The sequence below is a fragment of the Microcoleus sp. BROC3 genome (genome assembly GCF_036702515.1).
Taxonomy (GTDB): domain Bacteria; phylum Cyanobacteriota; class Cyanobacteriia; order Cyanobacteriales; family Microcoleaceae; genus Microcoleus.
This window is the reverse complement of record NZ_JAUBTQ010000009.1, coordinates 54,884-112,554: the sequence shown is the minus strand read 5'-3', so window position 1 is coordinate 112,554 and position 57,671 is coordinate 54,884. Positions and strand designations below refer to the sequence as shown.

The 57,671-nt window shown below is 45.7% G+C and carries 41 protein-coding genes and 2 tRNA genes (2 of these 43 running past the window's edge); 16 read left to right on the top strand and 27 right to left on the bottom strand.

Annotated elements, in window-relative coordinates:
• The 4 genes from QUB30_RS08175 to QUB30_RS08160 all read left to right on the top strand — a co-directional run.
• Positions 1 to 1,100, top strand: the 3' portion of a protein-coding gene (locus tag QUB30_RS08175) for a ShlB/FhaC/HecB family hemolysin secretion/activation protein (RefSeq protein ID WP_333331682.1). 1,063 nt of this gene lie to the left of the window's left edge; only the last 1,100 of its 2,163 coding nucleotides appear in the window; its start codon lies beyond the left edge, outside the window; it ends in the stop codon at positions 1,098 to 1,100.
• A gap of 273 nt (positions 1,101 to 1,373) precedes the next feature.
• Entirely contained in the window at positions 1,374 to 4,046 is a 2,673-nt protein-coding gene (locus QUB30_RS08170) for an NHLP bacteriocin export ABC transporter permease/ATPase subunit (protein WP_333331679.1), read from the top strand.
• A gap of 582 nt (positions 4,047 to 4,628) precedes the next feature.
• Entirely contained in the window at positions 4,629 to 4,901 is a 273-nt protein-coding gene (locus QUB30_RS08165) for a hypothetical protein (protein WP_333331676.1), read from the top strand.
• Positions 4,902 to 5,076: 175 nt separating this feature from the next.
• Positions 5,077 to 6,486, top strand: coding sequence for an NCS2 family permease (locus QUB30_RS08160; RefSeq protein ID WP_333331673.1), 1,410 nt, complete (start codon positions 5,077 to 5,079; stop codon positions 6,484 to 6,486).
• A gap of 462 nt (positions 6,487 to 6,948) precedes the next feature.
• Here the strand turns inward: QUB30_RS08160 and QUB30_RS08155 are convergent, their stop codons facing one another.
• The 4 genes from QUB30_RS08155 to QUB30_RS08140 all read right to left on the bottom strand — a co-directional run bounded on the left by QUB30_RS08155 (position 6,949) and on the right by QUB30_RS08140 (position 12,641).
• Positions 6,949 to 9,306: an NHLP family bacteriocin export ABC transporter peptidase/permease/ATPase subunit gene (locus tag QUB30_RS08155; RefSeq protein WP_333331671.1), complete on the bottom strand. Its 2,358-nt coding sequence runs from the start codon at positions 9,304 to 9,306 to the stop codon at positions 6,949 to 6,951.
• A 19-nt stretch (positions 9,307 to 9,325) separates the two neighbouring features.
• Positions 9,326 to 11,098 carry an NHLP bacteriocin system secretion protein gene (locus QUB30_RS08150; RefSeq protein WP_333331668.1) on the bottom strand — a complete coding sequence of 591 codons (1,773 nt, stop codon included), beginning with the start codon at positions 11,096 to 11,098 and terminating at the stop codon, positions 9,326 to 9,328.
• Positions 11,099 to 11,573: 475 nt separating this feature from the next.
• Positions 11,574 to 11,972 carry an alr0857 family protein gene (locus QUB30_RS08145; protein ID WP_333331665.1) on the bottom strand — a complete coding sequence of 133 codons (399 nt, stop codon included), beginning with the start codon at positions 11,970 to 11,972 and terminating at the stop codon, positions 11,574 to 11,576.
• Between the two features lie 153 nt (positions 11,973 to 12,125).
• Positions 12,126 to 12,641: an HNH endonuclease gene (locus tag QUB30_RS08140; RefSeq protein WP_172189167.1), complete on the bottom strand. Its 516-nt coding sequence runs from the start codon at positions 12,639 to 12,641 to the stop codon at positions 12,126 to 12,128.
• Positions 12,642 to 13,216: 575 nt separating this feature from the next.
• Here QUB30_RS08140 and QUB30_RS08135 point away from each other — a divergent pair.
• Both QUB30_RS08135 and QUB30_RS08130 read left to right on the top strand, forming a co-directional pair.
• Complete coding sequence (locus tag QUB30_RS08135) at positions 13,217 to 13,573, top strand: ribbon-helix-helix domain-containing protein (protein WP_333331662.1); 357 nt, start codon at positions 13,217 to 13,219, stop codon at positions 13,571 to 13,573.
• Between the two features lie 479 nt (positions 13,574 to 14,052).
• Positions 14,053 to 15,378, top strand: a complete 1,326-nt coding sequence (locus QUB30_RS08130; RefSeq protein ID WP_333331782.1) for a D-alanyl-D-alanine carboxypeptidase — start codon at positions 14,053 to 14,055, stop codon at positions 15,376 to 15,378.
• A 317-nt stretch (positions 15,379 to 15,695) separates the two neighbouring features.
• On the opposite strand, the gene QUB30_RS08125 is transcribed toward QUB30_RS08130, so the two are convergent.
• Positions 15,696 to 16,802 carry an N-acetylmuramoyl-L-alanine amidase-like domain-containing protein gene (locus QUB30_RS08125; RefSeq protein ID WP_333331659.1) on the bottom strand — a complete coding sequence of 369 codons (1,107 nt, stop codon included), beginning with the start codon at positions 16,800 to 16,802 and terminating at the stop codon, positions 15,696 to 15,698.
• Between the two features lie 605 nt (positions 16,803 to 17,407).
• Between QUB30_RS08125 and QUB30_RS08120 the strand changes: the two genes are divergently transcribed.
• A complete protein-coding gene (locus QUB30_RS08120) occupies positions 17,408 to 18,481 on the top strand; it encodes a serine hydrolase (protein ID WP_333331656.1) in 1,074 nt (357 codons plus the stop codon).
• A gap of 269 nt (positions 18,482 to 18,750) precedes the next feature.
• On the opposite strand, the gene QUB30_RS08115 is transcribed toward QUB30_RS08120, so the two are convergent.
• Positions 18,751 to 18,822, bottom strand: a tRNA-Gln gene (locus QUB30_RS08115).
• A 161-nt stretch (positions 18,823 to 18,983) separates the two neighbouring features.
• Positions 18,984 to 19,181 carry a hypothetical protein gene (locus QUB30_RS08110; protein WP_333331653.1) on the bottom strand — a complete coding sequence of 66 codons (198 nt, stop codon included), beginning with the start codon at positions 19,179 to 19,181 and terminating at the stop codon, positions 18,984 to 18,986.
• 1,195 nt (positions 19,182 to 20,376) lie between these two features.
• On the opposite strand from QUB30_RS08110, the gene QUB30_RS08105 reads away from it, so the two are divergent.
• Complete coding sequence (locus QUB30_RS08105; protein ID WP_333331650.1) at positions 20,377 to 20,766, top strand: response regulator; 390 nt, start codon at positions 20,377 to 20,379, stop codon at positions 20,764 to 20,766.
• A 214-nt stretch (positions 20,767 to 20,980) separates the two neighbouring features.
• On the opposite strand, the gene cheB is transcribed toward QUB30_RS08105, so the two are convergent.
• The 10 genes from cheB to QUB30_RS08055 form a co-directional block, all read right to left on the bottom strand.
• The gene (cheB, locus tag QUB30_RS08100) at positions 20,981 to 22,069 is read right to left on the bottom strand and encodes a chemotaxis-specific protein-glutamate methyltransferase CheB (protein WP_333331647.1); all 1,089 of its coding nucleotides are present in this window, start codon (positions 22,067 to 22,069) and stop codon (positions 20,981 to 20,983) included.
• Between the two features lie 135 nt (positions 22,070 to 22,204).
• Positions 22,205 to 24,697 (bottom strand): hybrid sensor histidine kinase/response regulator, encoded by a 2,493-nt coding sequence (locus QUB30_RS08095; RefSeq protein WP_333331644.1) that lies wholly within the window; start codon positions 24,695 to 24,697, stop codon positions 22,205 to 22,207.
• A gap of 116 nt (positions 24,698 to 24,813) precedes the next feature.
• Positions 24,814 to 26,526: a methyl-accepting chemotaxis protein gene (locus QUB30_RS08090; RefSeq protein ID WP_333331641.1), complete on the bottom strand. Its 1,713-nt coding sequence runs from the start codon at positions 26,524 to 26,526 to the stop codon at positions 24,814 to 24,816.
• A 213-nt stretch (positions 26,527 to 26,739) separates the two neighbouring features.
• Positions 26,740 to 28,200: a methyl-accepting chemotaxis protein gene (locus tag QUB30_RS08085; RefSeq protein WP_333331637.1), complete on the bottom strand. Its 1,461-nt coding sequence runs from the start codon at positions 28,198 to 28,200 to the stop codon at positions 26,740 to 26,742.
• Between the two features lie 530 nt (positions 28,201 to 28,730).
• Positions 28,731 to 29,849, bottom strand: coding sequence for a chemotaxis protein CheW (locus QUB30_RS08080; protein WP_333331634.1), 1,119 nt, complete (start codon positions 29,847 to 29,849; stop codon positions 28,731 to 28,733).
• A gap of 287 nt (positions 29,850 to 30,136) precedes the next feature.
• Positions 30,137 to 31,804 (bottom strand): CheR family methyltransferase, encoded by a 1,668-nt coding sequence (locus QUB30_RS08075; protein WP_333331631.1) that lies wholly within the window; start codon positions 31,802 to 31,804, stop codon positions 30,137 to 30,139.
• A 333-nt stretch (positions 31,805 to 32,137) separates the two neighbouring features.
• Complete coding sequence (locus tag QUB30_RS08070) at positions 32,138 to 33,904, bottom strand: R3H domain-containing nucleic acid-binding protein (protein WP_333331628.1); 1,767 nt, start codon at positions 33,902 to 33,904, stop codon at positions 32,138 to 32,140.
• A 117-nt stretch (positions 33,905 to 34,021) separates the two neighbouring features.
• Entirely contained in the window at positions 34,022 to 35,173 is a 1,152-nt protein-coding gene (ldpA, locus tag QUB30_RS08065; RefSeq protein ID WP_333331625.1) for a circadian clock protein LdpA, read from the bottom strand.
• A 427-nt stretch (positions 35,174 to 35,600) separates the two neighbouring features.
• Complete coding sequence (locus QUB30_RS08060) at positions 35,601 to 36,923, bottom strand: four-carbon acid sugar kinase family protein (RefSeq protein ID WP_333331622.1); 1,323 nt, start codon at positions 36,921 to 36,923, stop codon at positions 35,601 to 35,603.
• A 192-nt stretch (positions 36,924 to 37,115) separates the two neighbouring features.
• The gene (locus QUB30_RS08055; RefSeq protein WP_333331619.1) at positions 37,116 to 37,784 is read right to left on the bottom strand and encodes a hypothetical protein; all 669 of its coding nucleotides are present in this window, start codon (positions 37,782 to 37,784) and stop codon (positions 37,116 to 37,118) included.
• A 96-nt stretch (positions 37,785 to 37,880) separates the two neighbouring features.
• Between QUB30_RS08055 and QUB30_RS08050 the strand changes: the two genes are divergently transcribed.
• Entirely contained in the window at positions 37,881 to 39,050 is a 1,170-nt protein-coding gene (locus tag QUB30_RS08050; RefSeq protein WP_333331616.1) for an IscS subfamily cysteine desulfurase, read from the top strand.
• A 167-nt stretch (positions 39,051 to 39,217) separates the two neighbouring features.
• Here the strand turns inward: QUB30_RS08050 and QUB30_RS08045 are convergent, their stop codons facing one another.
• Positions 39,218 to 40,222: a glycosyltransferase family 2 protein gene (locus QUB30_RS08045; protein WP_333331612.1), complete on the bottom strand. Its 1,005-nt coding sequence runs from the start codon at positions 40,220 to 40,222 to the stop codon at positions 39,218 to 39,220.
• 52 nt (positions 40,223 to 40,274) lie between these two features.
• Complete coding sequence (locus QUB30_RS08040; protein ID WP_333331609.1) at positions 40,275 to 41,006, bottom strand: C40 family peptidase; 732 nt, start codon at positions 41,004 to 41,006, stop codon at positions 40,275 to 40,277.
• A gap of 108 nt (positions 41,007 to 41,114) precedes the next feature.
• Between QUB30_RS08040 and QUB30_RS08035 the strand changes: the two genes are divergently transcribed.
• Together QUB30_RS08035 and QUB30_RS08030 are read left to right on the top strand one after the other, a co-directional pair.
• A complete protein-coding gene (locus QUB30_RS08035; RefSeq protein WP_333331606.1) occupies positions 41,115 to 42,053 on the top strand; it encodes a serine hydrolase in 939 nt (312 codons plus the stop codon).
• Between the two features lie 219 nt (positions 42,054 to 42,272).
• On the top strand, positions 42,273 to 44,036 hold the full coding sequence (locus QUB30_RS08030; protein WP_333331603.1) for a macro domain-containing protein: 1,764 nt from the start codon (positions 42,273 to 42,275) through the stop codon (positions 44,034 to 44,036).
• 118 nt (positions 44,037 to 44,154) lie between these two features.
• On the opposite strand, the gene QUB30_RS08025 is transcribed toward QUB30_RS08030, so the two are convergent.
• From QUB30_RS08025 to alr, 4 genes are all read right to left on the bottom strand, one after another.
• A tRNA-Ser gene (locus QUB30_RS08025) sits at positions 44,155 to 44,243 on the bottom strand.
• Between the two features lie 97 nt (positions 44,244 to 44,340).
• Complete coding sequence (locus QUB30_RS08020) at positions 44,341 to 45,480, bottom strand: patatin-like phospholipase family protein (RefSeq protein WP_333331599.1); 1,140 nt, start codon at positions 45,478 to 45,480, stop codon at positions 44,341 to 44,343.
• A gap of 47 nt (positions 45,481 to 45,527) precedes the next feature.
• Entirely contained in the window at positions 45,528 to 46,376 is an 849-nt protein-coding gene (locus tag QUB30_RS08015; protein ID WP_333037311.1) for a mechanosensitive ion channel family protein, read from the bottom strand.
• Between the two features lie 341 nt (positions 46,377 to 46,717).
• Positions 46,718 to 47,920, bottom strand: a complete 1,203-nt coding sequence (gene alr, locus QUB30_RS08010) for an alanine racemase (protein WP_333331596.1) — start codon at positions 47,918 to 47,920, stop codon at positions 46,718 to 46,720.
• A gap of 251 nt (positions 47,921 to 48,171) precedes the next feature.
• Here alr and QUB30_RS08005 point away from each other — a divergent pair, with 251 nt between their 5' ends.
• Positions 48,172 to 49,752, top strand: a complete 1,581-nt coding sequence (locus tag QUB30_RS08005) for a peptidoglycan-binding protein (protein ID WP_333331593.1) — start codon at positions 48,172 to 48,174, stop codon at positions 49,750 to 49,752.
• Between the two features lie 95 nt (positions 49,753 to 49,847).
• Here the strand turns inward: QUB30_RS08005 and QUB30_RS08000 are convergent, their stop codons facing one another.
• From QUB30_RS08000 to QUB30_RS07985, 4 genes are all read right to left on the bottom strand, one after another.
• A complete protein-coding gene (locus QUB30_RS08000) occupies positions 49,848 to 50,885 on the bottom strand; it encodes an S-layer homology domain-containing protein (protein WP_333331590.1) in 1,038 nt (345 codons plus the stop codon).
• A 183-nt stretch (positions 50,886 to 51,068) separates the two neighbouring features.
• Complete coding sequence (locus QUB30_RS07995; protein WP_333331587.1) at positions 51,069 to 51,971, bottom strand: hypothetical protein; 903 nt, start codon at positions 51,969 to 51,971, stop codon at positions 51,069 to 51,071.
• Between the two features lie 301 nt (positions 51,972 to 52,272).
• Entirely contained in the window at positions 52,273 to 52,878 is a 606-nt protein-coding gene (locus tag QUB30_RS07990) for a DUF1517 domain-containing protein (RefSeq protein ID WP_333331584.1), read from the bottom strand.
• A gap of 460 nt (positions 52,879 to 53,338) precedes the next feature.
• Positions 53,339 to 53,884, bottom strand: a complete 546-nt coding sequence (locus QUB30_RS07985; RefSeq protein ID WP_333331581.1) for a hypothetical protein — start codon at positions 53,882 to 53,884, stop codon at positions 53,339 to 53,341.
• Between the two features lie 357 nt (positions 53,885 to 54,241).
• On the opposite strand from QUB30_RS07985, the gene rfbB reads away from it, so the two are divergent.
• The 4 genes from rfbB to hpsJ-A all read left to right on the top strand — a co-directional run.
• Positions 54,242 to 55,348, top strand: a complete 1,107-nt coding sequence (gene rfbB / locus QUB30_RS07980; protein WP_333331577.1) for a dTDP-glucose 4,6-dehydratase — start codon at positions 54,242 to 54,244, stop codon at positions 55,346 to 55,348.
• Positions 55,349 to 55,734: 386 nt separating this feature from the next.
• Positions 55,735 to 56,586 (top strand): cyanoexosortase A, encoded by an 852-nt coding sequence (gene crtA / locus QUB30_RS07975; protein ID WP_333331574.1) that lies wholly within the window; start codon positions 55,735 to 55,737, stop codon positions 56,584 to 56,586.
• On the top strand, positions 56,586 to 57,254 hold the full coding sequence (locus QUB30_RS07970; protein ID WP_333331572.1) for a cyanoexosortase A system-associated protein: 669 nt from the start codon (positions 56,586 to 56,588) through the stop codon (positions 57,252 to 57,254). The genes crtA and QUB30_RS07970 overlap by 1 nt, the downstream gene beginning before the upstream one ends.
• A gap of 185 nt (positions 57,255 to 57,439) precedes the next feature.
• Positions 57,440 to 57,671, top strand: the 5' portion of a protein-coding gene (gene hpsJ-A, locus QUB30_RS07965; protein WP_333331569.1) for an HpsJ-like protein, cyanoexosortase A-associated. 446 nt of this gene lie beyond the right edge of the window; 232 of the gene's 678 nt are visible here — the first part of the coding sequence; the start codon lies at positions 57,440 to 57,442; the stop codon falls past the right edge of the window.

Below are 57,671 nucleotides of genomic sequence, written 5' to 3'. Positions count from 1 at the left end.
CCAGTCTGCGGGCTGGGGAGAATGAAGGCGAGAGCATTCTGATCGTCCGAGTCTCGGAAGCTAATCCGTTTCAACCTAGTTTCAGCATTGACAATTACTCGCCTCCCAGTGTCGGTTCCGAAAGATTGGGAGTTAGTTTGCGGCACCGCAATATAACGGGAAATGGTGACGAACTGGCAGCGGCTTATTACCGATCGCTCGGCGATTCAGACGTGTTCGATTTCAGCTATCGCCTGCCACTAAATGCGATGAACGGTACTTTGCAATTGAGGGCGGCACCGAACCGCAACAGTATCGTACAAGAACCTTTTGACAGTTTTGACATTTCGGGAAAATCGCATTTATTTGAAGTTAGTTACCGCCAGCCGCTGCGGAGAACGCCGATCGAAGAATTTGCCTTGTCTGCGGGTTTTACTTATCAGACAGGCAGAACTTTTCTCGCTGGCGACCCCACTTCTTTTGGCATCCGCGAGGAGTCCAAGGGTGTCAGCACCACGAGCGCAATTAAGCTGGGACAGGACTACATTCGGCGCGACCCGCAGGGCGCTTGGGCCGTGCGATCCCAATTTACGATCGGCACTAGCTTGTTTGATGCTACTCAATACGAAGGTTCCGATCCCGACGGACAATTTTTTAGCTGGCTGGGTCAAGTGCAGCGAGTACAGCGATTGAATGACAAACATTTATTAATTTTGCAGGCAGACTTGCAGTTGTCAGCTAATAGTTTGTTACCTTCCCAGCAATTTGTAATTGGCGGCGGACAATCTTTGCGCGGCTACCGCCAAAATGTCCGTTCTGGCGATAACGGCTTCAGAGTTTCCCTCGAAGATCGGATTACTTTGCAGCGCGATGCTTCGGGAAATCCCAAACTACAATTAGCTCCTTTTTTGGATGCGGGTACTGTATGGAACGTTGCGAACAATCCTAATAAATTAACCAATCAAACATTTTTAGCAGGTGTGGGTTTGGGCGTAATCTGGGAACCGATACAGCGGGTGAACCTGCGCGTAGATTACGCTTTTCCTTTGGTGAGGATTAGCGATAAGGGCGACAATCTGCAAGATAACGGCATTTACTTCAACATAATTTATACACCCTAAAATGAGCGAGTTGCTGCTTTGCTACCCATATAAATTGTCTGTTATGGCAGAGGGGATATGGGAAGAGTGGGGGAGTGGGAAAGGAAGAAAATATGGCGCTGCTCAATAGCGCGATCGATCGTTGAGGAATGGGGACATCCTAGAATTTGAAAGTTTGACCTCAATTCATAGCACCATTATGCAACCCATTTTTTTACACTCTATTACTGCCGACTTATCTTTTTTGATACTACTACGATCGCTATATAATGTAAAAATGTAAATTTTTCTCGAATGGATATCCTTTACTGCCTCAAAGGAAATGAACCGCTGTTGCTGGACGATCGACAAAAGATCTGGATTATCAAAACTGGTCTAATAGCATTGTTTGCCACTAAAGTCAAGGATAGTTTGGTTAGTGGCGATCGCCAATATTTGTTCGATGTGGGTGCGGGCGAAGCTTTATTTGGTGCCGCGCTGCGGGAAGAATGGGGGCTTTTGGCGGTGGCGATCGAACCCACAGAACTATACCAAATTAACACAGCAGATTTGGTTGCGCAGGTAACAGTTGGTGAAGAAAATGCAATTGGGTTAATGAATGGTTGGGTAAACCGTTTAAAGAAGACATTCAGCCCGGAATACACAGCGGCGTTCGCTTCGCAGGAATTATCCTTGATAAATTCCGGGAGTGCTGCTTCACTGCCAAACATTTTAGCCGATTTACATACCGATTTATTCAATTATTTGAACGGGCAGGAGTTGCACAAAACAGAGGCGGCTTTTCGACAACTTAAAGAAAGAGAAGAACTGAATCTAATCGCAGTCAATTCTGCCCTTTCTAAATTAGCGGGTGTGGTAAAACCGCAGCAAGAAACGGTATCCTTCCAGCAAGGAATTCCTTTGTTAATTGCGGCGGGTGCAGTGGCAAAAGCGATGGGAATAACGATTAGTCCTCCGACGCAGTTGGAAGAAATCAAATCTGTAAAAGATTCGGTGGAGGCTGTAGCGCGTTCCTCCCAATTTCGGATTCGGATGGTGGTGTTGGAGGATGGCTGGTGGCGAAGAGAATACGGCCCTGCTTTAGCTTACACAATAGCAGGGCATCCGGTGGCTTTGTTAGTTGTTGGTAACGGTTACGTTTTGTTCGATGGAGTAACTCAAACTCGGACGAAGGTGAATGAGACGGTGGCGGCGACTTTGGCACCGCAAGCTTACCAGTTTTACCGACCGTTACCTAGTGTTATTAATAATGTATTGCCCTTGTTACAGTTTGGCTTCAAAGGGTATGAAAAAGAAATCGCCAGCATTGTGGTGGTGGGAATTATTGGTACCCTGCTGGGGATGGTGGTGCCGCAGGCGACGGGAATTTTGGTGGATAGTGCGATTCCAGATGCCGATCGCAATTTATTATGGCAATTAGCGCTGGCATTGTTGGCGCTGGGTTTGGGAAGGTCAGCGTTTGGGATGTCTCAAGGGATTATGGCGCTGCGAGTGGAGAACAGCGTTGATAGTTCGTTGCAAATGGCAATATGGGATAAACTCCTGGGATTGAGTCCGGCTTTTTTTCGGGAATATGCTTCCGGCGACTTGCTCAACCGCACCTTGTCGGTGAACCGAATTCGTAAGATACTGTCGGGGGGAACGCTACGCACTTTGATGAGTGGAGTGTTCGGTTTGCTGAATTTGGTGCTGATGTTTGTTTACAGTTGGCAACTGGCGTTTGTGGGGGTGGGGATAGCTTTGCTGACAACCGCAGTCACGTCTGTGGTTAATTTTTTGGTAATCCGCAATTTGCGACGGCTGCAAGAATTGGATGGCGAGATTAGCGGGTTGGTGGTACAACTCATTAATGGGGTGGCTAAGCTGCGGGTGGCGCAGGCGGAAGACAGGGCGTTTGCAGCTTGGGCCCAAAAGTACGGCGATCGCATGAAGTTGGAAGCTGGTTTGCAACGCCTTCAAGATAGAATGGGCGTGTTTAACGAGTCGCTGTCCTTGGTGAGTTCGGCAGTTTTGTATTGGTTTGGCGTACTGTCGATTCAGATGGCGCAAGCTAATGACGGTAGCGGGTTGACGACGGGTACGTTTTTGGCTTTTAATTCGGCGTTGGGGATTTTTAGCGGCGCTGTAAGCAGTATTAGCAGTACCGTGACTGATATTTTGGGAATTGTGCCGCTGTGGGAACGGGCAAAGCCGATTTTGCAAACGAAACCGGAGTACGAACTTCATAGAGTAAATCCGGGTCAGTTGCAGAGTGGGGTGGCTTTGGAGGGGGTGACTTTTCGCTATCGGGATGAGGGATTGCCTGTACTTGATGATATCACTCTGCGTGCCCAAGCCGGTGAATTTGTGGCGATCGTCGGGCCGTCGGGAAGTGGGAAGTCAACGATAGTCCGGTTGTTGTTGGGATTTGAAACGCCGAATTCGGGAAGGGTTTGTTACGATGGCAAAGATTTGGCGGAGTTAGATTTGGTGGCGGTGCGAAGGCAGTTGGGGGTGGTGCTGCAAAACGGTCGCATTGGTAGTGGTTCGATTTTTGAGAATATCGCGGCTGGGGCGTTGGTGTCGCACGAAACAGCTTGGGAAGCGGCGCGGATGGCGGGTTTTGCTGAAGATATCGAGCAAATGCCGATGAAGATGCACACGGTGATTAGTGAGGGGGGAACTAATCTTTCGGGAGGGCAAAAGCAGCGGTTGTTGATTGCGAGGGCGTTGGTGAATCAGCCGAAAATTATTGTGATGGATGAGGCGACGAGTTCGTTGGATAACCGCACGCAAGGGATTGTGGTTGAAAGTTTGGATAAGTTGAAGGCGACGAGGATTGTAATTGCCCACCGATTGAGTACAATTCGCCATGCGGATCGGATTTATGTTGTTGAAGCGGGGCGGGTGGTGCAGGTGGGGACGTTTGAGGAGTTGGTGCAGCAAGAGGGTTTGTTTGCACAATTGGTGGCGAGACAAATGGAGTGAAGAAGGCAGAAGGCAGAAGTTTATTATGCGATCGCAACTTTATTGTTTCTCTGTCAGTTGGGTAAGTCGTCAACCTAAACCAAAACCAGCTAGCAAGTCTTGCTAAGGATCGCGAATTAAATAACTTACAATTTTAACTGTTATTGTGGGATGGGCGTCCCGCCCGTCTTTTTTGGACGGGCGGGACGCCCATCCCACTTTCAAGAGTGGAAGTTATTTAATTCTCATTCCTAAGGAAGTAAGTTGCTAGCTGGTCAACCCTCTTTGGGGTGAAAAATTTTGAGCGATCGCGCAACCTGGTTTCCTGACACTCAGCGAGTGCCAAGTATCAAAATGCGAAGGAGGTTCCTCGAATCATGCGATCGCCACAATCGACATACCAGATTACCCGGCTAAAATCCCCGTACCACGGCAATAAGAGTTCTCTATTTATGCCAAAAGACATAAATATTACTGTTTAAATTGATACTTTTTTATATCTATGGGTAAATTTCACGCAGGATGTAATGATGCAAAATTAGTAATTGTAAATGATGCTTTATCGCAATCAAAACAAACACAACAAAATTTGAAGGAGAATTTATGTCTAACATTGAAATCGCTGGTATCCAATCTAACCTCATTGAAGAATTGGATGATGCAGATTTAATGGCAGTGGTAGGTGGCAGTCTTCTTAGTAATGTTGGTGGTATCGCCACAGGACCTGGCAACGACAGTCAACCAACATCATCTACGGTCGTATTCCTAGGAAATACTGTTGCTGGCTTGGGGACTTTAATAAGCGATAATGTAGCTGGTTTTGCAGAGGGAGCTTTACAGGGCGTAAACGCAACAGTAACAGGTATTACAGGCTAAGTAATTTAGAGGGTGTGAATATCATTACTTCATTCCGCAATTATAATACTTAGCACTCTCTGAACTACCAAAAAGGACTGGAGTTAGCTTTTAACTCCAGTCCTTATTTTTTTTGCTTTGTATAAGTACGCATATTTTGCACTATGTCAATTTGTAAGTCCTAATAATCGAAAAATTGAATATTGCCAAGAACTTTATGAAATTATTTACGCCAAAATATATTTTAACTACTTCAGTTCCTCAATTCTTTAGGTTTGAACAATTAGCCACTACTTACCGAACAGAGGTTCTAGCAGGTGTCACGACGTTTATGACTATGGCTTACATTTTGGTTGTGAATCCCAGAATCTTATCAAATGCTATATTTATCAATCAGCCTGGTGATTTGTTCAATCAGCTTCTGACTACCACTGCCATTTCCTCGGCGATCGCAACCGTCCTCATGGGACTATTAGCTAATTACCCCTTTGCCCTCGCTCCCGCAATGGGTCTAAATGCTTTTTTTGCTTTCTCAGTTGTGTTGGACTTGCAGATGAACTGGCGGTTGGCGCTAACATCCGTCCTCATCGAAAGCTTAATTTTCACTTCGTTGATTCTATGCAATATCCATGTCCAAATTATTAAAGCGATTCCAGCTTCCCTCAAACACGCCACGGTAGCGGGTATTGGTTTGTTCATCGCCTATATTGGTCTTTCTGGTGTTCCTGAACCTCCCACTCTCGGAGCAGGTATTATTGTTGCTAGTAAAGCGACCTTAACAACTATTGGCTCCTTCAGGCAACCAGCTACTTTACTCTCCGCTTTTGGTTTATTGCTGACCGCTACTTTGGTAGCACGTCATGTTAAAGGAGCGATATTATGGGGTATTTTCGCTACAGCGCTGTTAGGTTGGATACTAGGCATTGCTCCCTCTCCTGAAAAAATTATTGCCCTACCTGAATGGCCGCAAGACTTGATCGATCAAGCATTTACAGGTTTGAATTACCTTACACCCAAGCAAATCTGGAACTTTGTGTCTGTCACACTTACCTTTTTATTTGTAACTTCTTTCGACACCATTGGCGCACTTACTGGTTTAGGACAACAGGCTGGTTACATCAACGAAAATGGTGAATTGCCTCGCGCTACTAAATCTTTGTTGGCGAGTGCTTTAGGCACAACCTTTGGGGCATTGATGGGCACTTCTCCATGCGCGACCTATGTGGAATCTGCCTCCGGCATATCTGAGGGAGGACGGAGTGGTTTCACATCTGTGATAGTAGCAGCCCTGTTTCTGCTTTCTGTATTATTTACTCCCTTATTTGCAGCAGTGCCTGCTTTCGCTACAGCACCTGCATTGATTATGGTGGGTTTTTTGATGATGAGTAGCGTGCAAAACATTAATTGGAAAGATCCAGCAGAAGCAATTGCTGCATTCCTAATTCTTCTCACTATGCCCCTTACTTACTCTATTGCAGAGGCATTGGCAATTGGTTTCATTATTTACCCTTTGATTAAAATTTCTCAAGGACTGGCTCATAAAGTGAATAAAACTGCATATTTTTTAGCAGCTATCTCTGTGTTTCACTTCGTACTAAGGAGTTAAATGGTGGTGCTAACATCAATAATGCTCCTCTCAGCACACCACTAATAGATATATGGAAGTCCTGTACCGCCTCAAAGAAAATGAACGACTACTGCTAGATGACCCCGAAAAGGTTTGGGTTGCGATCGGTGGAAAATTGTTTGGCGTTGCTGATTCACGGTATGAATCAACTTTTCGCTTGATGTTACAAAACTCACCCTCAAGCGGGCTTATAGCAATTGGGAAATCTGGAATCCATACCTGTATTCAGCAAACCCAAAAAATCGAGTCAACAGTCAACACTCAACAATCATTCAGTTTTTCGACGGACTGTCAACAATCATAAGGAGTGCAACATGAATTGATATTATTTAAGCGAAATACGTATTTTTATCATTGACAAATACGGCAATTTACCGTTATCTACACTTAAGACTCTATCCCTAGAAGCCCGACTTCTCTAAAAAATCGGGCTTCTAAAAATCATCCTTCGCTGCTAAGCAAACGCACATAACTTCCCCCTTGGGCCCACAACTGCTCGTGAGTTCCCCGCTGTACAACCAAACCCTGCTCCAGTACAATAATTTCATCGCAATCCCGAATCGTACTGAGTCGGTGGGCAATCACAACACAAGAACAACCGCGCCGTCGCAAATTTCGGTCTATAATCAACTCAGTTTGAGCATCCAGGGAACTGGTTGCCTCATCCAACACCAACACCGCCGGATTTCTCACCATGGCGCGGGCAATTTCCAATCGCTGGCGCTGTCCCCCACTCAAATTCATTCCCCCTTCAATCAGCTTCGCCTCGTATCCTCCCGGCAATGATAGAATCGTTTCGTGAATCGCTGCATCCTGACAAGCCTTTACCAAATCCGCTGGCGCTACAGTCGAATCCCACAAAGTGAGATTTTCCCGCACAGTTCCACCAAACAGAAAGATATCCTGTTCCACCATTGCCAAAGCAGAAGTTAAAACTGAACGCGAAATCTGTTTTCTGGGTGTACCATCAAACAAAATCTCTCCCGACCAAGGTTGGTAAAGACCGCAAATTAGCTTAGCAATGGTAGACTTACCAGAACCGCTAGTCCCCACAACGGCCACTCGTTGACCGGGCTTCAAACTCAAGCTAAAATTTTCAATCAAGGGCTTTTCCACCCGACTGTAACCAAAAGTGATATTCTGCAACTCCACATAACCTTGTAAGCCAAAGGTGATTGGTGATATCAATTCCGGTTGCACCGTCAGGTGATTGTTGACTGTTGACTGTTGACTGTTGACTGTAGAAGGAGGGGTCGAAAAACTGAATGGTTGAGTGTTAACTGTTGACTCGATTTTACGATTCCGATGCAACCGGAAACGAGATGATTGGTGAAGAGAAAAAGTTGTTCCCTTTTTTTCCTTTTCCCCTTCTCCCCCCCTCTCCACTTCTGCATCAACCGGATTTTGCAATACATCATCGAGGCGGTTCAAATCCGCTTCCAAATCTTGCAACAAACTGCCAAAATTAATTAAACTGTCGATCGGCCCCAAAAAACCAGCCATTAAACTCTGGTAAGCAACCAGCATCCCCACACTCAGCGTCCCGTCCATCACTTTCAAGCCGCCGACTATTAATATAGAAGCTGTCATCAGCGACGACAGCAGCGTGGGTAAGATTGTCAAAACTTGAGATTGTAAACCTAAATCCTGCTGTGCGTTCAGCGCTTTGGCATAGTACCCGGCGAACTTGGCAAACGAATCCGACTCCAGACCAGAAGCTTTTAGTGTTTCGATCGTTTGAATGCCTGCGATCGCCACTCCGTTCACCTTACCATACTCCTGCGCCAGCTTGAGATTCGCATCCACCCGCGTCCGCAACATCAACTGTAGGGCGAAGAAATTAATCGAGGCAAAAACAAGGGCTATTCCTGTCAGCAGGCGATCGTACTGCAGCATAATTAAAAAGTAAAACACCATCATCACCGTGTCGATGATAGTTTTACCCAAAGTACCCGAAAGTATCCCCGCAACCTTGTCATTCAGCGACACGCGACTGCTAATTTCACCCGCAAACCGCTGTGCGTAAAACCCAACTGGCAAACGCAAAATGTGCCAGACAAACTGCCCCGACATCGTTACCGACAGCTTTAACATCAGATTCCGCAAATAGGTAAGTCGCAGGGAAGCGAGAATACCCCTGAGTACCGCCGTGAGAACCATTCCCAGCACCAAAGGCTGTATCCAATCAAGGCGTTCGGAAACCAAAATTTCATCCACGAACACTTGGGAAAAAGCAGACACCGCCAAGCGAGGAACGGTGAGCAAAAACCCCGCGAACAGGCAGAATAAGATGGTACCCCAAGAGTGCCGCAACCGCGACACTAAAGCAGCGAGAGTGTTTCTTTTTTTACCGCCCTGTTGAAAAGAAGGGCCAGGTTCCATTACCAGGATAACCCCTGTGTAAGCGCGATCGAACTCTTCGAGGGAAACCGTTCGCCGTCCCGTAGCGGGGTCATTGAGATAAACGCACTTTTTCCCGAACCCCTCTACTACCACAAAGTGGTTAAAATTCCAAAATACAATGTAGGGTGAGGGAATGGTTTTGAGTTTTTCCAACTGCGCCTTAAACCCTTTGGCATTTAAACCATAGTTCCGCGCTGCTTTGACGAGATAAAAAGCACTAGAACCATCTCGCGACACGCCGCACTCCCGCCGCAGTTCCGCTAGCGGGACAATGCGCGAGTAATATCCTAGAATAATGCCCAAAGCAGCAGCGCCGCATTCTACAACCTCCATTTGCAAAAGCGTGGGAGTGCGAACGCGACGGGGTAGAAGCCGGCGCAGAATACTCGAAATCATCGCTGTCTTTTGTTAAATTTCAATACACACCAGTCCAAGAGCGAAACATAGGAATAATATAAGAAATCGGAGCCACTTCTCCTACTTTGACCCGAACTAATGTAGTAGTACCTGATGAAAGTTTTAACTCAGGCCCCTTGGAAGAAGACCAATTATAACCACTCTTTGTAGTTGCATCTTCTTGCAATTGAACAAAAACTTGCACTCTGGCACCATTCTGACCGGCCAGACTTTTCGCTAACTCTTCATTGCCAACAATTGCAGCAATTTCCTGAGTTGTCACCGGAAAAGGAGAAACCTTCGTTACTACCCCAACAATACCACCGTAGCGCTCGCGCTTGACAACGCTGGGCGTAACTTGTACATTCATACCTTGTTTAATTTGTTTACCATCTTTATCCGCCAAATAAACAAGACTTTCCAGTTTGACATTAGAATCTTCTGCTTCAATTATTCCCAGACGGGTGCCAGCGCCCACAATTTGACCCGGAATAACGCTGGTTTCTAAAACATACCCATTATGTTTGCTGATAACTTGACTTGACTGAGCCAATTGCACTTCTAGTTGAGAAATTTTGTCTTTTATTACTTGGGTTTGATTGGTTTTGTCAATGGACTTTTCTACGTCTTGTTGAACCAGTTGGCCTTTTTGGGCTTCGATTTCCTTGATTTTGGTTTGGAATTCGTCAATTCTATTTTGAGCTTGTAGGTATTCGCGCTCGGCATTAGTTTTTTGGACTTGGATTTCTTGTAAGTTGGTTTGGAATTCGTCAATTCTATTTAAGTTTTGCTGGTATTCCCGTTCTGTATTGATAACTTGAACATCAATTTCTTTAAGAGCATTCTTGATCTCATCAACTTTATTGAGATTTTGGAGATATTCCCGTTCGGTATTGGTTTTCTGAACATCAAGTTCCTTAAGTTGCGTGTCGATATCCGACACTTGCGTCTGCGCGTTCAACAATTCCTGTTCCGACTGCAACAGCACATCCTGACTGACGATTTTTTCTTCAAACAAACCACGACGAGTTTCTACCCGCTGTTGCAAAGTTTTTAGCAACGCGCTAATTTGTTGCTTTCGCTGCAGAAGACTTTTGCGTTTTTCTGCCAGTGCTGCGAGAGTTTGTTGGCGCAGCACTGGCGTAACTTGCTCTCGACGCACACTTTCTTCCAGACTTTTACGCTTTTGTGCAAGTGCGGTGAGAGTTTGTTGGCGCAGCACTGGCGTAACTTGCTCTCGGCGCACACTTTCTTCCAGACGAAAGCGTTTTTGATCTAGTGCTTTGAGCGTTTCTTCTCGCAGCATTGGTGCGAGTGACTCCCGACGCAAACTTTCTTCTAAGTCTTTCTGCTGTTGCTGAAGCGTTATCAATTGTAGCGCTATCTGCTGCTTTTGCAGAGCTAAGGTACTTTGATTCTGCTGTTGCAGTTGGGCTAACTTGGCTTTCTCTAACTCTAGTTGTTTTTGAAGTTGAGACTGATCGATCGTAGCGAGTACCTGCCCTTGCTTAACTCTATCTCCCGGCTTAACATTGATGTTGAATATTTGGCCTTCCTTAGGCGCTTGAAATTGTACCATATGACGGGGACGAATCAATACGCCAGCACCCGTAACAGTGAGAGGAATGCGCCCAACTACACTCCAAACGCCAGCCCCAAGAATTAAACAGCCCATCGAAACCAAAGGCAACCAAGTTTGGGGGCTGACTACCCGCATTAGTTTGTCGAGTTGTTCGGGTGAGGAAAGGCGCTCAAGCGCTTCTTCACGGAAGAGTTTGTTGCCTGGAGGCATACATTTTTTTGTGTTTGCTTAGCTAGTGATGTTTTCTATAGTAAGCTTTAAAGTTCCACTATACTTTACCTATTGGTTTCACCCCAAAAGCCCTAATTTGGCGTTGCTGAATACAGGTATGAATTCAAGATTTCCCAATTGCTATGGGCCTGCTTGAGGGGGAGTTTTGTAACATCAAGCGAAAAGTTGATTGATACCGTGAATCAGCAACGCAATTTTCAGACGACCGAGCTTTGAACTCATCGGAATATCCTTGGAGGGCTGTTTCAAAATCCACAAACTGACGATCGCAATCTACACAAATGTGATGAGTGTTTACCTCGCATCTTTCTGTTATTACGGATGTGTTTGGAACAGCATTCAGGACATTGCATGACTGTTTGACCTCCATTTATAGCACCATTATGCAACGCCGAAAATATTTCCTTCTTGCTTCTTCCCTCTTCCTTGTTCCCTGTTCCTTCCACATCCGATATTAATCGCCGATTTCCCCGACAACCTCCGCAGCAGCCAGAGTTTCGAGCCAGAGTTTGAGCAGCAAGAGCTCCGCCCGATCGCCCAACACAGTCGCAAACACGCCGTCAGCCTCCTCAGACGCCCCAGAAATCCACGTACCGCGCAGAGTCACTTCTACAAAGTCAGCATCAGCAACACAAAGGGCGATCGCATCGTTGTCGTTTCGGCGGGCCTCAGATTCCAACAGAGACAGCGCTGGCAAATTCGCGGGCAGCAAAAATGCCGCAGTGCTCGGTTCGACGCTGATGCTTTGACCAACTCGCATAGCCAGCACAACTCGCAGCGCCACTAACTGTTCGGGAGATTGAGCCAAACGCTCGAGGTTAAAGCCCGTTTCAGTGTAAGTCAACTTCAGCATATTGACAGCCCTAAATTTGGAATTGAAAGTTTAAAATTGGTAATTGAAAATTGGCGATCGGGAATTGGTAATTGGGAATTAGGGCAGATTTTAGATGAGAATTACGCATCAATCTAAAATCTAAAATCTAAAATCTAAAATTCTTCCCATTCCCTATTCCCCAATTTGGTATTCGTGCCAAAACAGTTCTGCAAAAGCAACAGTGGGGTGTATGGGGGCCTTCGGCTTAGTTCGCAGAGACATTCCAGCTTCTACGGGAGTTCGATCGCCCTTACGGGAGTTGCACCGTTCGCAAGCAGTCACCACGTTGTCCCAAGTATGCGGGCCGCCCTTCGATCGAGGCATGACGTGATCCAGCGTCAAATGCCGGTTGCTACCGCAGTATTGGCAAGAATGAGCGTCGCGGCGCAGAACTTCCCGGCGATTGACCGGGGGCACTTTCCACAGGCGTTCCCTGTTACCAAAAGTCAAGCGGATTTGTTCGGGTACGTGGATGCTGCTGCTGGGCGATCGTACCAGCCAGCCGTTGCCAATGCTAAAATCCAGAGGTTCAGCCTTGCCTGTTACCAAAAGTACGATCGCCCGTTTGATGTTGACACGGCTCATCGGTAGGTAATTCTGAGAAAATACCACCACAGATTGCCTCAATACATCAGTTACTACGGTCACGGCTTGCTCCTCCTCGTCAATTTTGGATTTTAGATTTTAGATTTTAGATTTTGAATTTTGAATTTTGGTTGCTTCGTCAGCATTGGCTACATCTGATTTTTTGCCAGTTCCCCAAGCCGATCGAATTTATCAAATATCAAATCAAATGCCCCCGCTTCTCTTACTTAGAAGCGGGGGCTAGAAAAACTGCGTTCATGCAAATTTTCATCCTGTCTTGGTACAGTGAGTTTAGCTGTACCTCCCGCTTCGCGTCTCTCGATATGGCTGTGCCACTTGCAGACCGTGCCGGTCTACCTCGTTGTAATGAATTTCTGCAATTTGTCCTAATCCACTATAACCGTGTTTATTTATGCCCTGGCCCGCCCACGAAGTCGCTGCAACAGTCGCAAAACCCGTGCTAAAGACGTGTCGTAACGACTCGGAGCGACCCGTGGGGCGATCGCACTTCAGTTGATAGGTGGAGTAAGTGGGGAGAAATTTCAAAGTCGGCAGAAAGTGGTAAGAGACCTTTAAATCTAGCTTTAAACATACTACACTGATATTACACATATGTCCACCCGTCACGGAGAAAAATTATGCATACCCTACCTAGAACCTCAACCACCGAAATGGAAGTCACCAGCATTCGACTAGAAAGAGAGCTCAAGGAGAGACTCAAAGAACTCGCGGGCAATCAAGGCTATCAAGCTTTGATTCGAGATTTGCTCTGGAATTACGTGCAGCAGAAGTCTGGAGAGTATCGCCAGATGTTTTCTCGATCGGATATTCGAGCCAGCATTAATGCCACAGCACAGCAGGAGGAACGCTGCGCCCTTACAGGAGAGTTGATTCGACCGGGCGGGCCGATGTTATTAGGCCTGACAATGCACGGCGAAATGGTGCCGCTGAGTATCGGGAGTATGGCGGGATTAACCAGTTTACCCAATTTGTAAGAGCGATCGGCCTGGGGCCTTCACCCCAGGCGCTGAAGATCGTACTATTTTAGATTTTAGATTTTAGATTTGGGAATGGGTTATAAGATAAGGGTTTGGATCGCTGGTCTAGAGTTGCATTATTTTTGGGAACTGGTATAAAAATACTTCGGACAGTTTTTGATTGCCAACCGTAGAAAAAGGGTTTCAAGGCGATTCGGCAGTCGAGCTACCAACGAAAAATTGATGCTTTCAGACTACGAACTAAAAACAGTCCGGGCTATTGGTATAAAATCCCGCAGTATTTAAACAATATCTATTGAACGAACCACGAAGACGCGAAGAGCACGAAGAAAGATGGAGAAGAAGATAGCTAATGTTAGCGGTTCGCAATTGTGGTAACGCAGATGCGGATGCTCCAAAACGCGCGGGCTAATGCTAAACTTTCCATCGGGCGTGCCGAACAGACGATCGTAAATTTGATGAAAAAAATTAAGGTAATGCTGAAAAACCCCTACTTGACTGCTGTAAGTTCGATCGCCCTTCTCACAATTATTGCCGGATGCGCAGCTACTGAATCGCCCCAACTTGCATCTCCCTCTCCTGTAGCTGAATCTTCCCCGCCGCCGGTTAAACCAAGTCAGCCCTTAACAGTCTCTGCTAACAATCCCGAAACCCCCACAAATACCAAAATCCAGCAATATCTCAACGGGTTGACAGCACAAGGTTTTGCCAAAGAAGACCAGGGGATCTGGATACAATCTGGCAATACTTTGTTAGCCAATCATCAAGGTACTGTTCCTCTGTCAGCCGCTTCTATTACCAAAGTAGCAACATCTCTTGTAGCGCTGCAACAATTCGGGCCGGAACATCAATTTATCACCTTAATTGGTACAACTGGAAAAATAGAAAACGGCGTATTAAAAGGCGATTTAATTGTTCAGGGAAGCGCCGATCCGTTGTTTGTTTGGGAAGAGGCGATCGCCCTCGGTAACGCTTTAAATCAAAAAGGGATCAAGCGAGTCACTGGTAATTTGATAATTGCCGATAAATTTTACATGAACTTTGAACTTGACCCCCTCAAATCGGGAGAATTGCTCAAACAAGGATTGAACAGTGAAATCTGGTCCAGCGAAGCTGCGGCCCAGTATCAAACACTGCCTCCAAATACGCCAAAACCCCAAATAGCAATTGAGGGTACTGTAAAAGTTTTGCCAGCATCTTCCAACGGCGTCCAGCCTTTAGTAAAACATTATTCTTTACCCCTCGCCGAACTGATAAAAAAAATGAATCAGTACAGCAACAATCTCATGGCAGATATGCTAGCTGATACTGTCGGCGGCGCTAAAACAGTCGCGCAAAAAGCAGCAGCAGCAACCGGAGTTCCTCCCGCAGAAATTAAACTCGTCAACGGTTCTGGATTGAGCGAAGAAAATCTCATTTCTCCCCGGGCTGCTTGCGCGTTGTTTATGGCTTTAGAACGCTATCTTGAACCTTACAGCATGACAGTTGCTGATGTCTTAACTGTAGTTGGGAAAGATCGAGGAATACTGGCAGAACGGGCGCTTCCCAAATTAGCAGTAGTCAAATCTGGCACGTTGGATAATGTTAGCGCTTTAGGCGGAGCGTTACCAACTCAAAAACAAGAAACTGTGTGGTTTGTGATTATGAATCGCGGGGCAAATGTCGAGACATTTCGCACTCAGCAAGAGATTTTGCTGAAAAGCTTTTTGAATGAGTGGGGAAGTGTTCAAGTTTCGCCGCCCGAATTAACGCCAAATCCTACTAGAAGTAGTAAGGTATCTCGCAGCGAAATTGTCAATTGATTTCAGGCTTACGCATGGGAACCCAGAAACCGGGTTTTTTTACAAAAAAACTTGGTTGCAGCGCGCAAATTCGGCAAAAAACCCGGTTTCTTTAGTTTGTAGGGTGCGTCAATCGATTTTAGATTTTAGATTTTAGATTTTAGAGGCGACCCCACGGATAAATCCGGGGGCTTGAGGATTTTCGATTTTCGATTTTGGATTGATTCCACGGATAAATCACGTGGCGGGTACCATCAAGAAATTCCTGGTCAGCACAGAAATTTTAAATTTTCAGCTAAAATAATGCAAGCTGATGCACCCGAGGAGTACAAACTAATTTAATTAGGGGTTTTCGCCCTCGCTACCACAATCCCGATCGCACTTTCGACTCTCCTAATATATCTGTGCAAGTCGTAAGCAACTGTCACCTCCCCAGCAGGCGAAGCGTGAATTAAACCCATATTGCCGTCAGCATTGCGGTAGACTAAACCCGTGTGGGTGACATCCAATCCTTTAATCTCCGTGGCTACCGCTACAATATCCCCCGGTTTTAACTGAGAATAAACACTTTTTATCCGATTTGTCGGGATGTAATTAACAGTAGTTTTGGCTAAGTCTGCTTCTTGGCTGACAATGCACTGATAAGTTGCTTCGTCTTTGACCATTTGCGGGTAACTGCTGCGGTGCTGGCTCATGAAATTTAGTGTTTTATTCATGGGCACTCCGCCCAATTCAGCGGTGATATTTTCCACTGTTTGCCGTTTTTGATTGTCGTTAATCCATTCGGAAAAATAGTGCAACCTGCTGCAATAACCGTTCATTTTACCGTTTAAATACCGCTGTTCTTCTATGCGATTTACAAAATTTTGATAGTCGTAATCTTGTACTGCTACGCCCCGGGCGATCGCCAAAACGGTTTCTACAAACAAAACGCAATCAAATTTATTCAAAGTTACGATCAACTTTTCTTCGCCGGATTTGTCGAGCAAACCCTCGGCGTAGGGCTTTCCTAGGAAATTATCGGCGATCGCCTGGACGATTTCTCCGATCGAGCGATCGTGCAAATTTTGTTGTTTTGCATACTGTACAACCTTTTCAAAACGTGCTATGTCTTCTGGTTGTGCAGCGGTTTCTCTCTCCGTATTATTTGAATCGGGTCGTCTCGCCAGCACCTCCAGCAATTGGGAATAGGAAATGTCCGCTAAATTGTTGAAGTCCCAAAACAGACTCGGGAAACTGGAAACAGTTTGCTTGTTTGTTACTTCCCGATTTTCGCTTTCTCCCGTCAAGGAAGCCGCTACATCTGCACCGCGTCCTGCTGTTTGTCGATCGACAACAGATCCAGCAGCAGGTTGAGACTGAAATACCCAAACATGAGGTATCAAAGAATTATTCACGCTGGCGATCGCAAATCCCAAAACAGCCAGACTCAAAAAATTTCTCATGTTTTTCAAAGGATTTTGCTTCAACTGAGTGCTATCCTGAAATTTTTACAATTACTAGAAGTCTCAATCAGCCTAGCAGACCGATAAAATTGGCAACAGCGCACTCGATCGACACACTTGTCATTTAGATGCCGCCCTATTATAAACTGATCGTGCGAGTTTGATACCACAACACAATGCAAGTAGAACGCCGACGCCGCCCAATCCAGCCCCGAGGCCCAATCCAGCCCCGACGCCAAAGCAGCGAGCGTCCAGTCAAGTCCCGACGCCAAAGCAGCGAGCGTCCAGTCAAGTCCCGAGGCCCCATCCAGACCCGACGCCCAATAGACTTGTTACAAAAGTCGCTCTCAATTCTTGAAATTATCTCCGTTAATCTGCGTTCATCTGCCGTGTATCTGCGGTTGACCGATCGAGCAAAGATTCATGCAAGAGGTATAATCCAATCCCGACGCCAAAGCAGCCAGCGCCCAGTCGGGCCCCGTCGCCAAAGCAGCGAAGGCCCAGTCCCGTCTCGTCGCCGAGTGAGGACGAAATTTTCTCGGCTAAAATACCGTAACATTTTGTGTTTAATTGCCGGGGCGATCGCGTTTTTTTGGCTGGTCACAATGCCCTTCAGAATTCGCCGTCCCCCAGAACCGCCAGTCATCTTGGCTCAACAGCCCATCTCGCCTCAAGAAACACTCTCGCCTCCGACAATTGAACCATCGGAAAATTTAGCCGCTCGTCAAAGCGAGCCTACCTTCAGCTACAACATCAAAACACCTCCCAATCCAGTTTACTCTCAAGAATTGCAAGGGATTGTTGATGAAGCTGTGAAGATTGCAAGCAGTAAAGGACTGCCCACAGAACAGCTATCAATTACCTTATTTGATGTCAGCAATTCCCAAACTCACACCTTCGCCGGATATCAAAATCAAACTCTCCGATTTCCCGCTAGCGTTGCCAAATTATTTTGGATGGCAGCGTTTTACTCAGCCATCGAAAAAGGCCTCATTACGCAAAGAGAATCTGCCTTTAAAAACGACCTGGAGCAAATGATTCGCATCTCCAACAACGATGCTGCCAGCAGGCTTTTAGACAAAATCACAGATACAAAATCCGGCGGACGGCTCGCAGGAGAAGAATTGCAAACCTGGCTGAAAAAGCGCACTCAAATTAACACATTTTTCCAGTCTGCAGGCTACAACGATCTTCGTATAAGCACCAAAAATTATCCCATATACTATTTGAGGCAAGAAGGTCCAATCGGTCGCGACTTGCAATTGCGGGGCGATGCTTCCCAGCCGATTCGCAATCAAGTAACTACCGACCAAGCCGCCAGATTAATATATGAAATCTATACTAGGCAAGCGGTTTCTAGCGTCGCCAGCCGCAAAATGGCTTACTTGCTGACCAGAGATTTAGACCCCAAGGCATGGAAAAATGACCCTAGCAATTCGATACAAGGATTTCTCGGCGAATCTTTACCAACTAATATTTATTTTGGTTCCAAAGTGGGCTATACTTCCAAATCCCGCAGCGAAGCGGCATTTGTCAGAACTTTAGACGATCGCGCGATTTATATCTTAGTCGTTTTCGCAGACGCTCCGGCTTATGCCAAGGACGAAACAGCATTTCCAGCAATTTCTCGATACGTTTTCGATCGGCTAAACGCTCGCGGCCCCAGCAGTTTGCAGTGATATTGAGTAGGGCGAGTTCACTCTTTTTATATGAGGACTGACGCAAAAAAACCGGTTTCTGCCAAAAATCAGCACTGGCGACCAAATAAACCGGTTTCTGGATCAAAAATATAGGGTTTTAGACCAAGCCGGCAGCAAAAAACCCGGTTTGTTATATCCTGTAAGCAAGCCCTAATTGGATGTGTAGTTAGGAAGTCCGTCCTCTCTTGTCTGCAAAGCACGGACTAAAAACAATCAGTTAGATAATTGATTGACCGGAAACAATTTAACTGGGGCGAAAGGATTCGAACCTCTGAATGGCGGGACCAAAACCCGCTGCCTTACCACTTGGCGACGCCCCAACGTCTTAACCTTCACTATCTTAACATTCAAACACAGCAATCTGTCAAGCATTTTGACAATAAAATTTAAAAAATCTTTTTGAAAGCGATCGCCCGCAGGTTGATTCTTTGACAAGAGCGGGTCGAGCCAGCGGGAGAGCGATCCCGAACTCCTTTCCCTGTCAGGGTTCTGAGATACAGTTCCAGCTTGCTCCGTGTTTGTCCACGACAATCTGGTAGTTGATAGACAAGCCTCCGAGTCTGTGGCCACCCCCGCCGTCGAGATGTCGATCGTCTTGGGTGCGGGCTGATTTTCCTAAGAGTCGATCGCATTCCCCAAAATATTCATCAATATTTGGTTGAGGTGTCGGGGATAGCACTCTACCTTCGGCAACTCGCCGCAGTCTTAATTATCTCAATGCCCGGTATCTGCCCGTTTGACTTCAAGCGGCTGCCTCTTTCTGGGCTTTGACTAATTGCCAGCGCAGCTTCACCAAACTCGCAACTTGCCGAGTTAAAGTTTCAATACCATTTATCGTTTTTTTTGTCAATTCTCTCGGCACGGAATCTATGATACACAGCGCTCCCAGCATCTGCCCGTCCGAGGTGTATAAATTATCATTCCTGTTGACTATGCTTTTGAATACCAGAGGCGGGCTAAATCTAAGAGCCTCGGTCGGGAGGAAGCACCTTTGATAAATAGATGGGCTACGCCTCTCATCAGTAACTCACCCTCACACTCATCGCACTAAGAATACAAAAAAACACCTGTTGCGCCCCAAAAGTAAGTGGTAATTCTTTCTGGCATACCTGCTGGCATTACAGGATATAGCGTGTCAATACTTCTTTGATGACCCGCTTTCGGGTAGGGCGTTTGATTTTGGAGATTTCTCGGACTCTGATTTCTCAGGTGATTTTTTTTGCAGTCAATTTTATCCAGGCTTGTAATGCTCAACTCACTTCGATACAGCTAAATACAGATGTTTAAAGTTGAGGGACAGAGTAAAAAGCACCGAACGCACTTTTTGGTGTCGTGACCCGAGTAACAGGGGCGCATTGTGCCATAGCAGGGCATATCTCTGACCGAATGTGCTGGTTGTCAAGCACTGAGTGCCTGTTTAGCCGATAGCTTACATAGAATTTTTTAATAAGTTTAATAGTATCTTAACAGACTTGTCTAATCATGGGTAACTTGCTTGCTGGTAGATTAAAATAATTGGTTTGTGCCACAATACCAATGTCCTTTAGCGGGCGGTGCCGCAGGCTGAGGCTCAACTAAATTTAGGACATGAACTATAAAAGATTGCCAAAATGTTAAACTGTGTAAAAATACTTGGTCAAACTCGACCTTCGAGGGTTTCTGGGTTGGGATGCACATTTTGCAAGTGTTGTAATCGCCAATCTACCTCTCTGGCAATCCCTTTTTTGGAGTTTGAACTCAAAAATACCGGGGTGAGGTTTCTAGTAACGCTCCAACGGGGTTGGCATTTATTTCGCAGAGGCAATTCTCAAAAATTGACAGCGGCAATTATGTTTTCTATTTTCAAGAACTATTAAATATAGCGGGAGAAGAATATGTCTGCAAGTAGCAGTCAAGTACCAACTATTTTGGCAGTTGATGATAGCGTCGTGATGCAAGGACTTGTAAAACAGGCTTTAAGCAAAGAGTTTCGAGTTTTAGTGACAGACAATGCAGTGGATGCTTTGTCAACGATTTATCACGAACAAATTTCGGTTTTGTTACTCGATGTTTCGATGCCTGGTATTGATGGATTGGAACTCTGCCGCACGGTGCGAAGCTTGCCTCAATTTCAGAATTTGCCGATCGTGATGCTGACAGCGCGAGATGGAGCCTTTGATAAAGTACAGGGGCGTTTGGCGGGAGCGACAGAGTATTTAACAAAGCCGTTTGATGCTGAAAAGTTACGCGAAGTAATTGGTAAGTTTATCACTCTCAAATCATAACAGTTACCCGCGCTACATCAAAGAAACCGGGTTGATGATTTCAGGCAGATTGCGGAACAAAACTATTGCAATATAGCAACCCGGTTTCTGCTAGTTCATAACTCAAAATTATAGCATTTTTCCATCATGCCAAATCTAAAATCTAAAGTCTAAAATCTAAAATGGTATTACCTGTACCTGATTCAACTGGAAACCGCTATATTTCGCCTAAACCTTAAACTTTTAATTTCGCCAACAGTAGAGAAGCGATCGCGCTGAGGGCTACAACGTGTTGGGCGGCACCGAGGGCGATCGCCTCCTTGGGCATTCCAAAAACAACGCAAGTAGCTTCATCTTGAGCAATTGTCAAACCGCCCAGTTTGGCGATCGCCAGCATACCCTCAGCACCGTCTCGACCCATTCCGGTTAGTAAAACTCCGGCCGCCGCCCGACCGTAAAAATTAGCAACTGACTTAAATGTTACCGTTACTGAGGGGCAATGTCCCCCGCCAGGATCGGCTTCAGAATAAATAAATCGCCCTTGGGAATCCAATTCTAAATGACGTTTTTCCGGCGGGAAATAAACAATACCAGGTTGCGGCAATTCCCCCAAAACTGCTATTTTCACCGGCAGTTTAGATTCAAAAGCCAACCAGTCAACCAATCCCTGCAAAAATCCTTCGCTGATGTGCTGGATGCAAATGACCGGCACTGGCAAATTAGCTGGAAACTGCGAGATAATCGAGTGCAGGGCTTGCGGGCCGCCTGTTGACGCGCCGATAGCCAATAACTTAATAGTTTGAGAGTTGAGATTTTCCCTGGCTAATTGGTAATTGTGCATTGGCAGTTGATTATTTTTTTTGATAAGGCGATCGCTTGTTTCGATTCCTCCCAGCTTTTGATGCCGCGTAAATACTTTAACTCCAGACAAAACTTTAACTTTAGCGATTAATTCATTCGCGAGGCGATCGTAATCTGACGCCAACCCGCCAATTGGTTTAGGAAAAACATCTAATGCACCTGCTTTCAGAAGTTGAAATACATTTTGAGTATCGTTTGCTTGTACTGAAGCACTAATTATTAAAATCGGTCGCGGGTATTTCTTCATCACTTCCTGCGTGAATTCTATCCCGTTCATTTGTGCCATGTTCAAATCTGTACAGATGACTTCCGGCTGAAGTTTTGGGATTAATTCTAGTGCTTCTAACCCATTGCAAGCGGTTCCTACAACTTCGATTTCTGACGAAGCATCAAAAATGCGCTTGAGAACGATTGTAACTACTGGGGAATCTTCTACTAACAATACTTTAATGGGCAGCAACATCAGTTTTTTCAGGTAATTCGCAATTGGTAATGGGAAGATAGGAATTGTTAATTGGTAATTGGTAATTGAGAATTTGTCAGTGGTAATTGGTAAGCGATCCTAATTCATTATTGCCTTCCCCTTCTGCTGCCACAATTAAACTAGCCTTTTCAAGGTTTCGAGCAATATATCTTGATTAAAAGTACCTTTAGGAATATAAGCATTAGCCCCAGCATCAGCCCCTCTTTTTCTATCTTCATCTGACGCCAAAGATGTCACTAAAATGATCGGTAACTCACTGTATTCTTTTTGTTGGCGAATTTTAACAGTCAATCCCAAGCCGTCCAAATTGGGCATTTGTACGTCAGAAATAAGAGCATCAAAATAGCGCGTTTTTAATTTATTCAAAGCATCCAATCCGTCTACTGCTGTCACCACTTCATAACCTGCACCTTCGAGGATGCGCTTTTCTTGAGTGCGGGTAGCGATCGAATCTTCTGCTAAAAGTATAACTTGTTTTTGGCTGACCGTCTCAACGGGCGATCGCGCACCTGAAACCCCAGGCGATAAAACTTGCTTACGCACAGATTTTATCAAATCGTGGGGATTGATTACCATACAAACTTCCCCCGTCCCGAGAATCGTTGCACCTGAAACATTTCGCACTCGTTTCAGCAGTTGACTTTGAGGTTTAATCACCACATCCTGTTCGTCAATCAAAGCATCTATAAATAATCCCAATCTTTCCTCCCCCACTTTCAAAACAATACAAGACATTTTGGGAGAATTTGATGTCCGGGACTCTGCCTCTGTTTCCCTGTTTAATTCTTGCCAATTGTCCTGTCTCCACTTCTCATTTTTAGGCAGCCATTCTCTCTTCTTTAATTCTAGTAAATCTGCCAAATAAGCAACTGATAGCGCCTGACCATCAGAAAGTATAGTTGCCTGACCTTCGAGAGCAAAAATATCAGAATAAGCAACCTGTTTTGCCATTTCAACAAACTCAATCGGCAGGGCATAACTAATACCTTCAACCGCTACAATTAATACATTAGCAGTAGCTAGCGACGTACTGAGTTGTAGCCGAAAAGTGCATCCTTTTCCTGATATAGATTCAACTTGAATGCTGCCTTTTAGTGCTTCTACATTAGTCCGAACTACATCTAAACCCACGCCCCGACCAGAGACTTCAGTAACAAATGTTCGGGTTGAAAAACCAGGAGCAAAAATCAGCGATTTAATTTGGCTTTCTGTCATGGCATCGAGTTCTTCCGGCGTGCAGATATTGCGTTTGACCGCAGTTTGTTTAATGCGAACAAGATTCAGCCCCCGACCATCATCAGCAACTTCAATGATAATATTGTTAGCAGTATGGTAGCCTTTAATGCGGAGAGTAGCGGTTGGAGGTTTGCCGAGCTTTTCGCGTTCGGCGACTGTCTCGATGCCGTGGTCGATCGCATTCCGAATCATGTGCATCAAAGGATCTTTCATTTCTTCTAAAATGCGTTTGTCAGCTCTAGTGTTCGCACCTTCCATGACTAATTCAACTTCTTTTCCTTCCCGCTTAGCCAACTCTCTAACCGCTCGGGGAAATAGATTAAAAATAGTAGACAAAGGCAGCAGTCTGAGAGTGCGAATTCCTGATTCTAATTCCTCGGCAATTAATTCGAGTCTGGCAGTATCTTCATAAACTCGATCTTTGAAGTGATTTACTAGAGTTCCCAAACGTTCTAAACGTTCTTCTGTACGCTGGTAATAATCCTGTAACTGCATTAAGCTCGTCGATTTTTTTTGAGACCCATTTTTCTCACTTTCTATCTCATGAAAAACCAAGCGATTTATAAAAGATTCTCGGCTCCAACTTTCCCACAATGTTGTAAGTTTTTCCAGATCGGCAAGTCGGTGTAATAGCCGAGTTTTGGTAACAGTAAGTTCCCCTGTTTGAGTCATTAAATCGTCTAAGTTTTGGGTGGCAACGCGAATTGTTTCGATGCGATAAGACGAACTAGAAGAACTGCTAATTGTGGGGGGGGAAGCAGATGGAGCATCTGCTTCAGAAACGGCAGGCAAGTTTTGAGCTTGCAGCAACAATTCTTGCTCGGATTGGACCGTCGAAAAAGAGTAGTTATTATCTAAATTAGCGGCGGAATAATTTTGACTATTTGTTTCTAATACGAGCGTTTCCGAAGCAGTAAATTCCGTTTTTACTAAACTTTTTTCTGGGACTTTTGAATATTCTGGCTCTGCTGTCGGGGCGGCTGGCTGCGGTTTGTTAGAAGCACCCATCATGCTAGCGAGTACGTAAAATGTATTGATACCAGAATCTTCACCCGTGACGGCTTCGTCAACGAGTTTGCGGATGGCGTCAAAACCTTGCGAAAGTCGATCGCTAATGTCTGGATTTAGTTGAGTTTCTCCGCGCTTTACACCTCCCAAAATATGCTCTATTTGATGAGCTAAAGATGCTACATTTTTTACGTCGAGCATCCCAGCATCACCTTTAAGAGAATGGGTTTCCCGCAGCAATTCTTCTAACTTAGCTGAGTCCCCCGGATGTTGTTCCAAGTACAGCAATCCCTCGTCGAGTTTCTGCAAGTGTTCTTCACTAGCAATTTTAAAGGCATTTCGGAGTTCTTCATCTTCAATCATATGTATCTTTGGGTAATCGGTAAGTGGTAATGGGTAATGGGTAATGGTAATTCTTCTTGTTATCTGTTACATTTATTAAATCAGTTAGATCCGTTGCCGAAATTCATTCAAGACGACTAAACTACTGATTTTAAATTTTGGGCTGCTTGGTTGAGTTGAGAAATGCCGAGTTTGACTTGAGAAATGCCGGTGGCAGTCTCCTGAGCGGCGAGGTTAAGAGAGTTGACGGATTCAACTACAGCCTGAATGGCGGTCACCTGATTTCTAGCCGTAAAAGAAATTTGTTTGCTGTTTAAAACAATGCGATCTATCGACTCAGCTACCCCAGCAAATGCGTCAGCAGTTTTTCGGGCAATTTTCACTCCATTTTTGACAGTTTTTGTTCCATTATCCATCACCGTTTCTGTCAAACTAATCGCTTTCTGGATGTCTGCAACTAAAGCATTAATCTTGCTAGCAGATTCCTTGCTTTGATCGGCTAATTTGCGAATCTCGCTGGCAACAACAGCAAATCCTTTGCCGCTTTCACCTGCTCTCACTGCTTCGACAGCAGCATTGAGGGCGAGCATATTTGTTTGGTTTGCTAAATCGCTGACTAAACTGGAGATATTGCCAATGCGATCGGTTTGCTCGCTCAAACGCAAAATTTGCTTTTGAATTGCTGTTACATTTTCAGTCAAAGTTGCCATTTCTTTCAAGGTATTGTCTACTGCTTGACTGCCTCCTGCTGTGAGTTTCAGGGCTTGTGCGGCACCGAAAGCGGCCGCTTCGGCTTGCGAAGCACAAGCTTTGCTTGATTCGCCCAATTCCTCTATTGTAGTAGCAGTTCGATCGACCGCATATAGTTGTTGGCTGGCGATGCGTTCCTGCTGTTCGACGGTGACAGCAATTTGCGAGGAAGAAGAGGCGATCGCCCGGACAATTTCATTAACCGAGCGAGTAGTTCGACTAGCCAAAAAAATGGCGATCGCGCTAACAATAGCAGCCGTCATTCCCACTCCTGCAATCAGAGCATACAGCAACTGTTTTTGCGGAGCAAATACATTTTTTGTATCGTTGGCAATAATCACGCTCCAACCCAATTCGGGCATATTTTTTAAGGTTTCAATAGGAGCGTAAGTAATCAGTTGCTTAGCTCCATCAATGCGATCGATATCTATGGCACTGTTAATTTTTCTGTTGGCTTGCATTTTGGCAAAAACAGCAAAGTCTGACCGTGCATCTCTGCTCACCTGCTGAGTTTCTGTTGCGGAGAAAAACTTACCATTGCCATCAATCAAATGGTATTCCTCTTGTTTTAATTCCTCCGAGTCTCGGGTTAATTCCTCTTGGTTTTCCTGAAAACTCTGCTCTAAATAAGTTGTAGGGGTGCGAGTTCTGATGACTGCGATAGTTTTTCCTGTATTGATATCGACAATCGGCGCAGCAGCAAAAAAAGCGTATTTTCCATTAATAAATGACTTTCTTGGCTGTACAAGTGTAGGACTATTGGTTTTAATTACTTCCTGAAAATACTCGCGCTTGCCGAGATCTGTAATTTCTTCTCCGCTTGATTGCAAAATAGTATTCCCCTGGAGATCGGCGACTGCAATACTGTCGTAGCCTTCCCCTTGTTTTACATATTTATCTAACAGAGCTTGTTTTTGACTGGTTGGTGTTGTTCTGCTAACTCTGGGGTCGTTTAGTATACTTAAATTAGCTAGTTCCTTAATGTCTAGGTAGCGTTCAAAAATAAAGTAGCTGACTTCATTTGCTGTAGAGATAGCCCGTGATTCTTGGTATTTAATTACGTAGTTAGTGAGGTGCTCTCTGGCAAATAAATAAGTCATCGCTCCTGTCAATAGCAGTGGGATTGTACTGAGAGCGAGCGCAAAAACAATCGCTTTAAGTCTTAAAGAAAAATTTTTATACTTTTTTATCATAACGGATAAATCCTACCATTTTAGATTTTATTTTTTAGAACTGGGAATGACTGATGAGTATCGGAGTTGGGAGCGCAGCCCTAAATGGGATTTTTTTAACTCTTATTACTTATAATTTTTCTAAACAACTGCTTTTAAATCTAAAGCAGCTTCATTCAATCTTTGAGTTCCGACTTTAGTTTGAGTTATACCGCAAGCTGTTTGTGCCGCGGCTTGGTTGAGAGAGTTCATAGCTTCTACCACTTGTTCGATAGCGATCGCTTGCTGTTTGGCATTCAGCGAAATTTGCTGAGAGCTCAAAACTACGTTGTTAATTGCATCAGCAACTCCGGCAAAGGCTGCTGCGGTTTCTGATGCAATATTTACGCCATACTCCACAGTTTTAGTTCCTTCATCTGTCACCATTACTGTTGAGTTAATCGCCCTCTGAATATCAGCAACTAAAAGATTAATTTGCGCTGCCGATTTTTTACTTCGATCGGCCAGTTTGCGAATTTCTGACGCCACAACGCCGAACCCCTTGCCGTGTTCGCCCGCCCGCACTGCTTCCACCGCAGCATTTAGCGCTAACATATTAGTTTGATTTGCCAAATCGCTAACTACAGTTGATATATTGCCAATGCGATCGGTTTGCTCGCTCAATTGCATAATTTGCCCTTGCATATCCTGCACTTTCGTTTTTAGTGTTGCCATTGCTTCTAAAGTTTGTTCGACAGCTTTTGTACCGCCACCAGCTAAAGTTAAAGCTTGCATTGCTTGAGAGGCGGCAGTTTCTATCTGCTGTGAAGTCGCCCTAGAAGATGCGCCCAATTCGTCCATTGTCGTAGTAGTTTGATTGACTGAAGCTGCTTGCTGGCTTGCCATGCGTTCCTGTTCTTCCACTGTTGCTGCAATCTGGGCGGAAGAAGCGGCGATCGAACTAATTGCGCGATCGATCGTTCCAGCAATTCCTGAGGAAATCACCCAAGCAACACTCGCACCCAACAGCACTAATACCACCGAACCAATCACCAGGGTCGATACCAAAAAGCTTAAAGCTGCCTTCGTGGTTTGCGTTTCTCGCTTAATCATCTTTAATTCTGTGTCCCGAAATTCCCGGTTCACTTCCACAAATTCATTCACAAACTTTGTGTACTTACCTGTATTAAATATAGCTAGGGCTTCCGCTTTCTGATTTTGCTGAAATAAGCGAACTATTTCGTTAGAACCATCATAATATTGGTTGACTAGCTCCATCATCCTCTGCAAACGAATTCTCTGTTCGGGATTTTTAACTATCGGCTCTACATTACTCGCCGACTGGCGAGCCAACTCTGCACCTGTTCTAAAATCAGTTAAAAACTGCTGATTTTTATTCAGTAAATACCCGCGCATCCCCCGTACCATTTGCTCGGCACCTACGGAAATATTACTTGTTTCTCCCAGTACATCTTCTACCCTTTCCGCTTCTTGGAAAGTGTTAAACACCTGACTGGTTGTACTGAGAACTACTACGGGCAACCCTAAGTATATAGCTGCTGGTGCTAGATATCCGAGCAGCATCTTGTTTCTAATGTTTAATTTTGTAAGTTGAGCAAACATCTTTTTTTCTGTAATTTAAGATAGGGTTTCCCTTAGTAAGGTTGTGACGCTGGGATAGTCGTTGGGACTCCCGCGTTGGCCACTGAAATTAATCGGCAACTTCTGCGATCGCTCCCGTGCAGTGACAGTAGAAAATAGTATCATAGCAAATTCTGTTCTATTACCCTCTTTTCTTTAGTGTGGGGTGGCGCGGACATGGTTGGTGCAGGCGCGACCCTGAGTCTCCCGTAAAAATATCGTTTTAAACTCATATCTTGCAGCATTCTCAGCAATGTCTAATACGATTTTAGATTTGAGATTTTAGATTTGAGATTAAAGAATTGGCAAGGACTGATGACTGTAGCAATCCTCTATGAACTGTGAACCCTTTGTCAGGCTACTTCCCTGTGTCTAACCCAAATCCAGAGCGGCAATTACCGGAGATTGCCCTTACACCCATTTCACAAATTATTTAGGATTGCTAGAGCGGGGTTTCTAACATTGGTACTCGGGGGGTAAGTTTAAAAGCAGATTTGGTATAACATCTTTCTTCAAACCTCCTCATCAACAACAACTCCCCCTTTTGTCAGCAGTTTATGCAAGTTGAGAACAGCGATGATTTTTTTTTCGTAAAAAGCGGTACCCCTAAGATATTCGCGGTTAGCAGAATTTAGTGCAGCCGGAATAGTCGCAATATCTGCCACATTCAAATATATAATATCTAAGATTTCGTCCACAATTATACCGACGACCAAATCTTCAATTTCAACCACGATCGCCTTAGAGAGAGATTTTGTATCCGCCGACATATTTAAAACATTCCGAATATCGACTAGCGTCAGAATCTCGCCCCGCAAATTCATATTTCCAATAATGCGATCGGGAGTGCAAGGAATCGGAGTTACTTGGCGAATGTCAGTAAATTCGCGCACTACCCCTAGATTAATACCAAAGTATTCGCCGTTCAAAACAACCACCGCCAGTGAGATATTAATGGCAGCCGAATTTTCGCGATCGCCCAATAGCCTCAAATTGTGAGCTCGCTCTCTAAAAAGTGCCTTTTCTTCCAGCGTAGCATTCGGACAAAAAACGTGAGGCTTGCGTAAAACTTTAGCATTTTCCGCTAACAATTTTGGATCTATTTCTAACTGCAAATTTTCGACTTCTAGCTTGCCTGCTGCCGCCGAATGGTTTGCACCGCCTGCTGAAACTGGCATTTCTGCCTCTGTTGTGTCTGGAGAATATCGAATTAAACGATCGAGATTCAGCAGCATGATAATGTCGGCTTCACAGCGGGCAAATCCCGCTAAAAAATGATGCGGTGCCTCTGCCTTGTCTCGCCCGTAAGATAGCTGCGGAGTTATTGCCTCTGGGGGGATATACTTCACTTCGCTAACTTCATTGACAATGATGCCAACTCGAAATTCTTGCCATTCTATGACGATCGTACTATCTGTTACAGAATACTCCTGCCAAACGTACCCAAAACGCAGATTCAAATCCATCACGGGCAGAATTCTGCCCCTGAGATCGATCGCCCCGACAATATCTTGAGGGGCTTCAGCGATGGGTTTCAGTTCCGGCAGAAAGAAAATTTCCCGCACGCAGCCGACTTCTACACCGCAGAGCAAACCGTTCTGTTTAAATATAAGATACGGCTTAGTTTCCATATTTACCCTGACACTTTATCTAATAGGACTTGCGAAAAAAAAAATTGGTTTCTACGACAATATAGCGGTTTTCAGTTGAGTAAATTAAAGATATCGGATAGGAAACGGCAGTTCCGCTTCCTACAGTATTTCATCCGATTAAAATCTGCTGTATTGGGTTTGGCAGCCAGACACTTACAAAGAAACCGGGTTTTTATACCAGTTGAAAAAAAGAATGCTACTCTCGGCCCGCAATCTAAACCCCGATTCATCAGTCATTCCCACTTCTGTAATCTAACATTTAAAATTTAAAATGGTATTAGCATCTCCCGGCGCGTCAATTTTGTGGGCTGTACAATTTTACAATTTTTTTTTACATCCATCAATACTTGACTCGCGGTTCTTTTTCCCTGCTGTTCGATCGGAGTATGGGGCGGTAATTTTTTGAGAATATCGCAAGATGAGTTGTACATTTTTATAGCTATATTTAGCTTACCTTCTTGATTGTATATATTCCCGAGTTCGAGATAGGCTGAAACAAAAGACGGGCAAATATAAATAGTTTTTTTCAAAAAACTTTTAGCTGTTTCCAAGTCGCCTTGTTCTTCAGCAATCTGAGCTTGCAAATAATAGGGAAATACTGACATAGCATCTACTTTGCTAGCTCGCTGGCAGTGTTCTATCGCCTGAGAATACTTAGCTAAATTTGCATAAATTTGAGCCAGCAAATAATCTGCATCAAAATTGTTACCTTGCAGGTCGAGCGCCTGTTTTGCTAGATTAATTGCCTCAGCATAAGCTTGATTTTTAAAACAAGTTTTTGCCTCTAAAATCAGCATCTGAGGGGTTTGGCGAGCGGCTTTTTTTGCTGCGGGCGTTGAAGATAAATCAGACTCTTTGTTGCTCACCATATCGCCCTCGACATAGCGAGTTTGCAGCATCTTTCCCAGACCAGTACCTGCAAAATTGCCGTTATCAAAACTAGCTGGCACCCTTTCTCCCGGTAGCAACTGACGGCTGTCGCCGCCAACATCCCCTCCCTTTCCCGATTCCTCAAACGCCGATTTGGCTTTGGATGCTGGTGCAATCGAAGACTCTATTTTACCTTGTCCCTCTTCTAGGAAATTCTTGGCTTGATAAACAACCGACTCCGGGAAAACCTTTGGTTGAAACTCGTTCCTTACGTGACTGTGAACTTCAGCGTGACCGGTCATTAAATATCCTCCCGGTCTCAGCGTCTTGGCAAACTTTTTCAATACCTGTGAAATATACTTAGCTTCAAAATAAACAAAAACATTTCTGCACAAAATCAAATCCATGTTATAAATATCTGTGTAGATATTAGGAAAATTATCTGTCACTAAATTTACACAGCTAAAGCTGACAAATTGGCGCAACTTTCGGTCGATTTCCCACTCAATTTTTCGCGGATCGAAGTACCGCCTTTGCAGCTCCGGGTCAACTAAGCGAAACGACCAATGGCTGTAAATTCCCCGCTGCGCTTTATCTATTGCTTCTTGATTGATATCAGTACCTAAAACTAAAATTTTCCATTTTTCCCAATCAGAAATTAGCTGTTTTAAAATAATAACTAAAGAATAAGGTTCTTCCCCAGTCGAGCAGCCGGCACTCCAGATTCGCAGTGTTGGCTGAATTCCCAATGTCTCATGCAATTTTATTTTGCGTTCGATCAATTCTGGAAAAATAACTTTTTCCAGAAGCGAAAACTGTCCTTTGTCCCGCATGAAATAACTTTCGTTGGTTGTCAGCAGCAGGGTGAGTTCGCGCCATTCGCTTTGACTTTCGAGACTGGGAGCGGCTAACAGTTGATAATAATTATCGGGAAAGGCTATTTTTACAGCTTTCATCCGAGTCAAAAGTTTTTGAGAGAAAGCCGATCGATCTTGCGGGCGAATTTGTAAACCTGTGCGCGCCGTAATTAATTGAATAAATAGCTGAATTTGTGAATCATTCATATCAGCTCGGGTAAATGGGTTGAGGTATAACCTGCTATCTTGGAGGATTGGTAATGGCGAATTAGCTAAGCATTGGAGCCGATCGCACTCACAAAAAAGATACCAACACAAATAATATCATGTCCGGTCGATCGACGCCAAGATTCGGGTCGGGGCGAGTAGACGCTTAGCTGCTGCCCCTATTAACAAATCGGGCGTGAATCCCCCGACAAAAAAAATTATCGTGAATTTAGCCGACATGATATTAAAGGCCAAAGGTAGAAAACATAAGCCAGGAAAAAATTCGACCGTTTGCCTTCTACCTTCTGCCTTCAAAGGCACTAATCTCCAACTTTAAGCTGGATAAATGCGCAGGCGGCGATTGGGTTCTTCCCCAAAACTGTGGGATTTCAGGTGATAGTGTTCCACAAGTTCGTGCTGCATTTTGCGGACGTTGGGAGAACGGGGCAGGAGTTCCACCGGCTGTCCCTTCGGAATGACAATTTGCTCGACTGCTAAGCGCGTTTCTTCCAGAGCTTCGAGCTCGTCAGAAGAACCGCTGCGGGCGAATAAGGCGAGGTCTGCCACTTCCGGGGTGCCCGGGTCATCCATGTCCAACAGGCGCCGCAAAGCTCTGGCTACGTGGGGAATAGTGGCGGCCTTAATTGTGTGCACGGGAACTTGGCGAGTTTTGGCCAAGTGCCTCAATTTCGACTGGTTCCGAACGTTCGATCGCAAAGCCACAACCACGTCAGCGCTCTCAATATCCTTCGTCAGCAGTACCGGCAGGTTCAGCGTCGAAATCACCTGTTCGAGCTGGTGGCGAGGTATGCCGTAAGGATAAACGTGGAGGGGCAAATCTTCGCCGTTAGGGCCGACATTATGGGAATAGCGTCCGGCCTTGGGTACCGGTTCGACGGACAGGGATTCTTCGAGCAGTTGCTCGAAATACCGAGTCTCAGAAACCGGCGCGCTTTTAGCAGCAAAGTTCTCGCTGGGAGCCGGCATCGGCACCATTTTGCCAGCACTCCGCCACCCTGAGATCGGTGTGACGGGCCGGATTGCCGATACCGCAGCCGGGCCGCTGGAAGCTGCCATCCCCGGAAACCGAGCGGGGGGAGCGGCTGACTCCTGCTCGATAATTATTTCTCCAGTCTCGCTGACGCTTCTGATTTGCTGGTGCGGTTCGCGTCCCCGCAGCAAAGTGTCGATCGCATCTGCAACTCGCTCGTGTATTACCCAGCGCTGGCGTTCCAGCATTTCGATGGCAATTTCAAAAGTTGGCGGTGCTTTGCGCTCCAAAACCGTCTTTTGAGAACCGCGCCGTCTTGCTTCGTCATCTCCCAGCGTCACCGCTTGGATGCCCCCAATTAAATCTGCCAGAGTCGGGTTTTTCATCAAGTTTTCGATCCGGTTCCCGTGGGCGGTACCGACCAACTGCACGCCCCTTTCGGCGATCGTCCGAGCCGCCAAAGCTTCGAGCTCCGTGCCAATTTCGTCAATCACGATCACTTGCGGCATATGGTTTTCCACTGCTTCGATCATGACTTGGTGCTGGAGTTCGGGACGGGAAACTTGCATTCTGCGAGCTCTGCCGATCGCTGGGTGGGGAATATCTCCATCTCCGGCAATTTCGTTGGAGGTGTCGATGATTACCACCCGTTTTTCCAAGTCATCGGCGAGCACGCGGGCAATTTCCCGCAGGGCCGTGGTTTTGCCAACACCGGGGCGGCCGAGCATCAAAATTGACTGACCGGTTTCCACTAAATCGCGGATAATGCCGATCGTCCCGAACACAGCGCGGCCAACCCTCAAAGTCAAGCCGATAATCTCGCCGCTGCGGTTGCGAAGGGCGCTAATTCGGTGCAGGGTTTGCTCGATACCGGCTCGATTGTCGCCGCCGAAGTGGCCGACTCGTTCGATGCAATAGTTGAGGTCTGCCTTGGAAACTGGCGTTTGGGAAAGAGGTTCGGCCAAGGATGGAAAACGAGCTTCTGGTTGGCGGCCCAAATCCATGACAATCTCAATGAGATTGTTGCGCTGCGGGTGCTGCTCTAAGGGCTGCCGGATCTCATCTGGCACGATGTCTAATAATCTGTTGAGGTCGTCTGTAATCTGCATTCGCCTCGATGTGTTCGGTGACGTTTTCAACTTTTTAGTCATTAGTCATTAGTCATTAGTCATTAGTCATTAGTACCAATGCCCAATTCCCAATGCCCAATTCCCAATGCCCAATGACTAAAATTCTTTGAGCTGGGAAACTAGAGAACAAGCTAAACTCACGGCCTCCGAGAGAAGTTCTGGGACGGCTTCGAGCTGAGGTAGCCGAGATGTTTGAACTTCGGCTGCTGACCGCGCGACTGCCACCGGAACGGCATAGGCTCGATCGGTCTGCATTGTTTCTAATTGTTCTAAAATTGGCGATAGCAAAACCCTGGCATAGCTGCCGTAAGCTATACCTGCAATTTTTGGGGCATCAGGAATTGACAAATTTTTCCCATGCTCCCCGATCAGTCCTTCGGCTCTCAGCTTGCTGACAGTGTGAGCATTAGTGCCGCCTGCAAGTTGCACGTATCCCGGCAACTGGGCAGCCAAAACTTTTTGACCGAGTTTGACCGCGGCTCTAGTCGTTCCTGTTCCGATATCTCCGCTCATTGGCCTACCGTCCGTTTGCCAAATTAGGGGACAAGAAAGGGGGGAAATTATTTGATAGAGTGTCCGCAAATAATCAATCAAACCGTCTCCATCGGGGCAACTAATTGCTATTACCTTGAGTTGAGCGACCCAGGGAGCTATGCTCGACCAAAGTCGCGCAAAATCTGCCTCTCTGCCTACTTGCGTGTGGATTTCTAGGGCGTCGGCACCGGATTGCAAGATTAAAGGTGCGATCGCGGCGGGAGCAGACACGTAAGAACGAGTGTAAATCAGTTGGCTCGGACAAATCGGCAGACAGCGACCGCAGCCATAGCATTGCTGGTCTATCACCCCGGAAAAACCACTGCCAGCACTCTGAAAAACTATTGCTTCGGCTGGACATATTTTTTCGCACGGCCGCCAGCAGTCCGCCGGACAATCGGCTGGGTTGAATTCGGCTTTGCGAAAATGCGGGTCTTCCCCATCGTTTAAACTCACCATCAGCAACGGCAACCCTTTGCCGCCAAACCTGCGGTTTTGAGTTCTTGCCTGTAATTCGCTGGCCACTTGTAGGGCTTCTTTCGCTGCGGCGACGGCGGCGGGATCTGCCGCGACATCGATACAGTCAGCGCCTGCTAAGGTGTAAGCCAAGGTGAGATTCCGTACAGCAGGCAGGTGTTGAAAGCTCGCCCCACAGATCAGCTTGAACCAATGGCCATCTTTTAATGAGTTTAGGGGATGATAATGTTCTGTCACCCTTATATGCTAATCCTTTGAGCTGAAAATTACTATCTGAAAATTTCTACTTAATTTTAAAATTTAGGCTGATACGAGCTGGAAACGCTACTGATAGCAGTAGCTCTGGTGCTGTTGGCCCTATATGTAGAGTTCGGAGGTAACTATTTTTGAGAAATCTAATTTTTTTGAGAGTGCCTAACGATGACGCAATTTTCAAGTTGGGCGATCGGCTTTAGTTACGGACAGACTCTCTATCGTATCATACTTGGGTCGATTAGGCAAGGAAAAAGTAGACTAGAGATTTTTTTTGGAAGTGACCGTGCAGTGGCCATTGCCATAAAGTTCGATCGAGCATTGAAACCCATCGACCAACCGCAGATGAACATTATCCTCCCTGGCTAGAAGCTAAATTCATCTGGGTTAATCTGCGATTGGTCGAGCTATACTACTTGCTCAGCCGCTTGTAAACCGTAGCCAAAGCATGGCTATCCCCCACATTTCCCGGAAACAAAACAACTGGCAAATTGGGAAACAGAGGATGATTAGCCTCTGTTTTCACCACCGAACAACCGGCAATAATTTGACCGATTTGCCTGACACTTTTGAGCGACAAACCTGTACTCAAAACATCATTAGAAGTAATCCCGCCCTTGCTAATTAAAAACCCGATATCTGCAGGCAGTCCCCGCACGATATCCATCAATAAAGCAGAAACCGCCTCTCCAAATTTTAACCTGATTTCTGCATTGTCAAATTCGAGTTCCTTGCGGCTGGTATAAATTACAGGCGTTTTGCCATCTGCATGAGCAGTGCGAACTTTTTCGAGAATTTCATCGAGCATTTGGGTGCGATACTCTGGTGAATCTTCTAGCAAATGAGATACATCTATTTCAATGCTAACTATATTGGGTTCTTTTAACAAGCGTTCCAATTGTTCCGTAGTTTTCTTAACGTGGGAACCAACTATTACTGCACCCGGTTTGCCATCTCTCACATATTTTGCCATTTCGTCGGCTGCTACTGGCTGTGGGCCGAGGTCAGCTAAGGATGTTAAAATACTTGCTGCACTGCGGAATAAAAACTTTTTGCCTTGACTGACTGCATTGAGAATGTGTTTGGCAAATGTGTCTAAATCGCCTTGGCTTTGGCCGTCAACAACTGCACATTGGTTGTCTGTCATGTCCATCAGTCGATCTAAACTTCCGTAGCGAATGTCTCCGAGTAAAATGCGATCGACTGCATCAGCGGGGATGCGACCTTTGGTTTTTTCTTCTACATAGTCTGGCAGGTAACTGTGACTGTACCCGAAGACTGAATCTTTGGCAAATTCAGTTTCGTGTACTGGTGTCGGGACACTGTTAACTATTAGGTAGTGTACGCTGTGGCGGGTAATTCTGCCTCCCTCAAAAAAGGCGGGAATTAGAAAATGAGCGTCGAAGGGGCCAAGTTCTTCGGCGATCGCGTCGGTTTCGATGGGATAGTGGCCGCGCAGGGTAGAATCGGAACGGCTAACTATTAGGAAGTCTTCGATTTTTTCGGTGGCGATCGCCCTTTTTAGATTTTGGCACACTTCGCGGGTGACGGAGGCTGCTTTTTCGGGAGTTAGCGATCGAGTATTTGTCAGGATGAAGAAAATCGGGCACTTGTCCCGCAGCCCCAAACGCAGGGTGTCTTCGTCCCAACGTGTCAGCAGCAAGCAACTGTGCACGGTTTGAGAACCAGTCGGATCGTCGTCGAGAACTATAATCTTGGGTTTAACAGAAGACATACTGACCTGGTTGTTAACGTCACCTTTCCAAGATATCCTTACCTGTTACGTAACAGGAAAAAATTTACAATAGTTATGATATTTTTTTCACAATTCTCATAACTTATAATTTGGAGAATGTGTTTTAGTTATATCGGTTCAATAAGCTGCCTGTTGCTAGTGGGTAAGAGGCGCACGCAGCCGTGCACGCTACTAAGTTTTGCCATTTTTAAAATTAGCCGCGTTTCGATCTTGCAACTTTTTCATTTCTGTTTGAACTCCGACAGCTACCTGCAAAGCTTCGTTGAGCAATCGCCCTTGTTCGCTGGCTCGATCGCTAATTTGCAGGGCATTCAAATTTTTTAAGTTATTGGCAAACAATTCGGAGTTAGTAGCGACAAATTTTTTGTTTTCCCTAAGAATTCTTTCGGTTTTCAACGCTCGAACTAAATCGTCTCTGATTAGCTGCAAAGCTTGAATAACTTTTGCGCGATCGCCGATTTTGACTTCCGCATTGCCAGCATCTTCTATCTTGTCATTAATTTCAATCGCTTTGATTATACCATTATAGCGATCGACATCATCAAAAAGATTGATTAAATGTTGGTTTTGCCGACTGCACCAAATTTTCCAGGCATCCTCCAAGATTAAACCAACGATCGCAGCGAAGTGAAGGACGAACCACCACACATACGCCCTAGGAAATATCGCAACTAGCAGCCAACAACTGATTAGAACCAAAACAATTAAACCGACTGTTTTCAAAGCTTCGCGGGCAAACTTAGTCGCTGTCGGCGGCCGGTATACGCGATCGGGCCCCGCGCCGGTGAGGTGCTTGAGCTCACCGAGAGTAATTTCTAATCCCTGAATGTCAGCTCGCATAAATCTTTACAAATATATGTTAATTATAAAGTTTTGTAGTAGAACAAGGGGCTCGTCTACAATAAACCTAACACTTTTTTCACCCAACCCTGCACTATGTCCGCACGTCCTATATACCTCGACAATCACGCCACAACCCCCGTAGATCCACGGGTACTTGATGCGATGCTGCCGTATTTCACCGAACAATTCGGCAACGCAGCCAGTATCAATCACGTCTACGGCTGGGAAGCAGAAGCAGCGGTAAAACTGTCACGACAAATCATAGCAGAAGCGATCAACGCCTCCCCAGAAGAAATTGTTTTTACCAGCGGCGCCAGCGAAGCAAATAACTTAGCGATTAAAGGCATCGCTGAAGCTTATTTCAGTAAAGGAAAGCACATTATCACAGTAAAAACCGAACACAATGCAATTCTCGACCCCTGTACCTATTTGCAAAAATTGGGGTTTGACATTACTGTTTTACCCGTGAAAAGCGACGGGCTGATTGATATAGGCGATTTGATCAAAGCGATTCGGGCCGAGACAATTTTAGTTTCAGTGATGACGGCTAACAACGAAATTGGCGTCATCCAGCCGATCGCAGAAATTGCAGCAATTTGTCGCGGAAATGACATTCTTTTTCACACAGATGCGGCACAGGCGATCGGCAAAATTCCCCTCGACGTAGAGGAGATGAATATCGATCTAATGTCCTTGACAGCCCACAAAATCTACGGGCCAAAAGGCATCGGTGCTCTCTACGTGCGCCGCAACAAACCGAGAGTGCAGCTAGCGCCCCAAATGCACGGAGGAGGGCACGAACGGGGAATGCGATCTGGAACTCTCTACCCACCGCAAATAGTTGGGTTTGCCAAAGCAGTAGAATTGGCAATTGCAGAAATGCCGTCGGAAACAGAACGAGTGGTTAATTTGCGGCAGCGTTTGTGGGAAAAATTGAGTGAATTGGGCGATGTTTTTCTCAACGGTCACGCTACTAAGAGATTGCCGGGGAATCTCAATATTAGTGTAGCCGGGGTTGACGGTCAAGCGTTGATGTTGGGTTTGCAACCGGCGGCGGCAGTTTCTTCGGGATCTGCTTGCACTTCCGCGAAAATATCGCCATCTCATGTTTTAGCAGCGATCGGGCGATCGGACAAATTAGCTTATGCTTCAATTCGGTTTGGTATTGGCCGGTTCAATACCGAAGCAGAAATAGATGCAGTCGCCGAACACGCGATCGCAACTATTACATCTCTCCGACAAGCTCAAAAAGTAATGAGTTAGAAAGTATTGGTGTCAACTTAAGCCTAAAACCCACTGTCTCTGTCATTTTTATCGAAGTCTCGATCCCCCTAAATCCCCCTTAATAAGGGGGACTATGAACATACTCTTGTCCCCCCCTTATTAAGGGGGGCTAGGGGGGATCTGGAAGATGAAAAAAAGTCATTTAGTCACTTATAACCAAACACCTCGCGCACCCGATAAATCGGTTTTCCCTGCGACTCGTGATAAGTCCGCATCATCACTTCCGCCAACAAACCAAAACAGAATAACTGCACGCCAGTTAACAGCAAAACCACAGCCAAAATCAGCAAAGGACGATTGCCAATACTTTGACCAAAAGCCAATTTCAGGAAAGTCAAATAAATCCCTAAAACCGTTCCCAACGTCATAGAACTCAGTCCCAAAAGTCCAAAAACGTGCATCGGTCGAGTCAGGAACTTTTTCATAAAAGAAATAGTTAACAAATCCATCAACACCCGAAAAGTCCGCCAAATTCCGTACTTACTTTGACCGAAACGGCGGGCGTGATGTCGCACCGGAAGTTCTGCAATTCTCGCCCCTTCAATAAACGCCAAGGCAGGCAAAAAGCGGTGCAATTCCCCGTAGAGATTCAAGTCTGCTACCAACTCGGATTTATAAGCTTTCAAAGAACAGCCGTAGTCGTGCAGAGTTACGCCTGTAACGCGACCAATTAACCAGTTCGCAATTTTAGAAGGAATCAACCGACTAATAGTATTGTCTTGCCTATTTTTCCGCCAGCCGCTAACTAAATCGTAGCCTTCATCTAACTTTGCCAACAATAGCGGAATATCAGCCGGGTCATTTTGCAAATCGCCGTCAAGGGTAACAATAGCACGGCCGCGAGCGCGATCGAAACCTGCCGACATGGCAGCAGTTTGCCCGTAATTGCGGCGCAAAATTACAGCACAAAGGTCATCGCGAGTGCTGGCTAACTGCTGGAGAAGTTCAGCCGAACCGTCCTTAGAACCGTCATCTACACAAATAATTTGATAGCTGAGTCCAGATGGTTGGATAGAAGAGGCGATCGCCTCAATTAAATGAGGCAAACTTTCCACCTCATTATACACCGGCACCACCACTGAAACGTCGAGAACAACCTCCGCGCCAGCCTGCTGTGCAGCCAATTTTTCCAAAAATAATGCAGCGTCCATTTTTTTATTCGATAATATTAACAGTCAACCGTCAACAGTCAACGGTCAACAACTAACTAGGTTGATAACTTGCCACAACTTTACCATATCCCCGCAATTGCTGGTAATAAGCTTGACTGACTCGATCGCCATCCTCCGACAAAACATCGATACCGATACCGTTGCGACCTTGTGCTTTTCCAGAACTGTGAATGTAGCGATTATCTCCGAGATATAATCCTACATGAGTGGCTTTTTCTGGCGTACCAAAAAATACTAAATCTCCCGGTTCTAAAGCACTGATACTAATAGGTTTAGTAAAAGCTTCCTGCTGATAAGCATCCCTCGGCAACCAGATACCGGCAGCCACAAAAGCCGCTTGCATCAAGCCCGAACAATCATAATTGGGCCCGACTGTACCGCCCCAAAGATAATAATTGGATTGGTTCATAGCCTCGCGAGCGAAAGTAATTACAATGGGTAATTTTTCCTTAATTTCCGCCTCAGAAACCACCAGAGGATGATACACTGTTTCTGTCGGATCGAGCAACTCAACATCTCCAATATCCAGCCATCCCGGATAATCATCTTCGCACAGCCGCACCATCACAGCCGTTGTATCCCCCTCAACAACCGAGTCTATGCCATTTCTCCCCCCCTTCATAAGCTGGGGGGGGTCAACTACTCGCAAATGTCGGCCCAGCGCTGCTTGAGTTGCCAATCGATCGCACTTTGGGGAATCGTAAATATTTATGTGCGATCGGGCCCGGTACTCCACAACATCAGATAATTGATAATTGGCCATTGCTAATTGCTCATTGTTTGCTGTTAATTGTTCGCATTTATTGTTCGCATTTAACGATAGATTGCCATTAGCTGCTAGCCGTTAACCGTTAAGCGTCAGCCATTAACCATGACATTTTTTCACAAAGACGAACAATTAGAAAACCTCGGCAGTAGCATTATAGACTCCGCATTGTCAAAATTTACAGGATTAAGTGGCGATCGTACAGCCATTACCTGGATAGTCTACGATCCGCCGGTGCGAGTCAATACAGGCGGAGCCCTGAGTCCAGAAGAATTTTGGAAATATCAACCCCGAGGTTTTAGCGCTAAAGCTTCCGAACGAATTTATCCAGCCAGCATCGTCAAATTATTCTACCTCGTTGCCATCTGGGAATGGGCGCAAAAAGGCATGATTCAAACATCGCCAGAATTAGAACGCGCCGTCCGAGATATGATAGTTGATTCCAGCAACGACGCCACCAGTTTAGTAGTAGACGCCCTCACCGGCACCACCAGCGGCCCAGAATTATCACCCGCCCCCTTTGAAACTTGGAAACAGCAGCGAAACATCGTCAACCGTTACTTTCAATCATTAGATTGGCCGGAATTACAAAATATTAACGTCAATCAAAAAACCTGGTGTGACGGCCCCTACGGTCGCGAGCGAGCATTTCTGGGAGAATTAATGGAAAATAGAAATATGCTGACCACAAATGCAGCGGCGCGTTTGCTGCACAGTATAATCGGCGGCGTAGCTGTTTCTGCCCAAGCATCGCAAGAAATGATGGGTTTAATGAAACGCAGTTTAGACCCAGCAGAATTAGAGGCAGATCCCGAAAATCAAGTTACAGGTTTTTTAGGCGGGGGATTGCCAGAATCAGCAAAATTGTGGTCAAAAGCGGGACTGACAAGTCAAGTGCGTCACGATGCTGCTTATATTGAAATAGCGGGTTTGCGGCCGTATTTGTTGGTTGTATTTACCGAGGGGAAAGAGAATAGCAAGAATGAAGAGATTTTGCCATTTATATCGCGGCAATTTGTCGAAGCGATAAAAGTGCTTAATTAAACTTTAACTTGTAAATTGACAAAACTTAAAATTTTTGTGGAGCCTGCTCTTATGCCAGTCGCCAATTAGGAGCTTAAAGATACAGCAGGGTGCAGGTTTATGGAGTACAGTGGCAGCAGTTTGTAAAACACTTTCGTAAGTGCTTGGGATTAAAGCGTACTCTATTCACCTCGACTCTACTGTATCATTTAAATAGTCGAGCTCTAAAAGAGGTCAAATATGGACATACAGCTTATCCCCCTACGTGCTGCCGTTTGTTCCGAACGCTCAACGACTCTAGATGTTTTAGTCAGAATTACGCCTCCAGCACCGGAAAAAACAATTGAGCGACCGCAGCTTAATTTAGGTTTAGTAATCGATCGCTCTGGTTCTATGGTCGGACAAAAAATTGAATACGCACGGCAAGCAGCTAGTTACGCGATCGAACAGTTGTTACCAAGCGATCGCGTTAGTATCACGATTTACGATTACCAGATAGAAACCCTAGTCCCTAGCACCCTTGCTACTCATAAATCCCACCTTTTGCAGGAAATTAAAAAAATTCATGCCAGAGGCAGGACTGCACTGCACGCCGGATGGATGCAAGGAGGAATTCAAGTTAGCCAACACCTCAATCCCGAACACTTAAATCGAGTCATTCTATTATCAGATGGACTAGCCAATGTCGGCGAAACAAATCCTGATGTAATTGCCTCCGATGTAAACGGTTTAACCAAACGAGGTGTCAGCACTACCACAATGGGAATTGGTCAGGATTACAACGAAGACTTGCTAGAAGCAATGGCGCGGAGTGGGGATGGCAATTATTATTACATTCAATCTCCCGAACAATTGCCAAGTATCTTTCAACAAGAATTACTGGGCTTAATGGCGACAGTTGGCACAAATGTCACCTTGGGAATTGAGCCACAAGCTGGAGTAGAATTGGTTGAGGTACTCAATCAGCTCGATGTCACCCCAAATGGTCGGTTTCGCTTACCTAATTTAGTAATTAATAATCCAGTTGATGTAGTCGTGCGCCTGAAAGTGCCAGCCATGACAGAGGAAGTAGATTTATGTTATTTTCGCCTCAGTTGGAACGACCCCGAACAACCACAGGAGCAAAAAATCCGCGTTTCCTTGCGCTTACCCGTCGTCAGTGCTGCACAATTAGAGGAATTTCCCTTCAACTCTGAGGTACGACAGCAAGCGATTTTAATGATGACAGGACGCGCCAAAAAAGAAGCCGTCAGACTGGTAGATGGAGGGGATTACGATCGCGCCAGCCAACTATTGCAGGAGACAAAACAGCAGTTGCTCAACAATCCCGATCTTCCCATGAGTGCGCCAGAAGCGGAGGCAATCACCGACTTAGAAGTACAACTTCAGGAGCGGGAATATACTACATATCGCAAAATGTCAACTCATCAAAGCTACACCCGGGCTGTTTCTCGCAGTAGCGGTCATGTCAGCCTTTTATACGCTTATCGCAAAGGCCCGATCTTGGGGAATATTACTGAAAATTTAGGAGTCGATGCGATCGTTAACTCGTGCGATCGCGACCTATCCAACTCTGGTGCCATATCCAGCGCAATTCACCAAGCTGCAGGACCAGAACTTCTAGAAGAATGTCGCCGTATAGGTGGTTGTGAGGAAGGGGAGGCGAAAATTACTCCTGGCTATAATTTGCCGACACCGTGGGTTATTCATACGGTTTGTCCCCCTTGGCGCGGTGGCTCTCAGGGAGAGGAAGATCTATTAGCAGAATGTTACTGGGGTTGTTGGGAATTAGCTGTACAGCATTCACTGCGGAGTATTGCTTTTCCAGCTATTGGAACGGGAGAAATGGGTTTTCCAGCCGAGCGTGCGGCGGAAATTGCTTTTGCACAAACCCGTCGCTTTCTTTTAACATCTAGTGCGATCGGGTCTATTCTTTTTGTTTGTTTCGATTCAGATACTCATCGTTGCTTCCAAAATGAATTCTTGAAAATTTCTGGTTTGTAATGGTTTTAGTAACAAAACTAAGGTAAAACGATCTCGCTTTTAGAGCCCCGACTTCTTAAAGAAGTCGGGGCTCTGGGTTTCTATTTTTTTAGCTGGGCTTACTTAGAACAACTTAGAACGGAGAGGGAGGGATTTGAACCCTCGAAGGATGTTAACACCCTTAACAGATTAGCAATCTGCCGCTTTCGACCACTCAGCCACCTCTCCAAGATGACAGTAACTAACTATAGCACACACATCTTATTTTTGCCAACCCCTTATTGAAAAATTCCTCAATCCCTTACTCTGTATACATTTCGCGACCTCAACCTCCAGCCTCTTCCCCAAAGCCCCTAGCCTTCAAGTGCTTTTCCCAACTAAAATTGGAACTCAAAAAGAACCTCTTAGTATACAAATACCCCAAGCGGTACAGGTGAGCCTTGCGATCGGCATCCAGATTAAAGTCCGTCGTCGTCACCCCAGCTTCAGTCACATCAATATTAATCACCCTGCCCTTATCCATTTCTCGCTGGTGATAGCGGTCTCTTGCTTTCATCATCGTTCTGAACATCGCCGCCAGCATCGAGAGGGGAGTATCAATCTTAGCTTTAGTCTCAATTCCGGTATCGACTAATCGAAACCCAAAGGTAAACCAGCGGGGCGGCGCAGGAGTCGCACCGACGGATTGTTTGTCATAAATCCACAGGGGGAAATTGCTCAAAATTCCGCCATCTACAATTAAGTCATCGCCGAGTTTTCCCGGTTCAAAAAATAGGGGAATACTCATCGACAACCGCACAGCTTCAGCTACGCTAAAATCTTCGGGATTTTTGAGCTGCAACTGCTGGTATAAAGCATCGGAATCCGCCGATTCCTGCCGCCGCAAGTCGTCGGGAAGCACCAACATTTCACCGCGACTGAGGTTGGATATTACTACTTTTAATTCCCGCTCTTTTACGATTTGTTTGACATCGGCAAAAGTGTGCAAGTTACCTCGACCGAGCATGGCTTCCAGCCACTGCCGGAACGGCTGCGCCGAATATTCTCCCATCTGACGGCTAACTGTTAGGAAAAGTAGCGTCCAAGCTGGGGATTGCAAATCATCGGCGGGGTCGCCGTTTAAAATTAGAGGACTGTTTTTTTGAGTTAAAAATATGCTGTAATCGAGCTGTCCTAAAATTTCCTCTAAATCATCAATTGACAAGTCGGTTGCCAATACTGCGGCAGTAATTGCACCTGCCGAAGTGCCGGCCAATTTTCGCCAGTTGATGCCCAAATCGCTACAACACCGGAGTGCTCCTAAAAACGCAACTCCGCGCACGCCGCCGCCTTCAAAAACACCGTCGGCATAGATTTGACCGTTTTCGTCGGGAGGCGGAAATTTGCTGAGAATTGTTTGTTTCTCGGTGGCGGTGATTCTGACGCCCGGTTCTTGCAAAATTTGCTGCGGATACCACTTGCTCATGGGAAATACCTCCGATAATTTTTGGGTTTTAGATTTGAGATTTATAGCTATTGTTCTTGATTGTTGTCGGCATCCATTGCCTCTTTGACGTATTGTTGAACTTGCGATCGCACTTGTTCGTAGGCCACCGACGCGCACCAAGGTCGGAGAGATAAAATAGTTGTATCGGGAGTAATCTCGGCTACCAAACAAGTCGGGGGCGGATTCTCCAACACCAGCGGGTGAGAGTGGGCAATTTCTAATAACTCAGCGACAGTTGGACGAATTGGCCGATCGCCAATATCAATCTTCAAGTCTACTCGCCTCGTTCCCATTGCCGTTGTATTTTTCAATGTACCGTTAAACAACTGATTGTTCGGGACAATAATTTTTATCCGATCGTCTGTCACCACGGTGGTTGAAAAAATCCCGATGCTGTCCACCACTCCCTTAACATCCCCAGCTTCGATCCCATCTCCGACTTCAAAGGGGCGCAAACTAATCAACATTACCCCAGCAGCAAAGTGCGACAAAGTATTTTGCCACGCCAAACCGATCGCCAAACCCGCTGCACCCACCACCGCAACCACGCTGGTAGTTTGAATTCCCAACTGACTCAAAGCGGCGACTACTCCCACTACCAAAATCGTAATTTCAGCAGCTTGAACTAAGAATTTCCGCAGCGTGGCTTCGGTGCGACTCAGTGCTCGGCGAGTCACGCGGCCCGCAAAGCCGATCGCAAATCGCGTAATTAACAAAATGCCGATCGCCCACAGCAGTTGAGGTACAATTTTAAACCCCAATTCTACGAATTTTTTCGAGAATTCTTGGGCTACTTCCAAGGCTTGTGTTCTTTCTGCATTTAGCTGAGAATAGAAGGTTTGGGCTATGGGTAAAAACGTCTGAATAACTGTCATATCAATTGGGAATTGGGAATTGGAAATTGAGAATTGCAGTCTCAGTCTTATCGCTTATTACGAGAGTCCGACGGGGGTTGAAAACCCCTGTATCATAGCCGAAGTCCTCTCAAAAAGGACTAAAATCAATAATTTACTCGCTCAAAGTCTTGAGTCGGTTTTAACCGAGATATTGCACCATTGTCAATTACTTGTTTAGGAACAGGCTTTCCGGCCTGTTCCACAAGAGATGAATTTTATTGTGGAACAGGCAAGATGCCTGTTCTTGAGAAGGGTGCAACATCTCAGTTTAAACCCACTTTTGCTATGAGGCAGGGGTTTAAACCCCTGCCGGACTACTGTTAATAGTTTACTGCTACGCGGGGCAATCGGTGTTTAAAACCGCAAAGAATTTCCCACGAAATAGTTCCTAAAGTCGCGGCCCAATCGTCAGCAGTAATTTGATATTCCCCATCTTTGCCCAACAGCGTCACCACTTCGCCGACTTCTAAATCTGGAATATCGGTTACATCCAGCATTAATTGATCCATCGTTAGCGCACCCACCTGCCGCACGAATTGACCCCGGACTAAAACCTGCATTTTATTAGAAAGATTGCGCGGAATGCCATCTGCATAGCCGATACCAATTACGGCAATCTGTGTCTGGCGCTGAGCTATAAATTGATAGCCGTAACTGACGCCTGTTCCTGCTTCAATTGTTTTCACCTGCGTTACCCTAGCTTTTACCTGCATTGCGGGCTTCAAATTGGCGATCGACTGCAAGTGAGAAGCTGGATAAAGACCGTAGGTAGCTAAACCGACTCGCACTAAATCGTAGTGCAAAGCCGGGTCAGCGAGGGCTGCTGCAGAGTTGGCCAAGTGGAGGCGGGGGGGGTTAATTCCTGCTATTTTAATTTGCTCGATCGCCTGTTGAAACCGCTGGTGCTGCTCTCTCATAACTGCGGGGTCGGGACTATCTGCTGTCGCCAAGTGAGAGTAAATGCTGGCTAATTTTAAATTGGGCAACCGCTGGACTAATTGCACAAATTCTGTTGCTTCTTGCCAGGGCGTACCCAAGCGAGACATTCCCGTATCTAACTTAGCGTGAACCGGCAAAGATTGGTTCAGATCGGCAAGAACTTCCGAAAAAATTAGGGCTTGTTTGGCAGTACAAATAGTGGGCTGCAAGTGCCAATGGGCGATCGCCTTTACCTGTTCCGCTGTATGGGTTGCCCCCAACAACAAAATCGGCGCTTCTATCCCAGCTTCTCGCAATTCTATTCCTTCGGGAATTGTCGCCACTCCCAGCCAACTAGCACCTGCTTGCAATGCTATTTTACTGACTGCAACAGCACCGTGCCCGTAAGCATCCGCTTTCACAACTGCCATCAGTTCTGTGTGGGGAGATAAGAGATTTTTAAGCTCTTTTACATTGTGAGTTAAAGCTGCTAAATCCATTTCTACCCAAGCCCGCTGGCAAAGTCCCCCGTCACCGTCCCCCAGCACCGTCTGGCGGAATTCTTTTGTCGTTGATTCTGCAGTTGTTTGTTCCCTACTCCACATTGTCGATCGCTCCTACTTGCTTGCACGCTTAAAAACTGCTCTAAAAGCTGCTCGGATATTTTACCCTAAGTTTGATTATAATAAGATTTTTACTTTAATCAATGTTATACAAGTTTAAAAAAAGAATGCAACTGCAGGCCCGTGCTGCAAACCCATATTGCATCAGTCATTCCCCATCTAAAATCTAAAATCTCAAATCTAAAAAGGTATTAACTGGTGTATCATAGCACCAAAAATACCCGGTAAAAACTATGGACGGACTGGCCTACCTACATTTAGCTGAAACTTGGGAAACGGCTGCGGGTCAAACTCGATCGACCAACTCAAAAATGCACCTGAATTTAGCCTCTACTCCTTTACTTTTCTTTACGATCGCTCTCACAATTTTAAATTTAGTTAATCCCGCACTCGCCCTCAAAAAAGGCGATTCAGGCCCGGAAGTTGCAAACCTCCAGAAAACTCTGCAAGCAGCAGGATATTTTGGCGGTAAGGCTACAGGATTTTACGGTTCTCTCACCCGCGCTGCTGTGAAAAAGTTTCAAGCTGAGAACAACCTGAAAGTTGACGGAATTGTCGGCCCGAAAACCTTGTCAGCACTCAAAGGTAAGCCGCAAGACGCCAGCATGGAAGCTGCGGAAAAAATCTCGCCAAATGTCGATCGATCTTCACTATCTCCTACCCCCACAGAAAACACAAACGAAATCGAAGATCAAACTAAAACTCAGCCCCAAGAACCTCTATTTCAAGAACCCTCTCTGCCACCTTTTAAAACTGAAAATTCCGAGGATGAAAAAAGTGAATCACCAACCACAAGGCTAGTAAATCCTCCCGACAACACTCAAGGAAAAATGACCTTGAAAAAAACAATTTATGGCAACATCTCGCCCAAATCAATAGTTTATTCGGGAGCGGGTTTGTTTTTTGCTCAAAACATGATGTACCGCCACACAATCACAGTTTATGACAGGAACTTTAAATTAGTCAAGACTATTCCCGATACAGTAAACTTGTCGAAGTTCGGCTTTTCTAAATTCAAAGGCAATTATCAAGGCTCTCCCGTAGAAGCTGCTTTTTCAACCGATGGCAAATATGCCTACGTATCCAACTACAAAATGTACGGTTCCGGGTTTAGCAATCCGGGAACCGACAGGTGCTCTCCAGCGGCAAAACACGACCAAAGTTTTCTGTACCGCATAAATACCCAAACTTTGAAAATAGAAAAGGTAATTCCTGTAGGTGCAGTTCCGAAATTCAATGCTGTTTCGCCTGACAATCGCTTTGCGCTCGCTAGCAATTGGTGCAGTTGGGATTTGAGCGTAGTTGATATCAATAAAAATATCGAAATCGAGCGAGTGAAACTGGGTGCATATCCTCGGGGTATTGTTGTTACTTCCGACTCAAAAAATGCCTATGTTGCCATCATGGGTTCTTCCGATATTGCGAAAGTGAATCTCATCGACTTTTCGGTAGAATGGCTGAAGAATATTGGCAATGCGCCGCGTCATTTGACGATCGATCCCAACGGAAATTATTTGTATGCCACTTTAAATGGTGAAGGAAATGTGGCAAAAATTGACCTAAAAACTGGTAAAGTGCGGGATAAAGTTTCGACAGGGAAAGCACCTCGCAGCATGACAATTTCCGATCAGGGAAAACTGCTTTATGTGGTTAACTATTTCTCGAACACTGTTAGCAAAGTTAGGACGAGCGATATGAAAGTGCTGCAAACAGTGAATGTTAATTCAAGTCCGATCGGGATTACTTACGATCCGGAAACTAATCAGGTTTGGGTAGCTTGCTATTCGGGGAGTATTATGGTGTTTCAAGATTAATTTAGCTGCTTCGGAGTAAGGGCTGGAGTCCTGACTACAAACAATAGCGATTAAATGTTATTTTGGGGCGGCCTATGAGCAACGCCCCTAAAATACTATTTGGACGACTTTAAAGGCTTCACAACATACTCTGAAGCCTTAGCAGGTACTTGACCTTTTTTAGCCATAGCTTGGTAAATCATGGCTGCTACTTCAGCGCGAGTTGCTGTTCTATTAGGCTGCAAAAGTGTGCGCTTCGGGTGGTTGACAACAATGCCAGCTTCCGTGGCTGCTGCTACTTTGTCAACTGCCCATTTCGGCACTTTTGTCCTGTCTGTATAAATCTGCAAAGTTTTGCTTGCTTTCGCTGACCGTTTCAGGTTTAAACCGCTCGCCAATGCTGCGATGACTTCGACGCGCGGAATATTTTTGTCGGGACGGAACTCATTGTTTGGGTATCCTTTAAGATATCCAGTTTGGACGGTGTGGTCGATCGCAGGAGCGACAGGACTCTTGTCTTTTACGTCTTTAAAATCAATCGGTTTTCGGATCGGTTCTTTGTCGTCGGACATTCGCTGAATTAACCGCGCTAGTTCGGCTCGCGTCATCGGTTCGTCGGGGCGAAATTTGTTGTCAGTGGAATCAGCAAAAATTTTCCGATCGACTAAAGCTAAAATGAACGGACGCGCCCAATATTTGTCTGGAACATCGGAGAATCTAACGGGCCCAACTTTGGGTTGATCGGCTTTGGGTTGATCGGCTTTCGGTTTGGTAATTGCCGGATCGGGAGTCGATGGCGCAATTGGCTTGTTGGGAGGAACAACGATTACACCCACCGGAGGATTTTGCGGTAAAACCGGCCCTAAAGGTGCCACAGGTGCGACTTCCCGTTCTGAAGGAATCAGGGTTGTAGCGGGCGATCGTAAATCCGAATTCGGCGGCGCAGGTGTTAATATTCCCGGACTCGCGGGCGTAACAGCAGGCTGAGAGAAAACGGCTGGAAATTGCCAATTTCTGGCATTCAATCGATCGGGATTTTTACCTGTTACCCAAAATAAAATTGCTCCCATCGTGCCGAAGGCAACCAAGATAGCAATCAATTCATCCAATCCTAGAGGATTTCTTTCCCCTGACGGGGGTTGTGAAGAAGACATATTGTCACCTACATACCAATGTAGAAATTAAATCACATATTTTTTGGGTCTGGGGGAAACAGAGAAGGCTAAATCAATTATTCCAAAGTTTTCATTCTCCATACCTGCGGCGGCGTAGCATCGAGAGGATAGATAAAATCAACTTTTACCGATCCTCAGTTGCTGATTTTTGCAATTTTCAACTCAGCGCCTTCTGCCACTCCCGAAAGAACCGCTCCGACTGGGTTGACGAGAATTCCTGCCACTACCAAAACTCGGCTGCCGCTTGTATTGATTTTGACGCGGCTGCGGCGATCGCCTCAAAGTGCTGCCACCGTAACCCGAACCGGTCGATCTATTATTGGCATTTGGACGTACTGAGGGTCTTACTGGCTGGTTGTATGTGGGCGATCGCAGGCGGCCGGTCGTCCTTAAAACTTGACGGTTTCTCACCTCAGGAGGCGGAGTTCGGTAGCGAGTTTGATATTGGTTAACAGCTTGGCCGTAAGTATTGCCATAGCCGCCATATCCTGTCATAATTCCCGGCTGATAGACCGGCGGCATATAATATTGCGGTCTAAATAACAAACTGCCGATCGCCTGACCGGCTATGGCCCCAGCAAACGGTGCCCAGAAGCCAGATTGCTGTCTCACTACTACCGTTTGGGGCTGACCGGTTTGAGGGTTAGTGACAGTTTCAGTCACGTTGTGAACGTACTCAATTTTAAAATCTTCTGTCAAATGCAAAACCGCTTTATTGTTATCCAGATTTAGATAACTTTTCTTGCCTGCCGATATTTCTTCATCCGTTAAGCGAGCCATTTGCAAATCCCTAGTCCGGTAAACTGGGGGACTGCCGGCGGGAGTATTCAGCAACATTAGACTGTATTCACCATCCGCATCGTTGTAGGTAGCTTGCTGTACGGAATATTGACCTTGAGCCAAGTTATTGTTGGCCGCAGGACGCACCGTGTTAACATTACTATTTGCAGCAGGATTGGTAGCAGCAGGATTGGTAGGAGGTTGTGGGCTAGGAGAACCGCAAGCGGTTGCCGTCCACAACAAAGTTAAAGCCATTAAATAAATTGTCAGTTTTCGCAGCATCATAAATAGTAATTGGTAATTAGTAAGGAAAAAGGAAGAAGCAAACAACTTGTAGCTCTGGTTATGTGAATTGCGTGTCCTGAATCAAGGTAATTGGTAATTATCAACGGCTCGATTTACATTCGATCGCTAATCCAGCTTGCAGTCATGACTTGAGTTCTTATTTATTCCCAGCTTGAGGCATTCCCTCCTCACTACAAACCTGTGTTATTTTCGATATTTTTTGCTCATCCACTTGGAGGGGACATCGTTTTTGTCGGAGCGAATTCTCTTCGCCGCTTCGATATTGGAATTTTTCTAGTTTTTAAAGGGGAATGAGTTCGGGGAAATTGACCAACACTTGGTCGCTGGTAAGTTCGTCACCCAACTGTGCGGGAGAAAAGTGAACTTGCACAGCTCGGAGCCTTTGCTGGTAATTTAAATTAATCATTGCTTTTAAACCGACTTTCAGCGCGCTGATGTCAGCGAGGTCTGTTTCTAGGGCCGGAACTTCGCCTTCGTAAGCAACTGTCAGCATCACTACGACATTTCTAGTTACCGGCAAAGACAAGGGGGAATTTTTATCGTAAACAGATGTGCTGTATTGAGGCTCGCTGAGATAGCGCTCGGCTGAATCAGTGAAAAGTTCATCCACATAATCGCCGGCTTCGCCTTCATTCCAAAAAACATCGCCTTCATTGGCTGCTGCTTGCCAGTAGTTGTCGTACTGCAACAGGTGATTGCAAATTTCTACAATACCTTCTCCTAAAACTGCTACGTCGCCATCGGCATCAATTGCTTGTCTGGCGGTGCGGTTGAGAACTCCTAACAGCGGTGCAACTTCTTCGCCTGTTAGGTGAACGAACACCCGGCAAACTGCCAGTCGAGTTTTACCTGTAAATTGATTGAATCGATCGCGCCAAGCATTCATAATAACCTATAGTTGTAATTTCTAGGGCTATATTTCCTACGATAGCAGGCGATTTGCACTCTTGCCGTCTAACCTCAGATTGATATCGAGGGCATTTTAAGCGATCGCCTCCGCAGCGTACTGTCTCGCTTTGAGTCATCTAATTTTATCGCAGTTTTTAATCGGAGCAAATACAGTAGGGAAACGGCACTGGCTTTTCCTGACTGGGAACTGCGACTTTTAATAATTGGTATGAGATTGAGAATTTTAGCCAGACTTTTTTAAATTAGTATTAATTCCGCACTCCGAGAGCTTGGCCGGAATATGATATTGTGTGCTATCGATTCATCTGTTGTCAATTGTTTGCAGTGCTTCGCGATCGCCATGACAAGAAATTGTAGGGGTAGATAATTTCCACTCAAAAAACCTCCAATCTTGCAAGATTGGAGGTGCGCTAAACGAATACGTTGGTTTGAGATAACTATTTGACGATCGCGCTTTGGACTTGTTCGATCGCAATTTCCGAACTCAACTCGGCAACTGGCGAAACCGGCAAATCCAGCTCGCCGCCCGGAGCTTCCGGGTGTTCGCGAACGGCTGCAACCGCATCTGCTGGCTCAGCTACAGCACCCGCCGCCGCCAAATCGAGCAACGCCGGAACTTCCAGGTATTCAGAAACACCTGCATCTGCGCTCGGATCGATCGGCTCTTCAAAAACTTCAAAATTATCGGTCATCGCAGCGCAAGCAGCAGAAGCGCGCTTGCCGGCGCGGTAGCTCATGTAGGCCGCACCTGCGCCCCCAAGCCCGGCCAAACCAAGGAAACCGAGAGCTCCTGTTTTGTAGGATTTCCACGGATTCATTCGCTCCGAACCGCCGGAACCCAGGATCGTTGTCCCAGAACCCGATTTAGCCGCCCCAGATTTGCTGTAGGAACAGGGGAAAGCAGATGCGGCGTCACAAACAGCGATGCTGCTTGCGATCGCGACGACGGAAGCAATGCCAGCTAACACTTGAAACTTCTTCATGGTGTTCTGGAGATTGTAAAGGATAATTAAAAAATTAATGGTAACAGCTCTTTACAAATGTATCAACTCTGCGCGCCGCCCAAATCGCGGATCGATCGCAAATATCAACTATAGCCTGAGGCAATTAAAATTTAAAATTGTCCGTTTAAAAACCTGGAATGGTTCCTGTGTATGCGTTTTGACTAACAGAGGGGCAGAAGTTGAAGTATTGTGAACCAATACTTCGATCGCGCCCAAATTAGAACATCTGAGGTGAGACAGTAGAAAATTTAGTTACAGACTGGCAAAAACTTGGTGACAAACTACTTTTAAGGCTACTTTTGAAAAGGCTTAGTTATTGGAAAAACTCTTATTTTTATGACAGACAGCGGGAATCAAGGCATTGAGCGAGCCCCTCGCCGATTGTTGGTGACGGGCGGAGCTGGATTTATCGGCTCGAATTTTGTGCATCACTGGTGCAGCAGCTATCCGGGCGATCGAGTAGTCGTACTCGACGCTTTAACCTACGCCGGAAACAGGCAAACCCTGGCAACTTTGGAAGGAGGAGAAAATTTTCGGTTTGTGCAAGGGGATATTTGCGATCGTACCCTAGTCGATACCTTGCTCAAAGAAGAAAACATCACCACAGTCGCCCACTTTGCCGCAGAATCCCACGTTGACAGGTCAATTATCGGGCCTGCCGCCTTTGTTCAAACAAACGTTGTCGGAACCTTCACACTTTTAGAAGCCTTCCGCAAGCATTTTGAAGCAATTGATGAGCCCTCTCTCAAAGCAGAAATGCGCTTCCTCCACGTTTCTACCGACGAAGTTTACGGCAGTCTCGGCCCCGACGACCCAGCCTTCACAGAAACAACTGCCTACTCGCCCAACAGTCCCTACTCAGCCTCCAAAGCTGGCAGCGACCACCTCGCCCGCGCTTATTTCCACACCTACGGCGTCCCGACAATTATCACCAACTGTTCCAACAATTACGGCCCCTATCACTTCCCAGAAAAGCTCATTCCATTAATGTGCATCAATATGCTATTGGGCAAACCGCTGCCAGTTTACGGCGACGGTCAAAACGTGCGAGATTGGCTCTACGTTCTCGACCACTGCCGCGCTTTAGATGTCGTTATCAACCGCGGCCAACCTGGGGAAACCTATAATGTTGGCGGTAACAACGAGGTAAAAAATCTCGATTTAGTAAAAATGCTGTGCCAGCTAATGGACGAATTAGCTGAGGATTTACCCGCCCGTCCTTGCGAACAATTGATCGCATTTGTCAAAGACAGAGCGGGGCACGATCGGCGTTACGCTATTGATGCCAGCAAAATTAAAACTGAGTTAGGTTGGACTCCCTCAGTAACCGTTGAAGAAGGTTTGCGGCAGACTGTAGAATGGTACTTAGCCCATCGGGAGTGGTGGGAACCCCTGCTTTCGGAGGAATACCAAACTTACTACCGGAAAGTCTACTCTAATTAATCTACTCCTGGACGCACGGGCTACCAAAAACCAGAACCGGTAAAAAACTGGTTTTCCAGCTCAAGAGTGCGTCCAGAAAGGTTTCTGTCTTGCCTTCAAGCTTGACATTTAAACTCCTGGGGCAGAAACCGGGTTTGAGGGACGAAAATCTTTCGTTAAGTGCGATCGATCGCACTTAACAAACCTGTTTTCTTTGGTATTAGCGCCTAACTTCAGATTTAATTAGGTGCAGGTAATTATCACACACATTCGCCCTTGTCAATCTTTGTGAAGATTTAGTTAAAAATCACCTTAAACGCATAAATTCAAGTGCTTGTAGCTGATAATTTTAATAGAGTTACAATATTAAGCATTTTAGAAGCTTTTAGTAAAAACAAAAAGCAGCAATGACCGAAATAAACTGGCTCAAGCACATCCAAGAACCTAAATACTGGCTGTTAGGCATCGCCTCCGGTTTGATTGCCCTACACCTAACTCTGACTTCCCGAACAAACGACACTGACCTGTTCGGTACAATGTTACTGTTTTGGGGAGTCGTAGCATTTCTCATTTGGGAAAGGCACGAATCCTTAACTTTTGAAAGCGGAGTTTTCGCCAGCTTCTTTGGGACATCGTTAATTGCTTTAATATTGATCAAAAGTTCGTCGATCTCGGGATACGACTTTTTTATCAGAGCAACGCCTTTTTTGTCGGCAATCAGTCTAGCATTGCTGGCTTCTGGAACAAAAGGACTGAAACAATATTGGCAGGAACTTCTAATTCTTGCTTATACAGCTATTCCTCCCGGATTGATCGGAGTATTCGTTGATGTCGCCCTATTAACAGCCAAATTTTCAGCATTCATTTTGCACTATCTAGGATTAGAAGTTGTGCGGAAAGGGGTTTTGCTAATCCTGGAAAAGGGCAGCGTGGAAGTGTATCACGGCTGTTCGGGGGTGAATGCGATGCTACAATTGTTAGGAATGGCGCTGGTTTTCTTGCTGATGTTTCCTACAACTACGGGGCAGAAAATTGTAGTGCCACTCGTGGCAATAATTATTGCATTTGTAGTGAATGCTGCGCGAGTTGCTCTCATGGCAGTGCTGGTATCCCTATCTCAAACCCAAGCATTTAAATACTGGCACGAAGGAAATGGTTCGGTAATCTTTTCGATGATTGCTGTATCTATTTTTGGGTTGTTCTGCTGGTTTGCCATCTTGCAAGACAAACCGCAAAATAAGGAAAAACAGAATTGCTAATGGCTCTTACCTATTGGAAACCAGTTAGAATTTCCCTGTTGGCTATTACTTTGGGAGGGGTTTTGTTGGTTGCCGGAAAATTGGTTTTTTATCCATCTGCCGGCAATAATATTGTTACCCCCTTTGAGTTGCCCGAGTCGGTGCCTCTAGCCGATTGGAAACTAAACAAGAGCGCGCCTCTGGAAATTAGCGACAATTCAGGATTAAAAGCTGCCAGGAAATATGAATATCAAAAAAATAGCATTGCTCTAGAAATAGAGATGCGCTATGCGGTAGACACCATTGGAGATGTCGAAGGTATGATGAAAGGACATACTATTCTCAAGTCATCTCCTGGTAAACTAGCATTAGCAAGCACTCAAGGCGCAGGGTTTCACGGAATTTTGCAACAGCAAAATCGACTTTATTTGAGTTCCTGTATTAATCCTCGCGGCCCTGCTACAGTCACTTCCCAACAGTTTAGATACAATCGAAATACTAGCGATTGGCAGCCAAACCGTATTCTGTTTTGGTTGTTGGGTAGGGTAAATATTCAAGACCGGCGCTGTTTGTGGACTCAGATGTCTGTGCCTTTGGATAAAACAACTCCAGAAAATGCCAAAAAAATTCTAGAGAATGCTTGGGTTTCTTGGTATGGGTGGTGGCAGCCGCGATTTCCCGAACCTTGAGTCGAGCCAGTAGATTTGAGATTTGAGATTTGAGATTTGAGATTTGAGATTTACTCGACAGGTGAATCTGGAAGCTTGAACCTTAGTCTAAAATGTTTGACTCTCCACGACTGTTGTCGTTCGCAAGTATCCGTTTTTGGGCGGAGTCAAGAGAGATTTTTCTTAACAACAATTCTGATTATTTTATGAATGACGTACAAGGCGAGCAAGGTTTTTCTATCTACAGACTGCGTTGGATTGGCTACGGTCTATTAATTCTGTCTTTATTAGATACGATTGCAGTTCTTATACCAGCAAATTTTGGCAATCGCGTCTGGGAATTGCAGACAATTGGGGCTGTAGTGGAACGGGTGCCAGTTCCTTTACTGGCAATGGCGCTGATATTTTTTGGAGAAGGGTACGACCGCAGACGTTTGG

Coding starts and splice junctions, on each gene's coding strand:
- QUB30_RS07985 (WP_333331581.1), bottom strand. CDS start 53,884: ATGAAGAAGTTTCAAGTGTTAGCTGGCATTGCTTCCGTCGTCGCGATC.
- QUB30_RS08095 (WP_333331644.1), bottom strand. CDS start 24,697: ATGATTGAAGATGAAGAACTCCGAAATGCCTTTAAAATTGCTAGTGAA.
- QUB30_RS08090 (WP_333331641.1), bottom strand. CDS start 26,526: ATGACTTATTTATTTGCCAGAGAGCACCTCACTAACTACGTAATTAAA.
- rfbB (WP_333331577.1), top strand. CDS start 54,242: ATGACAGACAGCGGGAATCAAGGCATTGAGCGAGCCCCTCGCCGATTG.
- QUB30_RS08135 (WP_333331662.1), top strand. CDS start 13,217: ATGCATACCCTACCTAGAACCTCAACCACCGAAATGGAAGTCACCAGC.
- QUB30_RS08150 (WP_333331668.1), bottom strand. CDS start 11,098: ATGCCTCCAGGCAACAAACTCTTCCGTGAAGAAGCGCTTGAGCGCCTT.
- QUB30_RS08060 (WP_333331622.1), bottom strand. CDS start 36,923: ATGTCTTCTGTTAAACCCAAGATTATAGTTCTCGACGACGATCCGACT.
- QUB30_RS07970 (WP_333331572.1), top strand. CDS start 56,586: ATGGCTCTTACCTATTGGAAACCAGTTAGAATTTCCCTGTTGGCTATT.
- QUB30_RS08130 (WP_333331782.1), top strand. CDS start 14,053: ATGCTGAAAAACCCCTACTTGACTGCTGTAAGTTCGATCGCCCTTCTC.
- QUB30_RS08170 (WP_333331679.1), top strand. CDS start 1,374: ATGGATATCCTTTACTGCCTCAAAGGAAATGAACCGCTGTTGCTGGAC.
- QUB30_RS08055 (WP_333331619.1), bottom strand. CDS start 37,784: ATGCGAGCTGACATTCAGGGATTAGAAATTACTCTCGGTGAGCTCAAG.
- QUB30_RS08155 (WP_333331671.1), bottom strand. CDS start 9,306: ATGATTTCGAGTATTCTGCGCCGGCTTCTACCCCGTCGCGTTCGCACT.
- QUB30_RS08085 (WP_333331637.1), bottom strand. CDS start 28,200: ATGTTTGCTCAACTTACAAAATTAAACATTAGAAACAAGATGCTGCTC.
- QUB30_RS08020 (WP_333331599.1), bottom strand. CDS start 45,480: ATGAGCAAGTGGTATCCGCAGCAAATTTTGCAAGAACCGGGCGTCAGA.
- QUB30_RS08080 (WP_333331634.1), bottom strand. CDS start 29,849: ATGGAAACTAAGCCGTATCTTATATTTAAACAGAACGGTTTGCTCTGC.
- QUB30_RS08105 (WP_333331650.1), top strand. CDS start 20,377: ATGTCTGCAAGTAGCAGTCAAGTACCAACTATTTTGGCAGTTGATGAT.
- QUB30_RS08165 (WP_333331676.1), top strand. CDS start 4,629: ATGTCTAACATTGAAATCGCTGGTATCCAATCTAACCTCATTGAAGAA.
- QUB30_RS07995 (WP_333331587.1), bottom strand. CDS start 51,971: ATGATGCTGCGAAAACTGACAATTTATTTAATGGCTTTAACTTTGTTG.
- QUB30_RS08015 (WP_333037311.1), bottom strand. CDS start 46,376: ATGACAGTTATTCAGACGTTTTTACCCATAGCCCAAACCTTCTATTCT.
- QUB30_RS08120 (WP_333331656.1), top strand. CDS start 17,408: ATGCCCTTCAGAATTCGCCGTCCCCCAGAACCGCCAGTCATCTTGGCT.
- QUB30_RS08045 (WP_333331612.1), bottom strand. CDS start 40,222: ATGGACGCTGCATTATTTTTGGAAAAATTGGCTGCACAGCAGGCTGGC.
- QUB30_RS08125 (WP_333331659.1), bottom strand. CDS start 16,802: ATGAGAAATTTTTTGAGTCTGGCTGTTTTGGGATTTGCGATCGCCAGC.
- QUB30_RS07990 (WP_333331584.1), bottom strand. CDS start 52,878: ATGAATGCTTGGCGCGATCGATTCAATCAATTTACAGGTAAAACTCGA.
- QUB30_RS08070 (WP_333331628.1), bottom strand. CDS start 33,904: ATGCAGATTACAGACGACCTCAACAGATTATTAGACATCGTGCCAGAT.
- QUB30_RS08000 (WP_333331590.1), bottom strand. CDS start 50,885: ATGTCTTCTTCACAACCCCCGTCAGGGGAAAGAAATCCTCTAGGATTG.
- alr (WP_333331596.1), bottom strand. CDS start 47,920: ATGTGGAGTAGGGAACAAACAACTGCAGAATCAACGACAAAAGAATTC.
- QUB30_RS08005 (WP_333331593.1), top strand. CDS start 48,172: ATGGACGGACTGGCCTACCTACATTTAGCTGAAACTTGGGAAACGGCT.
- cheB (WP_333331647.1), bottom strand. CDS start 22,069: ATGTTGCTGCCCATTAAAGTATTGTTAGTAGAAGATTCCCCAGTAGTT.
- QUB30_RS08035 (WP_333331606.1), top strand. CDS start 41,115: ATGACATTTTTTCACAAAGACGAACAATTAGAAAACCTCGGCAGTAGC.
- QUB30_RS08075 (WP_333331631.1), bottom strand. CDS start 31,804: ATGAATGATTCACAAATTCAGCTATTTATTCAATTAATTACGGCGCGC.
- QUB30_RS08050 (WP_333331616.1), top strand. CDS start 37,881: ATGTCCGCACGTCCTATATACCTCGACAATCACGCCACAACCCCCGTA.
- crtA (WP_333331574.1), top strand. CDS start 55,735: ATGACCGAAATAAACTGGCTCAAGCACATCCAAGAACCTAAATACTGG.
- QUB30_RS08145 (WP_333331665.1), bottom strand. CDS start 11,972: ATGCTGAAGTTGACTTACACTGAAACGGGCTTTAACCTCGAGCGTTTG.
- QUB30_RS08030 (WP_333331603.1), top strand. CDS start 42,273: ATGGACATACAGCTTATCCCCCTACGTGCTGCCGTTTGTTCCGAACGC.
- QUB30_RS08040 (WP_333331609.1), bottom strand. CDS start 41,006: ATGGCCAATTATCAATTATCTGATGTTGTGGAGTACCGGGCCCGATCG.